The following is a 57671-nucleotide window of genomic DNA, read 5'->3' as shown; positions in this document are numbered from 1 at the left end:
ATGGGAATATCTCGAAAGTGGGGTCCTAAAGATAATCCATACAATATTTGCCGTGCGTTTAACAACATAGTAGATATAAGAATAGGAAATCCTGCTACACCTTGGGAAATAAAGCCCAAAGTGGCAAATTGTGATGATGCCGCATTAACTAAAAATGAAAACAACACGGCTTCTGTTACGCTGAATCCTGCTTGCCTCGCAAGAAGACCAAACACTAATCCATCGATAGTACCGGCTAACGCGACGGGTAGGATTTGCTTCGCCCCCAATAGAAATTGCTTTTTTTTATCAGGTGCGTCCATAATTTGGTCACTTATTTGCTTTGAATTATTTCTTAACAATTCCATGTAGTTTCCCTCCTTTTTGGTATATAAATAATAAATAATAATTTATGCAAAATTCGTTCCAGAAATATTCATAATACAAAGTAAATTTAGAGTATAAAAATGCGGTTAAATATTACCAAATATATTGAAATGCAAAAAATTAAGCGTGTTGACGCAAAAAAATTTGCTATAATTTGATAAAAACAGAGTAGATGCAAAAAATTTTGCTGTGAATTAATAAAAATAAGACTTTGTTATCGTTTGTCGTTTATTTTATAACCAAATAAAAACAGCCATCTTATATTAAGGTGACTGTCAGGTTGCCAAGACTTTTTCGACAACCTGTGACTTACACAGTAAGTCTTATATTTGGAGGTAACCATATGCCCCTCATTGAAATGAGAGGCATTCTGCGACTAAATCGTAAACTAAAGCAACGAATAAATTTCTCCGGCTGCTTATTTTAGTTCAAAGGTATATATGTCGGCAATATTAGTACTTATTTTATCAAATAAAGGGGAGGAATAATCATAATAACTTGCAATACCCGCTACTATAAGCAATACTACTATAAATATAATGAAGAATATAGCGAACAATGTATCTTTGGAAAAAATAATTTTCTTTAGATGATGAAATTTCTTTCTCGCTTTATATTGTCTTAAATAAATGACATTGGATGTAGAAGCCATTTTTACTCCCTCACTTTTTATCTAAATACCAAGTTTGTGTTAATATGTTTTACATTTATTATCATGTTTATGGGGCTCTCTTGACAAAGGTGGTCCATCTCCATGAAAGCGGCAATCATATCCATTGAAAACTAATGAAAACGTACATCATGCTATTTATTCTTACTATTTTGTCGTTTTTCACTGTTTTTCATTACTATTGACCTACATGACTTTTTATCAGGACGTTAAGCCAGAGCCTAGTGTGCCGAATATGGACTTTAGCAATGATATGCACCTTGACTGGAATGCGTTGAATCTTGCAAGAGATGTGGTCTCGTATTTTGACAGCTTCCCGTAGTTCGGCATAAACACCGGTCGGAAAATGGGTGCGGAGTACCGTCCAGCTTTTATGAGATGTGCGATTACACGTGCATTCTTCGGATCGTTCTGCGTTGGCGAATATTTCATTCATTACAGGAATGCTCCTTTTATATGAAAGATACTTTTTATAGATAAAAAAGCAGAAGCGATTCATCTCCCACCTATAGAGAAAAGGAATTTTTCGCTACTTTATGTTAAATCACACTATACCAGGAAAAGTATTTACTACACAATATTTTCCTGATATATATATAAGTAACCATTAAAAAAATAGGTGCTGCCTATTTTTTTTTAGTTGTTGCTTAAAAAGGAACGAAAAGAAAAATGTTTGAAAACATCACTTCAACAACGAACGAAGTAGAAGAGTAAGAATTTATACTTAAGATGGAGGGAAGGCTTGTTGGATCTAAAAGAGTTGATTCGTTTTCTTAATAAATTAGAGGAAAATCATATATTCTATAAGCTAGGTAAAGTGAGGAATGAAGCAATTATGGTTGAGGTAGCCGTTCCAGGTCAACGGTGGGAAATAGAGTTTATGGAAGATGGTACAGTAGAAGTTGAAAAATTCATTAGTAATGGAGAGATTTATGATAGTAAAGAGTTAAAGTTTCTGTTTGAAAATTTCAGTGATTAATTTGGATAAAAAGAATAAATTTTAATTCTATTCCATAAGCATCCTATTCCAATTTGGAACAGGATGCTTTTGTTATATTTGGTTAAAAAATATATACAAGTTAAAGTTATGTAAATTAATGTTGCTTATAAATAGGTGAAAAGAATTATGTGTTAGTTGAAGATATTAATAAGGATCTACATGACATGGGGAACTAAGGGCAAACGAATCTCGACAGTTGTTCCCTCTTTTTCTTTTGACTGTATCAGAATACTTCCTCGCATTTCCTCAACTAACCTTTTACATATGGACAAACCTAATCCCGTTCCGTCTTCTTTCGTTGTAAAAAAGGGCTCAAAAATTTTATTTATGTGATTTTCCGGAATCCCTATTCCATTATCGACAAAAGTTAAAATCGCTTCTTTGCTGTCTATCGAAGGATACAAATTGATGAGTAAGAGTCCTCCAGGATGTAGCGCAGAGATACTGTTTTTGATAATGTTAAGCATGATTTGTTCGATATATGAAGAGATTCCATAGGTGAAAAGAGTAGTTGATGGCAGAGATAAATGAAGAGTAACGTTCTTTTCTAATGCAAAGCATGCAGCTAACGCATGAATTTTTTGGAAAATTTGATTGATATTTACTTTTTCCCAGCTTCTTTTTCTACTGTCTCCTTTACGCGCTAACAAAAGGAAATCATACACCAGGTTTTCGATTTTTGTAATTTCGTTAATGCAAATATCGATGTAATTCAAAAAATTATTTGTATTTGCTGTTTTATTAAGGACCATTCGTTTCATCAGTTGTTGAAAACCTTTAATACTGCAAAGCGGATTTCTGATTTCATGAGCCATGCCCGCTGCCATTTGCCCCATAATTGATAGTTTTTGATTATGCAAATAATGGATTTGTTTATCTTTTGCAGAAAGGAAGCCGTTGACACAACTGTTAAATCTCGCATTTAGAATTTCAAAAAGCCTAGAGATCAGAAAAGAGCGTTCTTCTGGCTTGGAGAGATGAACATTAATTAAAGAACAAACATAATCAAAAGAATGTATTCGAATACTATGTGTTAGCTGGAGGAATGTTTCTCGATTCATTTCTTTTACTTCTCCAAAATAAAGCCCTACTTCATAGCCTGTTTTCTCCAGCTGTTGTAGCGCTTCTATATATTCCTCATTCTCTTTAAATAATATTCTCGCCACAGTAGTATATATTGAATATAAAGAAGTTCTATAGGCTTCAAGGTCTTCAATAACTTTATGGAAGTTTTCTGTTTTTTGTAGCATATTTTGAATATGCGCTTCGATCATGTTTGGAACTTTTTCGATAATTAAATACAACAATTTTTCTTTATCCTTATGTGTTTCAATCATTCGTTTTCCTTCCTCAGTAAGTATGAATTTTTTAAAATGGGTATTTAGAGATGAAAATAGCAGCATTATTTCCACCGTATCCATGAGAAGTAACAACAAAACTGTCAACTTCCGTTTGAATGGTATCATATACAATAGACAGTTCCGGATAATCCTCTCGAACCGCATTCACTGTACTAGGAATGAAATTCCGTTCCATTCCAATAAGAGAAGAAATCATTTGTGCTCCTGCACTTGCTCCAAACGTATGACCGGTTATACTTTTTATAGAAGTAATAGGAACATCTTTACCAAACAACTGCATATGGTTGATAGCTTCAATCCTATCGTTTTCTTTCATTCCAAGTGCCTGGCTATTGACATATGTAGGCTTTCTATGTTTAGTTACCTTTTCTAAATCACGAAGCAAATGTTTCCCTTCGCTGTCTGAAAAAAATATTCCTTTTCCATCGTTTGATGTACTGACCTCGTCAATGACACCTAAAATCTTTGTTCCCCTTTTCAGAGCGCTCGATTCTCTTTCAAGCACTAATACGCTTGCTCCTTCAGCGATGACAAATCCTCCGCTCTTTTTTGAAAATGGAACGCCCATCATATGTAGCTCTTTGTCTTGTGATAAACATCTTATTTTTCCGAAGGCATATATCACTGTTTTAGAAATAGGCGCATCGGCCCCCCCTACGATGCAGATGTCTAACTCGCCAGAACGCAAATACATAATGGCATCCTGGATGGCATCAATGCTTGCTGCGCATCCTGTGGCTACGGTTCTCGTAACTCCATTTACCCCTAGAAACTCTGCTATTGAAGAAGCTAAGCTATGATAATGGACGATCCCACATCCACTGACAGGCATATCTTTCAGATTATTCTGTTGGGCAAGAACGACAATCTCATCGTATCCTAGGGTTCCCCCTAAAGCCGTTCCGAGGAAAATTCCTGTTTTATATTGATCTAAATGGATATTTCCTGTCATTTGTAGCGCTTCCTTTGCGGCTGACATAGCCAGAAGACTGATCCTAGGGTATCTTCTATACTTTTTATTCTGTATTTCTGCTAATCTATCATGTACAACCCCGAATGCGATATTTTTTCCTTCCGTTCCTTCTCCTATGTAAAGGTCTAGAGCGCTTTTTCCCGTTAAAAGAGTATCGGCAAAGTGATTTACATTATATCCACCTGGAACTTTGATTCCATATCCTGTGATAACGACTTTCTCCCCTTTCACATATTATTCCTCCTTTGGAATTTAAATAAAATATACATAAATTTTATCTAAGAAAATAAGATCAGTAAACGATAATTTGGAACCCCATTTATCACTCACCATTTGTCCCCTTGAGTACATATTTGCATAGGATGGTCTATGTTTATAAATGTTACGAAGTAGACATAAAACTATTTTGAGTTAACCGCTCAATGATTTAGGGGGTATATGGTGCTGTTATATCTTTGATTAAATTAATCCGGGGATAAATGGCCTGATTTTTGATTGGATGGGCGCTGTTTTGAAATAGGGGGAGTATGATGATAGTATCAGAAGATAAGCGAAGGGGCCGTGTCAGATAGGTGCAATTTTTGCATGTCTTTATACCTATTATCGCTTTGTTTTTAGTGATAATATATTCCTGCTGAAAAAGGTAAACTTATTGAAAGATAAGGACGCAAAACTATAGGGGCTTCTATCTTTAAGATATGCCAGCCAGTTGCCAGGAGGAATATATGAGAAGAAAAATGTATCGAGTTGTTGATGCGATAGTGGATTTTTATAAACTTCTAGAGAAACACCATGATGAGTCACAGCATTATTATATCTTTACTAGTTTTTTTAAAGGTCTGCTTAGAGAGAAAGCGATTGGGGAAACATTACCAATAATAGAACTAATCACTATTCTTAAACATGAAAAACCAACCATATTTTTTACGATGAAAAAACAGAAGGAACATTGGTTAGATATCATTAGTAGTGTTGAATTGGATATTGAAGAAGCAAAAGAGAGAATTAAGCGTATGATAGACGAAAATAGTTTGAGATAAAATGTTAGAATGCCTACCATTGGAATTAGATTTCTCTGTAGTGTCATGTTAAAACATTGTCGGGGTATTTAGAGGAAGAGTGCAGCAAAAATAATAATGCCCCGCTGCCCATTTGGGTGGCGAGGCTTTGCTCTATAACCATCGGTATCAGCTACAGCTATCTTTTTTCTACATGATTCATTTTTTCCCGTCACATAAAGACGGTTATCATCTAGAGCGAAACTTTCAGCCCTGGGTGCTTTTGTAGAATGCAGCTGCTATTTCCATATCCTTTGTAGTTTGAACACTTCTTGTATATATCCATATGTTGAAACGGGTGACATAATCATTTGATAAAAAAGAACAAATAAAAGAAAACCGAGAAAGTTTTTACGAACTTTTAAATGTAAGGAGGTAAAAACATATTTTTTTTGAAAGAAATAAAGGAAACTATAGCTTATTAAAGTGAGAGGTAAAACGAGTAATGTCATAGGTCCAACAATCCAATAGTAACCGAACCATGCAAGAACAAGGCCAGGAATCCAAAAGAATGTGTATGCAAAGTCCAAATAAGGCATAATCAAATTAATAAAGGTTAAGTATTTTGTATATAGCTGGGGTTGTTCCCAGGGTTTAATTTCCTTTAGCCCTTCAATCATTCCTCTAGCCCAACGAGAGCGTTGACGAACAAAGTGTTTCAAACTGGTAGGTACTTCTGTAAAAGCTACTGCTAATGGTTCAAAATAAACTTTCCACCCTTTTTGTAAAAGTCTCCATGTTAAGACAATGTCCTCACCGATTGCATTAGGCCATCCCCCGATTTCTTTGAGGCATGAAGTTTTGTATATGCTATAGGCTCCTTGTGCAACAAGTGTTCCCTGATATAAACCCTGAAGCCGTTTAATAGAAGCAATTCCTAAAAAATAATCCCATTCCTGTATCTTTGTCCATATATTATCTCGACTATTTTTAACAAGAATAGAGCCTGCCACTGCACATATCTCTTCTGAACTACTTTTTATTCTGGCTACGATATAACGAATAGCGGATGGATGCAATAATGTATCTGCATCTAGTGTAATTACATATGGAGTCGTAACATATTGTAGTCCTTTGTTTAAAGCATGAAACTTTCCAGGATGCTCTTCGTGAAAAATTGCAATATCCAAGTCTAGTTCCTGTTTTGCTTTTAGTATTTCGGAAACAGTATTATCAGTTGAACCGTTATCAATAATCATCGTAGTTATTTTACCTTTATAATCTTGCTTTGAAAGATATCTTAATGTATTAAATATTTTTTCTTCTTCATTATAAGCAGCTATTAGAACGGTTACAGAATCGGTGGAAAACTCATTCTTGAACGGCGGCTGTCGATCAAAGACTAAGCTTGCAACAAGAAAAGCGTTCATATATCCTGGAATATATGAAATTCCTATAATAATGAGCAGAGCGAAAGGAAAAGAAATAATACTTGATAAATCCTTTAACCAAGGCATGGAAATATAAATGGAAAAGCACATCCACAAAAAAGCGATAAAATGACTTAGCCAAAATTTTGTACTTACAGGAATGTAAATTTTTTTTATTGTTTTAGTATTTGTATTAGAATGAATGTCTGGATGCATAGTACCTCTTGTAGGAAAACTTTATTTTTTATCTAATGAACTTGTTGAATCATTCTCAATCAGAAAAAACAAAAATTCGCCATTTTCTTATATGATGTAAGTACGATCAAACAACCATAAGAAAGGCGAACATACATAATCATACCACTTTATATTGAAAAAGAAAACCCACTCCTTATCTTTCATAACTTGTGGCTCAGCAGAACCGCTAAGGAAGATGGGGCGGCCTACAGCACCGAGATATACAGCGAAGAAGAAAGCGCTTGTGATTGTGGTGGTCATTAGTGCTGATTTACGAGCTGCTTTTGTACTTGGATTTGTATAGAAGCGGAGCAGAATGAACGTAGCCATTTCACTAATAAGCAGGAATTTTGAGTGATTTAGCGTAACTATTAAAAAGGGAAAAACTAAATGATTCAAAATTCTAGTTGGGAGGTATTCGTCAATATTCTTCCGGGTAGAGACAGAGATGAAAAAGACAAACGTTCCGTTTATTTTACAGACCCTGATGGACATAAATTCGAATTTCACACAGGTAACTTGAATGACCGATTATCTTATTACAGAAGTGAAAAGCATCATATGGAATTTTTTGGTTTGTAAAAGATAGAACAGCGGTAGTATGGAACAAGAACGTTTTATTCTCTGTCCGTTGACTTTCTAGAAAATCTGTGTAAAAATGAACTAACGAACGTTAGGGAGGTGAACGGGAGATGACGATCCATCGCATAAAAAAGGTCGCTCTCGCTCATTTTGCCAGACATGGGTATGAAGGGGCTTCCCTTGCACATATTGCTGATGAGGTGGGGATAAAAAAGCCATCGATCTATGCACATTTTAAAGGAAAAGACGATCTTTTTCTAAAGGTGATCGAGGATGTTATTAGTGATGAAGCGGAGTTTGTAACTCATTTTTTTGCGCGTCATGCAAACATTCCTTTACACGAGCGTTTGTATAACTTTTTGAGCCAGTATAAAGCACGGTATGAGCATGATGACAGAACGAAATTTTTGCTACGCATCACATTTTTTCCGCCAACCCACTTGTACGATGAAGTCATGCACGATGTTTACATTTATCTGGATAAACTCGAAGGTCTTCTTATTCCGGTGTTTGAAAAAGCGATAGAGGAAGGCGAGATTCGTTCTGTCGGTGCGGAGCGGGCCGCTGTCGCGTTCATGGGTTTGCTTGACGGGCTCCTCGTGGAAATGTTATATGGCGGAACGGAACGATTCATAAGAAGGTTACATGCTTCCTGGTATTTGTATTGGCGCGGATTATCTATATGAATAATAAAGAAAAACACAGGAGAGGCAATGGAATGAACCGAAACTGGATATTGGTATTGATTGCCGGCTTTTTTGAAGTCGCATGGGTTATCGGACTCAAGCATGCTTATAATTTTTGGACATGGGTTGGGACGATAATAGCTATTTACGTTAGTTTTGATTTGTTGATTCGCTCCTCAAGCAGACTGCCGGTTGGCACCGTATACGCCGTTTTTACAGGAATCGGAACGGCTGGAACCGTAATCATGGAGATGCTTGTGTTTGGCGAACCGTTTCAATGGGTGAAAGTGTTGCTTATTTTATTATTATTGATAGGCGTAATTGGGCTGAAGGTTGTTACGAAAGAATCGGAAGATAACGTTGGAGCTGAAGCGGAAGGGAAATGAAAGGAGACAGAGGATAATGGGTTGGATCTATCTTATCCTAGCCGGCTCTTTCGAAGTGGTCGGCGTAACAGGAATAAATAAAGTAAATAAACAAAAAAATTGGCAGTCAATTGCCATACTGGTTGGGGGATTTTGTTTGAGCTTTTTCTTTCTTTCTCAGGCGATGAAAACGATCTCCATGGGAACGGCGTATGCCGTTTGGACTGGGATTGGCACGGTAGGAAGCGCGCTTGTCGGTATGTTTATATATGGGGAATCAAAAGAATGGCGTCGGGTTTTGTTTATTAGTATGGTTCTTATGGCGGCAATTGGACTAAAATTCATTTCATGAACTTCTTAATTGGCCCTCTCTTTTTTCTTTAGACTAAAGATAGGGTCATTAAGCTGATCCTCGCATGTCAAGGCATGCTAGGATGAATTTAGCCTGCTTTATCATCGATTTTCCTCCTTTTCCAATGTGTATAACCTTTAACATAAAAAAGAAAGATAACCGGGAACGCATAGGCGGTGAAATAACTTATCCACCCCCACCACTCTTCCCATAGTTCAAGCACTTTATAGGATGGTTTGAAGAAGAAGAAAACAACCACAAAGAGCGGCAACAAAAGGTACGGCAGCTGCCAGTCTTTTTTATTACACAACTGAGAAAAGGTATCCGTAACAAAAAAAAGGTAGGGAATGGACGAGGTTGAAAAAAGAAAAATGTAAAATGCTACAAAGATAATTTCCATTCGTTCGAGAAATGGAAACTCGATCGGCTTGACAAGTGTAAGCGTGGGCCATAAAAACTGCGTAATTTCATCTGGGCTAAAATAAACAAAACAGCTTAACGTAATATGGAGATAAACAAGCAGGGTAAGGGCATTGGCAATCACAACCCCTTTGGCTGCGGCTTTTTTATTTTTTAGATAAGGATAGAAAAGAAACGCCAACTCAAATCCAAGGAAGGCAACGGTCGTCGTTTTCACCGCAGAAAGGATCGGCATCCATCCTTCTTTCAATATGGGCAGCAGATAAACCCAGTGACTATCTTTGAGCGGGATGATTAATAATATTGGCAGCCCGAGCGTAAAGAAAAAAACAAACTCGGCATAACGTCCGATGAACCGTACACCTCTACGTATAATCATATAGGTGTTAATCATAAGCAGGGTAACGATTAAATAACTGGACGTGTTCGGCAAAATCCATATTTGAATAATGGATATGGTAACAAAAAGAATGACCGTGATAGCGAATAAAGAATATAACATCCAGATCACCATCATGGCTTTTCCCAGTCCTTTTCCCAGATACCGTGTCATCAGCTCAAGCATGGTATCCCCTGGATGATTGGCCATAAGATGAACAATACATAAGCTAACGATTGTAGCGAGGATCGATCCGATAATAATCGAGATCCAGCCGTCCGTGCCTGCCGTCTTAGCCACTTCAGCCGGAAGAGTTAGGATGCTGGTTCCTACCTGGGTGCCATGAATAGCCAGAATATACTGGAGTAATGTTATTTCTTTCTTGACGAGTCTGCTCATTGATCTTCCCTGCTTTTTTTTCTATTCCTTTGCCGTTGTAATTGGCTGGGCCGAATCGATACAGGGCGCTTCTTCATCGTCTGTATCGGTAAACGAACAAACGTGTCTTTCATATCTGAAAGACGCAACGGCGAAATGGGGGCACTATACGGTACTCCAAGGGATTCTAAAGAGAGTAAATGAACGAAAACTGCCATCATTCCAGATATGATACCCACTATGCCAAAAGCAGAAGCGAGAAGCATCATCGGAAAACGAATCAGCCGTATCCCATTCGACATTTCTATATTTGGAATAATAAAAGAAGCAATTGCGGTGATGGATACGACAATGACCATGATATTGCTTACAAGTCCGGCTTGAACCGCCGCCTGTCCGATGACAATTCCACCGACAACGCCTATGGTTTGACCAATGGGCGTCGGGAGCCGGACCCCTGCTTCCCGAAGCATTTCAAGTACAAGTTCCATAAGCAGCGCTTCGAATAGAGGTGGAAAAGGAACCCGGTTCCGTGATTCTGCAACCGATAAAAGCAATTCAAGCGGAATCACTTCGTAATGAAAGGAAATGATCGCGATATAGAAAGCAGGTGTAAAAATCGCGATGAAAAATCCAGCGAAATGCAGGAGTCGGATAAACGAAGCGGCGAGCCATCCTATATTATAATCATCCACCGTTTGAAAAAAAGCAGAAAAGGTCATCGGCCCAATTAACACACCCGGCGTGCGGTCTACAACGATAGCGATTCGCCCTTCAAGGAGATGAGAGGATGCTGTATCCGGACGTTCCGTCACGGTAAGCTGCGGAAAAGGTGTATACAGATTATCTTCAATGAGTTCTTTTAACTCTCCAGTGGTGAGAATCGTATCAACATGGAGCGATGTAATTCTGCTTTCGACTTCTTGAAGAGTTTGTGGATTTGCCACATCTTCCAGGTAAAGCAGCGAAATTTTTACACGTCCTCGTTCCCCGATCATTAATTCTTTCACTTTTAATTCCCGGCTTGGGATGTAGCGGCGAATCATGGCAATATTTTGAGCGGCTGTTTCAATAAACCCTTGATGTGAGCCGTTTTTGACTGACAATTCCGCCTGTGGTTCCTGAATCGCCCGCTCCGGCCAATTCTGTGTTTCAAGTTCAAGGGCAGAGTCATGTCCATCAATAAAAAGAATGCTTTTTCCAATCAGGAGGGCTTGTTCAATCTCCGACCATTTCTGGACTTTTTTGATCTGCCCTATTGTTACAGCAGACTCCAGAGAATCTTTTTCATTATATTCTCCATATAAGAGCGGACGCAGAATATCCGTGTTAATGACGTTTTTATCTACCAGGCCATCCATATACACAAGAATAGACTTCTGTCCTGTTTTCAATGGAATCTCACGGATCGTAAACTCAGGAATCCCGCTAAAGAGCATGGATACATGCTGGAGATTTATGGAGGCAGAAGAGGCGATCATACTGTGTAAGAGATCATGATCCTTTTTCTGCCTGCGAAATGCTTGTTTACCCCGCAAAAAATAACGAAAGAAAGACATGATTTCACCTTTTTTGTGAGCGCATTTTCATATTGTTTATTATAGGGAATTAGATAAATAGATATACTTAAGAGATGCTTCTACTGTATTATCCTTAATAAGATTGAAGGAGAACGGTCTTTGTTTTTGCTTAAAACCGTGGGCTTTCAGACGGCACTTTCTGTAAACGAAGAAAAACTCATAAGGCGCGTACTACATGTTGTTTTTAAAAGGATTTTATTTCTAACTTGGAGAATGAATGAAGTGTTAATCTATACCCTATAAAGATTGGCTTATAGAGGTTAACATATCATAAGAGAGGAAGATGGAAACATGTTTTATAAATTGCGAATATTTCTTCTTATATGTTTATTCATGTTACTCGTTTCGGTTTCTATTTCCGCTGTCGCGGCAGCAAATAGTCCAGCACGGGTACAGCAGGCGTATTTTCCTGCAAAAGTCGTTTTTGTAAATCAACACTCCCTTTGGTTTGTAAATGGGTATCAGGCAGGCGCGCAACCTGTTCCATTAACGAAAAAAGGTATCGCATCCCCTATCGGTTGGTCATCGACAGGAGAATGGTTCGCTTACATGTGGGAAGAGAAAGAAGACTATGATCATACAAAAGAGCTGTGGGTTGTCAACCCGACCAAAAAAATTTGGCGCTTAGTAGAAAAAGATGCGGACATCATTGAAGGGCATCAGGCTTGGTCGCCCACAGGTGCTATGATTGCCTATATGACATCCCATTTTAGTAAACCGGAAGATAAGAGGTATAGCTCCATTAAAGTCGCAAATTTGAAAGGGGATAAACCTGTAATTACTGCCATTGTGTCTGACAGGCCGTATGTAGAAGACTTTACTTGGCATCCGGACGGAAAAAGCCTCACGGTATCATATATGAGAACGGAGCAACACCCAATGACGGTGGAACGTGTCGCGCTCGATGGAACAAGCAGTGTATTATTTAATATCGGCGAAACAAAAAAAGCGGAGGAAGAAATATATTCATCGGCTATTGTTGGCATGAAATGGTCGCCTGATGGAGAGTATCTTGCCTACTTTATTCGGCCGAACTCTGGTTCAATGTCCGCTGATGCCAATGACATTGAAGCAATAAATATAAAAACGAAACAGCGAATTGCGCTTGGGGGAGGACTGAAATATCCCGCTTGGTTTGCTTGGTCACCTGATAGCACACAGCTCGCTTACATCGATGGAGAGGGGAGAGAAGCAGTAAGCGATAAAGCGCTTTGTATTTTTGATACAAAATCCGGGAAGATTGTACAAGCCGGACAGAAAGGAACAGCGGATATTCAGCCTGTTTGGAGCCCTTCCTCTCCGGCGCGTCTTCTCTTTATACGTGGCCCGGTCACGAAGTGGAACGATTACCAAAACCGCCGCATTTGGCAAAGGACGAGCGATGGGAATGAGCAAGCGGTAACTTCAGCCGCGCGAACGGTTACGGACTATCATGCGGTACCGCTCGCGGACGGCAAAGGTTTCCTCTTTCTGCGTTCATCATTAAGTAAACAACCTGTTGGCTCGCTGTATTTTCAATCTTTTTCTGCTTCTAAACCTGTAGAATGGATACGCGGGATTGATTGGAATCCAGGATATTACGGCAATTTTTTGCCTGCAACGTTTTCCGTTTATCAAGATTGAACGTTTCATTGTTCAGAGCATGCGCCGCTTTTCACGCTGCTTCCTTTTCGACAGGCGCTCTTTTGCCGGGGTGCTTCATCAAGTCAATGGTATAGCCGATGATCACTCCGGCAAGCGCGGGCACAAGCCAGCCGATCCCGTGTGCATACAGCGGAAATTTTACCAGTACCATGTTCCATTTATGTGCCAAGAACGCTGTGTTTATCATATCAACCATACTGAAAAGGCCGACAAATGTTACGGTTACGATGTAAATCGAAGAATAGCTTCTTATATAATCATGAACCAGTGCCAAAACGATGAGTACGATCGCGACAGGATAAATGGCACCAAGAATCGGAACGGATACATTCAAAATTTCGGTCAACCCTAGGTTTGCGGTTGCCATGCTCCATACACAGAAAATGATGGCCCATGTTTTATATGGAACACGCGGAAAGACGCTTGTGAAAAATTGACTGCATGACGTGACCAAGCCAATGGATACACATAAACAAGCCAAGGTAAACACAACACTCAGCAGAATCGTGCCGCTCTGGCCAAACAAGTGAGCCATAACATGTGTGAGGACTTGGGCCCCGTTTTCTACCTGTCCGTAGGGACCGCCGTAGGCACCGAGGAATCCAAGAATAAGATAAATGGCTGCTAGCAGTAATCCGGCCCCAAACCCGGCATACATAACGCAGGTGGATAATTTCTTCTTGTTCTCTACCCCTTTCGCTCGCAGCGTGTTTGCCACCACAATCCCGAAGACGAGCGATGCTAGCGCGTCCATGGTCAAGTATCCATCCAAAAATCCCTGGAAAAACGGGTTAGGTCCATAATCTCCCTGCGGTGTACCAGTCGCACTTGTCGGCATTGTTAGACTTTTGATAAAAATGATGAAAATAAGTGTTAAGACAATGGGTGTCAATAGTTTTCCGAAACGATCCACCAGTTTAGATGGCGAAAGACTTAGCCAGAACACCAGTCCGAAAAAAATGGCCGTGTAGATGAGCAGAACGGCTGGAGCGGTGGCCCAATCCTCAGGTAGCAGCGGCCCTGCCCCCATTTCAAACGCTAGGCTTCCCGCGCGCGGAATCGCCAGTCCCGGTCCGATGGACAGATAAATAATGAGCGGAAAAATAAAGGCAAACACCGGGTGAACACGGCGGGCAAGCGTTTGGAAACTGCCGGCTTTGGCGACGGCGGCGACTCCCAAAATCGGCAACCCGACCGCAGATAGAATAAAACCGGTAAGAGAAATCCAAACATGTTCGCCAGCGGAAAAGCCGAGAAAAGCGGGGAAAATAAGATTACCAGCCCCGAAAAACATGGAAAACAACATAAAGCTTACAAATATGAGATGTTTCTTCGTGAACTTCTTCAATGTCCAATCACCTTCTTTGTTCTGTTCTTCTATTGAATAACTTGAGCGTGCTCCTGATGCCGTGCGGCGAGGACATGAATCGTAACAAACTTGCCTGTTGTTTTACTCATAAATAATAGCAGGATTATATCAATCTCTCGCAGTTTATTACAAGTGTAGAAATGAAATTTTAAATTTTAAAAATAGAATAATCTTTTTGATATTAAATTTGTGGAATCATGAACTTGGGGATACCTACAGAAAGGATGCTTGAAAAACTGATTACGATTGCGAAAATTATTGAAGTAAAGGGCTTTTTCGATAGGGGTAAGGGGCTGCGCGCACTCTTTACCTTTTCTATGTGGAGCGTGTTTCTTTTGTTGTAAACAGATGGATCGGGTGGAATTTTTCGATAAAATAATATATTTATCCTTGCAAAAATAATAAAAATTTATTGACGCTATATTTACAGTGCAATTATACTAAAATTATAATTTACGTTAAAATAACGTTATATAAATTTTTGTCATAAAAATTTGTGTGATTTCTGCACAAAAGATGAAGAGAGGAAGGTGTGCATGGAAACGGAAACTGTAGTGCTTGAGAGAGAACAGTATATCGCGACAATAAAGCTAAACCGTCCAAATGAATTGAACGCTTTGAATTATGCCACACTTGTCCGCCTGGGAGAAATTGTAGAAGAAATTGCACAAAATCCGAAAGATATTCGTGTTGTGCTGGTAGCGGCGGAAGGGCGGGCGTTTTGCGCCGGGGCCGATTTGAAAGAGCGCCGTACGCTCAATGAACAGCAGGTGCGCCGAAATGTGCGTAAAATTCGAGACGTATTCTCTGCGCTGGAGCGAATGCCTCAACCGACGATTGCGGTAATTAACGGGTTTGCGTTTGGCGGTGGTTTTGAACTGGCACTTGCTTGCGATTTCCGGTTTGCGGTAAGGGATGCAAAAATGGGACTGACTGAAGTAAGCCTTGGCATTATTCCGGGAGCAGGTGGTACGCAGCGATTGCCGCGTCTAATTGGGCCATCGAAAGCAAAAGAATTAATTTTGACCGCGCGCAAGATTACCGCGGCCGAAGCATATGAATACGGGATTTTAAACGGAGTGTCTGAGACGGTTGAAGAAGCGCGGGAGAGAGCGCGGGTTCTGGCAGAAGAAATAATCGCCAACGCGCCGCTCGCCGTGTATCAAGCGAAATACGCGATCGATAAGGGAAGCAGCGTTGATTTGCAGACAGGGCTCGATCTGGAGAGTAAAGCGTATGAAGTCATTATCCCGACAAAAGACCGAGTAGAAGCGCTGGAGGCGTTCCGTGAAAAAAGAAAGCCCGTGTTCTCAGGGGAGTAAGCGAATATGACAAAAAATGACTGAATATATTTGTAATTCAAAACTGTAAGCGCAAACGTTTGAAGGGCAGAATAAGGAGGGAAGCAGTATGATTTTTAATAAGGAAATGGAAACGATGTCAAGGAGAAAGATGGAAGAACTGCAACTTGAAAGGCTGAAAGAGACGGTAAAGCGTGCGTACGAAAACGTGCCGTTTCATCGGGAAGCGTTTGCCAAAGCGGGCATCAAACCGGAAGATATTCAGTCGCTAGAGGATTTGCGCCGACTTCCGTTTATGAAGAAAACCGATCTGCGCGAAAATTATCCGTTTGGCCTGTTCGCGGTCGGACAGGAAGATATTGTGCGCATTCACGGTTCTTCTGGTACGAAAGGCAAACCGACCGTCGTTGGCTATACGAAACAAGATATTGAGAATTGGTCGGAAATGGTGGCTCGCGCCATTTGCTGTGCGGGAGGCCGCCCAGGTGATATATTCCACAATGCGTATGGCTACGGTTTGTTTACGGGCGGTCTCGGTTTGCACTATGGTATTGAATATTTGGGAGCCGTTGCTGTTCCGGTATCTGGCGGTAATACGCCCCGTCAGATTACGCTGATTCAGGACTTTCGTCCGCGCGGCATTTCCGGTACGCCGTCATATATTCTTAACATTGTGGAAGAAATGAAGAAGCAGGGGCTCAACCCGCGCGAGACGAGCTTGGAATACGGCATTTTTGGAGCGGAGCCGTGGTCCGAAGAGATGCGCGCACAGTTGGAGGAAGAACTCGGCATTAAAGCGGTGGATATTTACGGATTGAGCGAAGTAATGGGACCTGGCGTTTCGATTGAGTGTTATGAGGCACAGGATGGCCTGCATATCGTGGAAGATCATTTTATTGCCGAAGTTGTGGACCCTGAAACCGGAGAGCCGCTGCCATATGGTGAACAAGGAGAGCTTGTGTTTACATCGCTGACTAAGCAGGCGTTCCCGGTCATTCGCTACCGCACCGGAGATATTGCGTCGTTGAATCCGGAACCGTGCAAGTGCGGACGGACGAGCATGCGTATGTCCCGCATTAAAGGTCGCGTAGACGATATGCTTATTATTCGCGGGGTGAACGTGTTTCCGACTGAAATTGAATCGGTGCTGCTTACATTTAAACAGCTTGCTCCACACTATCAGGTTGTTATTAAACGCGAAGGCCCGCTGGACAGTTTTGAAATTCATTGTGAAACAACGCCAGAATACATGAGCCAGGTTGTGACGCTGGAAGGAAATGAAGAAGTAGCACGTCTTGTAAAAGCAATCAGTCATGAAATGAAGAACACGCTGGGCGTGTCTGTCAGGTTGTGTCTAGGAAAGCCGAATACGATTCCGCGCAGTGAAGGCAAGGCGGTGCGCATCGTCGATAATCGTAACAAGGTACTGTCGTAGTTTTTGTTTGATTTATCTTTTTTTTCGCAATCTTTTATTTTATAGGGGGGCGGAGTATGGGGTATGACTACATTAAAGCAGAGCGGGAAGGCGCGGTCGGTGTGATTGCGCTGAATCGTCCAGAAGTGTTGAACGCGCTTAATTTGCAGCTCATCGACGAATTAGTGACCGAACTGGAACGGATGGATCGGGATGATTCGATCCGCGCCATCGTACTAACGGGAAATGAGCGGGCGTTTGCGGCTGGGGCTGATATTGGCGAGATGGCCGATGAAGCGGCAATTTCAATGCTTTTGAAAGATCAATTCGCTGTTTGGGATCGTATCGCGGGCATTTCGAAGCCGATTCTTGCGGCTGTAAGCGGTTTTGCGCTTGGTGGTGGCTGCGAGCTGATGATGAATTGTGACATCATAATCGCTTCAGAGACGACAAAAATAGGACAGCCGGAAATTAAGCTTGGCGTTATGCCGGGCGCAGGTGGTACGCAACGCCTGACGAAAGCGGTCGGCAAGGTGAAAGCGATGGAAATGCTGTTGACGGGAGAGCCGATTTCGGCGGACGAAGCGCTGCGCTACGGATTGGTGAATAAAGTGGTGCCAGTAGAAATGTACTTCCACGAAACGATGAAACTCGCCCGGAAAATTGCGGAGCAACCTCCCATTGCGGCCCGGTTGATTAAAAAATCCGTGCTGAAAGCGATCGACAATCCATTGAGCGAAGGATTGGATTATGAACGCAATTGTTTTTATTTGCTGTTTGCGAGCGAAGACCAAAAAGAAGGCATGCGCGCTTTTATTGAGAAGCGCAGGCCGAAATTCAGCGGACGCTAAGGAGGCGCATGATTATGTACGAGACGATTTTATATGATGTGATGGAAGGAATAGCGACGATTACGCTCAATCGACCGGAAAAATTCAATGCGTTCACCGAGAAAATGCACAAAGAAATAATTGACGCGTTAAAACAGGCCGGGAAAAGCTCAGACGTTCGCTGCCTTATCATTACTGGCACCGGAAAAGCGTTTAACGCGGGCCAGGATTTAAGCGATATGCAGGGGGTAGAAGTTGATTTTGGCGAGTTTTTGCGCAAGCGCTATAATCCAATGATTATGCAAATCCGAAATACCGAAAAACCCGTTATTGCCGCAGTGAACGGCGTGGCGGCGGGCGCAGGCATGAGTCTAGCGCTGGCATGCGATATTCGGCTTGTATCAGAGAAGGCGTTCTTTACTAATGCATTTATCAACATCGGACTTGTGCCGGATTCAGGCGGCTGTTACTTCTTGCCGCGCATTGTCGGCATCGGCAAAGCGCTGGAGTTGGCGATGACAGGCGAAAAAATTTCGGCTGAGGAAGCGTACCGTATCGGGCTTGCCAACAAAATTTGTTCGGCCGAAAACTTTGAAGCCGAAGTGAAAGAATACGCCGCGCGTCTAGCGAAATTGCCGACGAAAAGCATCGGTTTAATTAAACGAGCGATGTACAAGGGAGTGGAAATGAATTTGGAGGAGACGCTTGAATATGAAGCGTACTGTCAGGACATTGCGGGCAGTACTGCGGATCACAAAGAGGGCGTGCAGGCATTTTTGGAAAAGCGCTCTCCTGTTTTCACAGGAAAATAGCAAGGAGGAGAGGATATGACAGCGTATCAGATCGGGGTTATCGGCGCCGGCACGATGGGGGCGGGTATCGCCCTCGTGTGTGCTAGCAAAGGGCACCGCGTGCTTTTGCTGGACGCGGATCGGAACGTGCTGGAAAAAGCGCAAGCGTATTTGCAGGCGACATTGACCCGCAATGTTGAGAAAGGCCGGATGACGGAACAAGAAAAAGAAGCAACGTACGCGAGAGTATCCCCGGTAGAAGATATGAATCGGCTCCGAGGGTGCGATATCGTAATTGAAGCGGTGCCGGAGCGGCTTGCGCTTAAGAAATCGATTTTTGCTTCCCTCGTTACTATTTGTCGGGAAGACGCGTTACTGTTAACGAATACGTCTTCTCTTTCTATTACGGAAATCGCAGGCGGTCTGAAACATCCGGAACGTATTCTTGGACTTCATTTCTTTAATCCTGCGCCGGTTATGCCGCTTGTAGAAGTCATTCGCGGGAAAAAGTCAAGCACGGAAAACGTGAATCGGGTATACCGATTTGCAGAAGAATTGGGCAAGGTTCCAGTGCTGGTCGAGGATACGCCTGGTTTTATCGTCAATCGCGTGGCGCGTCCTTATTATAATGAAGCGTTGCGCATTATGAGTGACCGCGTGGCAGGGCCGAAACAGATCGACCGGATTATGAAAAAAGCGGGTGGCTTTAAGATGGGGCCGTTCGAATTGCAGGACATGATTGGCATTGATATTAACTTTGCGACGACCGAATCGGTGTACACAAATTTCTTCTATGAAGGGCGTTTTAAGCCGAGTCGAATTCAGCAGCGGATGGTGCAGGCGGGAAGCCTGGGCCGGAAAACAGGGGAGGGATTTTATGATTACAGCAAATAAGGCGGTGGTTCTCGCCGGCACAAGTCCCCTGGAGCAAGAGTTGCGCGAAGCGATGTTGGAAAAAGGGTACCGCGTTCTTTCAATAGATGAAGCAAAAGAGTACGGTGGAAACATTACGGTAGCCGTTGAAGTCACGAATTTTGATCTGGAGACGAAAAAGGCGGCCGTGCGGGATTTGGATAGCGTGCTTGCACCGGATGTGCCGCTTCTTTCTACATCGCTTGCCGTGACGGCGACTGAGATTGCCTCGTGGGCGGTGCATCCGCAGCGCATTGTAGGATTTGGCACATTTGCGCCGCTTGCGGCGCGCGAGCTGATTGAAATGGCGCCGGCTTTGCAGACCGAAGGAACGTTTATGGTACAGGCTTCCGCTTTTTTGGAATCGCTCGGCAAAGAGGTAGAAACGGTAGAAGACGAAGTCGGACTCGTATTTCCGCGCATTCTTTCGCTTATTATTAATGAAGCGATTTTCACGGTCATGGAAGGCACGGCGACGCCCGAAGATATTGATACGGCCATGAAGAAAGGCACGAACTATCCGTACGGCCCGCTGGAGTGGGCGGATATGATCGGTCTGGATGAAATATATGCCGTGATTAAAGGGTTACACCAAAATATGTTGGAAGAGCGTTATCGTCCAGCTCCGCTGCTGCGCAAAATGGTGTTAGCCGGACGGATCGGACGCCGGAGCGGCCGAGGGTTTTACACATATGACGGACAAGAGGTGCCGATAGCATGATAACGGGAACCAGAAGAGAAGCGTATATAGTAGCCAGCGCGCGGACGCCGATCGGTAAGCTGGGCGGCAGTTTGAAAGACGTGCCGATCGACGATTTGTCTGCCGTTGTAATGAAAGAAACGCTGCACCGTGCACAGATAACAGGCGAGCAAGTCGACGGCGTGATTATGGGCAATGTCATTTCGGCCGGTCCATTCATTAATATTGCGCGCGTCGGCCTGTTGAAAGCTGGACTACCGGAATCTTTGCCGGGGCTTACGGTGAACCGGGTCTGTGCTTCGGGACTGGAAGCGATTAATCTCGCGGTTCAATCCATTCAGGCCGGACATGCGGATGTGATGCTGGCGGGAGGTGTGGAAAACCTGACCCGTTCGCCGTATATTCTAGAGAAATTCTCGCAGCCGTATCAACGGGGGCCTCAGACGTTAATGGAGTCGTTCGGCGGCCCTCGTTCGGCGCCCGTATCCATCTACGGGGAACTAACCATGGGGGATACGGCCGAAAACGTGGCTGAGAAATTCGAGATTAGTCGCGAAGACCAAGATAAATTTGCGTTGGAAAGCCAGCGGCGCGCAGTTGCGGCGATCGACGCTGGAAAATTTGCGGAGGAAATCGTGCAGGTGGAAATTCCGCAACGTAAGGGCGACCCTGTTGTGTTTGCGGAAGATGAATACCCTCGCCGCGACACGACGCTTGCGGCACTGGCGAAGCTTAAGCCGGCGTTCCGCAAAAACGGAACGGTAACGGCGGGCAATTCATCCGGCATTAATGACGGGGCGGCTGCGGTGTTGGTGATGAGCGAAGACAAAATCAAGCGGTATGGAGTCAAGCCATTGGGCCGTGTCGTGCACTTTGCGTGCGGCGGGGTAGATCCGCGGATTATGGGCATTGGCCCGGTAGTCGCCATCCGTAAGCTTTTGAAGGAGACCGGGCTTTCGATTGATGACATTGATTTATTTGAGTTAAATGAAGCCTTTGCGTCCCAGTCGCTTGCCTGCATTCGCGAATTAGGACTTCCAATGGAAAAAACGAATGTGAACGGCGGTGCCATTGCGCTCGGCCATCCGCTTGGGATGAGCGGCGCTCGGCTTTTGGGCACGATTTTATACGAACTTCGGCGTCGTGGCAAACGATATGGTGTCGTCTCTCTATGCATTGGGGGTGGCCAGGGACTTGCGACGCTTGTAGAGACGGTATAGTAGTGGGGGCACAAGGAGAAAGGGGAGAGAAGCTATGAGAACGCCTGTCATTATTGATGCGGTGCGGACGGCTATTGGTCGACACGGAGGCGCGCTGAAAGATGTACGTCCGGACGATTTGGGCGCCGTGGTTATCCGCAAATTGTTGGAACGTAATCCGGAGATAGCTCCTGAAAAAATAGAGGATGTCATTTTTGGCTGCGCCAACCAAGCTGGAGAAGATAACCGCAATGTAGCAAGAATGTCGCTTTTGCTCGCGGGCTTACCTGTAACGGTACCGGGTGTGACAGTGAACCGTTTGTGCGGTTCAGGACTGGAAGCGGTGAATCAGAGCGCAAATGCAATTGTGGCCGGCTGCGGCGACGTATATATTGCCGGAGGAACAGAGAGCATGACCCGAGCCCCGCTCGTGGTGATGAAACCTGGTGCTGCCTATCAGCGCGGCAACCTGCAATTGCACGATACGACGCTTGGTTGGCGTCTCGTCAACGATAAATTGGCGGCTATGTATCCGCCTATTTCGCTTGGGGAAACGGCGGAGAACGTAGCAGAACAATACAGCATCTCACGCGAAGATCAGGACGCATTTGCGCTTGCCAGCCAGCGAAAATATGCGGCGGCGCTTGCAGCAGGCAAATTTGCGGCTGAAATTGTGCCCGTAGAAATTCCACAGCGTAAAGGTGAGCCAATCGTATTTAATCGGGACGAACACCCGCGGCCGGATACGACGATGGAACAATTAGCCAGGTTGAAACCGGCGTTTAAGCAGGGAGGCACGGTAACGGCAGGCAATTCGTCGGGATTAAATGACGGGGCAGCCGCTTTATTGCTGGCCGAAGAAGAGACGGCGCGTAAACTGGGGCTTAAGCCGCGGGCAAAAATCGTTGCGTCCGCAGTTGCGGGCGTCGATCCTTCAGTTATGGGGATCGGGCCGATCCCGGCGACGCGTAAAGTGTTGGCGAAGGCCGGTTTATCGATTCATGACATTGATTTGTTCGAAGTGAATGAAGCGTTCGCCGCGCAAGCGGTGGCCTGTGTGCGTGAACTTGGCATCGATATGGAGAAGGTCAATGTGAACGGCGGCGCTATCGCGCTTGGTCATCCGCTTGGTATGAGCGGTGCGCGCATTTTGACCACGCTATTGTACGAAATGGAACGCAGGGAGGTACGGTACGGTCTTGCCACGATGTGCATCGGTGTTGGGCAAGGTATTGCCACCATTATCGAGCGCGTATAACGTATAAAACGAAGAATGGTGAAAAGGAGAAAGCCACGGCGCTTCCAGTTGCGCTGCGGCTTATTTTTTGCCCTTCCAGGTCTACATTTTTGTTGCTGTCCAACAGCTGAAATGCAGAAATAATTTGACGACTTTTGTCATGTCTACTATAATGTCGGTACTGTTGGGAAATAGGAAAATAGGAGTTGGAAGAATGATGAAGCCACAATCTATGCTTTTTACGATATATGGGGAATATGTGCGACATTACGGTAGTGAGATCTGGGTGGGGAGCCTGACACGGCTGATGGGAGAATTCGGCTTGTCCGAACAGGCCGTCCGCGCTGCAATCTCCCGAATGTTGCGTCAGGGATGGCTTGAATCGAGACGGGTCGGCAACCGCAGCTACTATTCGATGTCGCCGCGCGGCCAGAAGCGTCTGGATGAGGCAGCTGCCCGGATTTATAAAGTGGAAGCGAGCGGCTGGAACGGAAAATGGTGCATTACAAGCTACACGATTCCGGAAACGCAGCGAAATTTGCGCGACCACTTACGCAAAGAATTGAACTTTCTGGGTTTTGGCATGCTTACCAACAGCACGTGGATTAGCCCGAATGATTTGGAAGAGCGCGTAAAGGACATTACCGAAGCGTATAATCTGACCGAGTATGTTGAAATTTTTACGGCCGAACATCTTGGATGGAGCGATCCGAAAAGGCTGGTAGAAAAGTGCTGGAATCTTGACGAAATCAACAAAGCATACCGCGAATTTATCAACATGTATCATCCGCGGTACGAAGAGATGAAAAAGAAATTGAAAGCCGGAAGGGAGATTCCGGATAACGAATGCTTCGTTGCCAAGACGGAACTAGTGCATTATTACCGCAAATTCTTGTTTATTGACCCGGATCTTCCAGAAGAATTGTTGCCGGATGTATGGCTTGGTAAAGAAGCGGATGAATTGTTTAATGAGTACCATAACTTGCTTCATCCTGGCGCGGTCCGTTTTTTTGAAGAGGTATACGAAGCTGTACCTGTCGGAAAATAAGGCAGGCGGTACGGCCATTGCTTTTGATATTCCCCCTTTCTTTGCGCCTTACGAGAGGACGCAGGAAAGGGGTTTTTTGTGCCCTGGCTTAAATAAAATTCCTTCTTTTTAAAATTTTTATCGTAATCCCTCAATTTTAAATAATCTATTGAAAGAGAGTATAACGTTATGTTATTATAACGTTATAAAAACGTATTATATATATTTAGTGCAAGATAAATGGAAATCCATCATAAACATTGTGCGGAAAAACGCGGACAAGATTGAGGGGAGGCAACGTAATGGCACAGCAATTACATGCGGTGACAGGGACAGCGTACGAAGAGAAAGTAGCGCAGTTCATGGCGCGAATCGAGCGCGGGGAAAAAATTGAGGCAGACGACTGGATGCCAGATGATTATCGCCAGCAATTAATTAAGCTTATTTCAATGCACGCAGTTAGCGAAATTATGGGGGCGCTTCCGGAAAAAGAATGGGTACCGAAAGCGCCGAGCCTGCGCCGGAAACTGGCGATTATGGCGAAGGTGCAGGACGAGATGGGACACGGGCAGTTGCTCATGCGCGTAGCGGAAGACTTGCTTGTCCCGCTTGGCAAGACGCGCGAAGATTTGCTGGATGACTTGTTTACCGGACGATTGAAATTTCATAACGTGTTTCATATGGAAGCGCCCACGTGGGCGGATGCGGGCGTTATTGGCTGGTTAGTGGATGGTGCCGCCATTATTACGCAGACGATGTCGCTGGACACATCGTACGCGCCGTACGCGCGCGCGCTGCACAGAATTTGTGCGGAGGAGAAGTTTCATGCCCAGCACGGTGAAAGTATCGTGCTCGCACTCGCGGAAGGAACGAAAGAACAGAGGCAAATGCTGCAGGATGCGGTTAGCCGCTGGTGGCCGGCGCTGCTGATGTTTTTCGGACCGCCGGAAGATGGTGGTATCACGAGCAACCAGCAACTCAATATGCGTTACAAAATCCGTTCACAAACGAATGAAGAGTTGCGCCAAGCATTCTTCTCCAAATATGTGCCGCGGATTTTCCACCTTGGTCTAACCCTTCCGGACGAGACGATTCATTACGATGAGAGGGAAGGCAAATGGCACTACAAACAGCCTGATTGGGAAGAATTTAAGCGAATTATCAAAGGCGGTGGCCCTTGTTCTAAAGAAAGACTGCAATTGAGGAGAATGTCGTACGAAGAAACGCAATGGGTGCGTGACGCGTTATTGGGTAAAGGGCGCCGAGCGGTATAAGGAGGAAGAAACGATGAGCGAGAACAAGCAAACGTTTTCCGTATACGAAGTATTCAGCCAGAAAAGTCCGACGGCTAGCTTTACACATCAGTTTAGTTTGCTCGCGCCGAATCATGAAGTAGCGATGACGATGGCACGCGAGAATTTCATGCGCCGCGAACCGGCCGTCAACATCTGGGTTGTTAAGCGTGACGATATTTATGTCCTGCCGCCGGAAGAGCGGCCGCATCTGGAACGCATGGATAACAAAGCGTATCGCGAGACGAAAGGATACGGCGATCTTCAGGCGAAGTGGCGCTACCACAAAGAACAGTATGAAAGAAAAAATGCGGCGAAGTAGGAAAGAACGGAGGGACAGCATGGCAAACCAACACTCAATTACAAGTGCTGATGAGGCGAAGCAACATCCGGAATATTTGGCGGCGTTGAAAGAATTGTTGTATCAAATGGCAGACGATGATTTTATTCTGGCATACCGCGGGTCCGAATGGCTTGGGCTTGGCCCTCACATCGAAGAAGATGTAGCATTTTCGTCCATATCCCAGGACACGATGGGACACGCGGTCATGTTCTATGAGATGTTGGAAGAACTCGGAGAAGGGAAAGCGGACGACTTGGCGCAACTAAGAGAAGCGTCGGCGTTTCGTAACGCTATCCTCGTTGAGCGCCCGAACGGCACGGGTCATTACAAGGAAAATCCGCATTTCGACTGGGGATACGCTGTTACTCGTTTTTACTTATACGGCCTCTTTAAGCAGACGCGCCTTGAGTCGCTTGTTCATTCTTCCTATCAGCCGCTTACGCTTGCAGCAAGAAAAATGCTGCCGGAACTAGGGTATCATCTTTATCACTGGCAGGTATGGATGAACCAGCTTGCGGTTGGCAGTCAGGAAGGGTATGACCGCATCATGCAGGGGGTAGAGAAAGTATGGCAGGATGCCGGAGATTTGTTCGTATTCGGTTCGAAAGAAGTGGATATGGTAAAATTCGGGCTTATTGAAAGCGGTCAGACGCTGGCCCAGCGCTGGCTGGAAAAAGCGAAGCAGGCGCTTGATGCGTGCGTCCTGCCCTGGCCGGGTATGCCGCAGACGACCGAATTATCAGGCCGTGCAGGACAGCATACGCCGGATCTGACCGAAGTGCTGAATACGCTTTCGGAAGTATACCGTATTGACCCGGCAGCAAACTGGTAAAGCAAGGAGGGAAAGCCGTTGGCGCAGCAAATGGAAATGCAAATCGAGAGCGCGGTATGGGAAAAACTCCAAGATGTGAAGGACCCGGAGATTCCAGCCGTCAGCATGGTGGAAATGGGAATGATTCACGCAGTCGACGAACAAGATGGCGTTGTCACGGTTCAGGTGCTACCGACATTTGTCGGCTGTCCGGCGCTCGACATTATGCGGAACGAAATCATTCGTCAGTTACAAACCGTGGAAGGCGTGCAGGAGGTGCGCGTTACGTTCGTGTATGATCCGGCGTGGACGTCGGAACGTATCAGTGAAGCGGGACGGGAGAAGTTGCGCCAATTCGGCATCGCTCCGCCTCCTGTAAACCACAAACCAGGCGATCCTTGGCAAGTGGATTGTCCGTTCTGCGGCTCGCCGTACACAACGCTGGATAATTTATTTGGCCCGGCGGCTTGTCGCAGTATTTTGTATTGTAAGCAGTGCAAAAATCCTTTTGAGGCGTTAAAGCCCATTTAACCACAAAGAGTAAGACATCGAAAAGAGGAGGAATCGCGTATGACGGAAGCAAACGTAATCACGGAAACGAAACGGATGTTCATTAATGGTGAATGGGTGGAATCAGAAAGCGGAAAGACGCTGAAAGTGGTAAGCCCGGCTACAGGAGAGCAGGTCGGTATCGTGAGTGCCGGGGACGAGCGCGATGCGAGAAAGGCGATTGATGCGGCGGCGGAAGCGTTTAAAGCTTGGTCACAGCTAACCGCCCGCGAGCGCTCTAAATATTTATATAAGCTGTATGATTTAGTACGCGAGAATCGCGATGAATTGGCAGGTATCATCTCAGCCGAGATGGGCAAGCCGATCCGCGAAGCCAAAGGAGAAGTGCTTGGTGCAGCTGATAACTTCATGTGGTATGCGGAGGAAGCAAAGCGAGTCTACGGCGAGACGGTTCCTTCTTCTGTACCAAATAAGCGTATTATGGTGACCAAGCATCCGGTTGGTGTTGTTGCCGCAATTACGCCGTGGAATTTTCCGGTGAATATGGTGGCGCGCAAAATCGCGCCCGCGTTGGCCGCCGGCTGCACTGTTGTGCTGAAGCCTGCAGAAAGCACGCCTTTGAGCGCGATCCGCTTATTTGAACTCATCGAGCAGGCGGGTTTTCCGAAAGGTGTTGTCAATCTTGTTATCGGGGAACCTGAGCCGATCGGCAAAGAGTTTTTGGAGAACAAAAAAGTTCGTAAAATCGCGTTTACCGGCTCGACTCGCGTTGGCAAGCTGCTTATGGAAGGAGCGGCGAAGACGGTGAAACGGGTCAGTCTGGAGCTAGGCGGGCATGCGCCGTTTATCGTTTTCGAAGACGCGGACTTAGACGCTGCGGTTAACGGCCTGTTCGAAAGCAAGTTCCGCAACTCTGGTCAGATGTGTATTTGCACGAACCGCCTGTATGTGCATGAATCGGTTGTCGAAGCGTTTACAAATAAGCTGGTTGCACGCATTAAGCAGGTAAAAGTGGGCGACGGCCGCAACAAAGATACGGAAATCGGGCCGCTCATCAATGAGCAAGGACTGAATAAGGTGCTCGAACATATTGAAGACGCGCGCGCGAAAGGTGCCATTGTTGCCTGCGGTGGCAACCGCTTGATGGACGGCGAATACGCCAAAGGCTTCTATTGCGAGCCGACGGTTATTACCGGCGTGACGCAAGACATGCGTATCTATAGGGAAGAAACATTCGGACCGGTCGTGCCGATTATTACATTCACAGATGAAGCGGCTGTAGTAGAAGCGGCAAATGATACGGACTATGGCCTGGCTGCGTACGTATATACACAGAATAACGCGCGCTGCTTCCGGATGGCTGAAATGCTGGAATATGGCATCGTCGGCATTAACGATGGAGCGCCGACTCAAACACAGGCACCGTTCGGTGGTTTCAAGGAAAGCGGCATTGGCCGTGAAGGCGGACATTACGCGATGGACGAGTTTTTGGAAACGAAGTTTGTTTCATTTGGTCTATAATTATTTAAGAAAAAGAAGGTGCAAAGTAATAGGAAAAAGAGTCACGGGAACCCGCCCGCGGCTCTTTTTATTTTATATGGAAGAGGCCCATGAAAAAATAGGCGCGCTTTTTAACCGTTCAGCGCGCGTGCATAGGAGTATTCAGGAACCAGAAGTATGTATCAATGGCTGATACGAGGGCGCGGACGATTTGCGCTTGATACTCCGGATCGGTCAGGCGGGCCCGGTCGATTGGATGGCTTAAAAAGCCCATTTCCACCAATGCTGTCGGACAGATGGAATGATTAAGCAAATAAAGCGTTTTCGCTTTGCGTGGAAGTTCAGATGTCTTATACAAATTGTTAAGCGCATGTTGTATCGTGTCGGCTAGAAAAAAGCTTTGGTTATTTTCCTGATAAAATACGATAGGACCGTGTATTGACGGGTTTTTCGAGGCGTTGGTATGCAGACTGATCATAATTTTTGGTGTCAGCGCCTTTGCCAGGTGTTTGCGTTGCGCTAAATCTTTTTGGTGACGTGAACGGGTTTGTAACCATTCGTTTTCGTCGCTCAGAGCGTAATCGCCGTCACGGTTGAGCGCAACCTTGTAGCCGAGCATATTTAGATGTTTGAACAATAGGCGGGCGACAGCAAGGGTTATGTCTTTCTCCAATTGTTTGCCGTAAGCAGCTCCTCCGTCCACACCCCCATGCCCGGCGTCGATGAGAACATCTACTTCCACCGGAGAAAATGAATGTTCCTCCGCCTTAGCAGTGTGTGGAAAAAGAGAAAAAGCGAGAAATAAACAAAGAACGAGCAGTGTGTTTTTCCTCATTTTTATCCTCTCATTCACGTTTTGGATAAAAATAAGATGCCCTATTTTTAGTTTTTTATGATGAAGTTGACCCTTTCAACGACAACGGGAACTCCCACCAGAAGTCCAGCGTTGACATCATTTTTTTATTTATTTATAGTAGTTACAAATAGGTAAAAATTACAATATAAAAAGGGATGATAGTGATGAAAGTAATGGTTTTATCCGGAAGTTCGAGACCGAATTCCAACACGAGAGGATTGGCGAAGGAGGTATGCGTGCATTTGGAACAGCAAAAGGTGGATGTATTGTTTTTTGATGTTGGGATAAATGAGTTGCCGATTTATAAGGGCGGAGAAGACATGGAGCATCCGGAGGTCAAGCGCTTGCAGCGATACGCAGAAGAAGCGGATGCCTTTTTTGTGTGCACGCCGGAATATCACAGTGGAATGAGCGGAGCGTTAAAGAATGCATTGGATTTTCTGCACGGTGACCATTTCCGCGGGAAGCCTGTAATGATCGCCGCGGTGGGCGGCGGTGGAAAAGGCGGAATCAACGCGCTGAACAACCTGCGCACTGTTTTACGCGGCGTGTATGCGCTTGTGCTTTCTGATCAATATGTGACGGATATGAGTTGCTATAACGATCGATGCGAATTGGTACATGACGACAGCCGGACGAGGCTGAAAGAGATGGTCTGCGAATTGTTGCGCGTGACAAAAGCGCTTAAGCAATCATGATTGCAGGGGAAGAAAAAAGCCGAGAAAGGGTGAAGTGGACATGATGGGCAGAAGCCATCTGACGCTGGGTGCGCTGAGCGGTATTGCGGTGGCAAAAGTAACGGAAACAGATATGTTTGACGGTGCCGTCGTGACGCTGTTTGCGGCCTTCTCGGCGCTTGTTCCCGATCTGGATGCTGATGGCCTTTTAACCCGTAAGCTAACAGATCGGCCTTTGCGCATAATCCGGCTATTCTCCGGATATATTGGCGTAGCGCTTATTTTGTTGAGCTATTTCCCGGAAACGCGTAACGGTCAGTTTTTGACCGCGTTTATCGGACTTTTGTTCCTTGGTGTCGGGTTTGTGCTAAGGGATCATGCATCCCGTAAGTGGATGGTGACGCTTTTGGGCATATTGTTGATGGGAACGGCAATTTATCTCTATTCTGGCGCTTCTGCGCTTGTTTTGCACCGGGTTCCGTACGAGGTGCTGCGCTCTGATTACGTATGGTTGCTTGGGTTTGGACTTTTTATTGCCCTTGTGCCGCACTTTGCCCATCGGACATACACGCATACCGTTTGGGCGCTTATCGCTTGGGGATATATTTGGTTTTACGCGGAAGCGTCGTTACATATATCCGGCTTATTTTTGGCCGCGATCATCGGATACGCCTCCCATTTGTTTGCAGATACGCTGACTGTAGCCGGGGTGCGTTATTTTCATCCTTTTCCGCCGACGGTCAAGCTTCCGCTGATCAAGACGAAAAAAGACAGCCGCCGTGAAGCGGCTGTGGTGCTTGCCTGCGTTGTTCTGGTCTTTTTCCTGTATTTTGATGCCTTCCCTTTACATTAATCTAGATTACGCATAAAACACCAGAAAAGGAAAACAATACAGAAAGTGAAAAGAAAACGGGAGGTGACAAGAAGTGAACGAGATAACCTTACGGGAGTTAATGATGATTGAAGACGAACTGCGGGCGGAGTCTATTACGGCCAAAACGATGAACTGGTGTGCTTCGCAGTGTCAAGACGCGGGAATGCGTTCCATGCTCGAGCGAATGGCGGAACAACACCAACTGCGCGTAGCTGAGCTGTCCCAATACTTTAACCGTACTGATCATGTACAATAAGGATAGACGCAAAGGAGGAGCATTATGCCAAACAATATGGAAGGGCGCGGTTTGACAGATCGGGAGATTATGCAGCTTTGCCTTGAATTGGAAAAAGGTCGGGCGCGCAGTATTGCCAGCGTGCTCTTGGAGACAAGCCACAGCGAATTGCGAAAGATTTATCAGCGCTGCATGGACACCGTCCTTGACAACCAAAAGCAAATTTTCGACAATATGCGGCAGAGCGGCTATTATGTAGTGCCGCAGGCAACGCCTGAACAGATTGCCGAAATGCAAGGACTTCTGCAAAATAATTTGAATCCTGGCAGTCAAGTATAAATCCAGAACCAACATGCGCAGAAGATAAAAATAGGGTATAATAGAACAGAAAAAGAACCGTGTAGCATATCTATGCGGTTCTCTTTTTCTTCATACCCCCGCTCTCTAGCTCCTTTTTTTGTTTTCATGATTGTCACAGATTTAACACTTTCTCTTCAAAGAAATCCCACGGAAAATGTAAAAAATGGAGCGGATAAGGTTACAATGAAAGGAATAGAATGATTTTGGTAAAGGTGGTGTTGAACGGGTTGTATCCTAGAGGACCTTTGCGTTTAATGTATCGTTTGTACCGGCATATCTTTCCCGCCGTACGGGCGGAAGTGGAGCGCTGGCGCGAGCGGGCGGGGCAGATTCCGGACCCGGAGCTGCGCAAGCAGGCACTCGATAGCATCGAAAATAAACGGTTTCACTGCGAGGGTGGTTCCGTGTATGCTGCCGCGCATCTGGCATGGAAAGAACCGCTTATCCGTTTAATCGTCGCATATCAGACGATTAGCGATTATTTGGATAACTTATGCGACCGTTCCACATCGCTCGGTGCGAATAACTTTGCCCGTCTGCATCAAGCGATGTTGGACGCGGTATCGGGTCGCTTTTCGTCGGTTGATTATTATGAATTTAATAGGGAAAAAGATGACGGGGGATATTTGCGTGCGCTTGTCGCGGCCTGCCATGCGGAAATTGAACATCTGCCTAATTATGCTCTCGTACGGGATGATGTATATGAATTGGCTTCGTTGTATTGCAACTTGCAAGTTCACAAGCATGTGGTACAGGAAGAGCGGGAAGGGCGCTTGCTGAACTGGTGGCAGGAGCATCGAGGGAAAGCGCCGGACCTTAAATGGAACGAATTCGCGGCCGCAACCGGTTCAACTCTTGGGGTATTTCATCTTTTTCAAATTGCGTCCTATCCTGAAGTATCAGCCAGCCGTATCGCATTCATTAAAAAAGCGTATTTCCCTTGGGTATGTTCGTTGCACATTTTGCTAGATTATTTAATTGATTTAGAAGAAGATGAAATCGGTGGCGACTTGAATTTTATTGCATACTATCAAAACGAGCGAGAAATTTATGAACGGATTCACTATATCGTCGGAGAAGCGAAGAAGAACATTCAGGCGCTTCCAGACCGGAAGTTTCACAATATGATTGTCGATGGGCTTTTGGGGCTGTATTTATCGGACGGTAAAGTTCAGCGTCAGCCGATGGTGCGCCGTGTGGCCCGTTGGATTCTTCGCTCGTCTTCGCTTCCGACCCGTTTTTTCTTTTTGAACAGCCGGGGGTATCGTGGCGGTAAAGCTGTATTACAAGCCCCGCCGAGTGGTAAATGATAGGGTTTTCCTTCTGTGTAAAATGCGGTATGATGATTGTTGCGTGACGAATACATAGAAAAGGGAACGAGTGAGAGTATGATAGTGACCACACGGCATAAAGCAGGATCTGATGTGCGAACACAGGCGCGATCGCTTGCTGAAGCGTTCGGCGTCCGCTTTATTGAACGAAGAAACTTGTCCGTGAATCGGCTGCATGAACTGGATGATGAAGTGCTTGTCGTAACTGACAGCGGGCTTCGCGCCTATAGCGCAAAAGCGGATGCTCCCTTTTTTTTTCATCCTAGCATGGCTTTGCTTCGTATAAAAAGGATACTTGGCGGCGATACTGATGTAATGGTTCGGGCATGCGGGCTGCGAACTGGCGACACGTTTTTGGATTGTACGCTTGGCCTTGGCTCTGATTCGATCGTTGCGTCTTTTGTCACTGGTGATACGGGACGCGTGGTAGGTCTGGAATCGGAGCAAATTCTGGCCGCTGTGGTCGCCGACGGACTAAAACGCTATGAAAGTCCGCTGGTCGAAGCGGTGCAGGCGATGCGGCGCATTGAAGTTGTGTCGATTCATCATTTGACTTTTTTACGGCAATGTGAGAATAATAGTTTTGATATTGTTTATTTCGACCCGATGTTTTTTCAAGCGATCGCGGCCTCTGATAGCATAGCGCCGTTGCGCCCGTTCGCTAACTATGAACCGCTGACGGCAGAGGCGGTAGAAGAAGCAAAGCGTGTGGCCCGTCGACGCGTCGTGATGAAAAACCACCGGGACAGTGTTGATTTTAATCGGCTTGGTTTTGTGCGCCTGCCGAAAGCAGAACGCGCCTTTACATACGGAATTATCGAAGTCGGAGGCGAAGCGCAATGAGTGGAAGTACACAGCGTCTGCTTACGATAGTTGGACCGACTTCGGTAGGGAAAACAGCGCTTAGTCTGGAACTGGCCAAGCGGTTTGATGGCGAGATTATTTCCGGTGATTCGATGCAGTTTTATCGCGGGATGGACATTGGAACGGCCAAGGCGACAGAAGCGGAGCGAGAAGCTATACCGCATTATCTGATCGACATTTGCGACCCGGATGAGGAGTTTACCGTCGCTGATTTTCAACGCGCATGCGTGGCCCTTATCAAAGATATCAATGCGCGCAGGAAGCTTCCCATGCTGGTCGGTGGAACGGGTTTGTACGTTCAATCCGTTATTTATGATTATAAGTTTTCTGCGGCTGGAGAAGACGAAGCATATCGGGAAGAAATGAAGGAATTCGTCGCGAAATATGGCAAAGAGGCGCTACATGCCAAGCTTGCAGCGGTGGATCAAGAAACAGCGAACCGGTTGCACCCAAATGATGTTAAACGTGTGATTCGTGCGCTCGAAGTGCACCATGTGACTGGAATGCCTATGTCCGAATATCAGACGCGAAGCGAAGAGTCGCCGTACAATTTGCTGCTTATTGGGCTGACGATGGACAGGACACAGCTGTATGAACGCATCAACCGCCGCGTGGATGCAATGGTTGCGGAAGGGCTAGTGGAAGAAGTGGAAGGATTGCTGGCAAAAGGGTATAATGCTTCACTGCGTTCTATGCAGGCTCTCGGCTATAAGGAAATCATCGCCTATTTGGAAGGGCAGATGGCGAGAGAGGAAGCGATTGAACTGATAAAGAAGCGGACACGAAATTTTGCGAAGCGTCAGCTTACATGGTTTCGTGCTATGAAGGATATCATTTGGTTCGATGTCACCCCTATAAATGGACAGCCCCTCGCGTCTATATATGAGTCAATTTATGAGACTGTGGCAGGAAAGTTCGGTTAAGCGACGAAATATAATAAAAAAATTATAAAAATCATTGTTCAGAAACATCATGAAAAATCCAATCTTACGATTTGGGTGAGAATGGTGGCCTCCCTTTTTCAGAGTTACAAGGGGGGAATTGGCTTTTTGTTTTTTGGTTAACAGTCTCTCAAATCGAACTGGAAATTCGCAATTTCGAGGGGCTTAAACATACTATACGAGGAGGTATTATCATGGCAAATACCATCAACATTCAGGATACGTTTTTGAATCATCTGCGGAAGGAGAACGTGCCTGTCACCATTTATTTGGTGAATGGTTTCCAGCTTCGCGGACTTGTTAGAGCGTTTGATAATTTTACTGTCGTTATTGATACGGAAGGAAAACAGCAATTGGTATACAAGCATGCCATTTCTACCTTCTTACCACAACGGCCGGTTTCTTTGATGTCTGATAACGAGTAATATTCGTTTACGGCGCACTACCGGGCAGCGACATGCTGCCCGGCATTTTTTATTTGACTAAACTTATGAAAATGATTAAATTATTTATTGTGCTTAAACGAGCAGATGGCGTGCGCATAGAAAGTGTGCGTTTTGCCAGCATATGGTTTTACGGCAGAGAAGAGAGAAGATGCTCCCTCTTTTGTCTCGGAAAAAGAGGTTTTTTTGTAAAAGAGATTTTTTGTATGAGATCTAAAGGAACAAGCTTGCCGATTCGCCCGTAATGCGGCTGTTTGATTTCAATGTGGAAAAAGGGCGTGTGGGTGCAAGCGTGCGAGTTTTTCTTAATTAAAGGAGGGAATACGTTGATTTCAGTCCGCAATCTTGAAAAGATATATGGAAGTGGCGACAAAGCCGTCCATGCGATTAAAAACGCGAACTTTGAAATCAAAAAAGGCGAGATTTTCGGCGTTATCGGATTCAGCGGCGCCGGAAAAAGTTCATTAATCCGCTGCATCAATTTGCTGGAACGTCCTACATCGGGAGAAATTATCGTCAATGGCACGGATTTGACCAAGCTTTCTTCAAATGAGCTGCGCAAAGCGCGCCGCAAGATCGGGATGATTTTTCAGCACTTTAATTTGTTATCGTCCAGTACGGTATTTGACAACGTGGCCGCACCGCTTAAACTTAGCAAGGCGCCAAAGGACGTGATTCAAAAGAAAGTAACGGAATTGCTGGAAGTCGTCGGACTATCCAAACGGGCACACGCATATCCGTCACAATTGTCTGGCGGTCAGAAGCAGCGTGTAGCGATTGCCCGGGCGCTGGCGAATGATCCGGAGATTTTGCTGTGCGATGAGGCGACATCCGCGCTTGATCCGCAGACGACAGAATCGATTCTTGACTTGTTGCTGGATATTAACAAGAAGTATAATCTGACAATTATGCTTATTACCCATGAAATGCATGTCGTCAAGAAAATTTGCGATCGTGTGGCCGTGATGGAGGAAGGGAAGATCGTGGAGATGGGTTCGGTGCTTGACATTTTCTCACGCCCGCAAACTGCGACCACGAAAAATTTTATTCGCAATATTTTTGACGACGAACTGCCACCAGGCTTTCTTGAGCGCGTGCAGCATGCACCAGGAAGTCGCATCGTGCGCCTAACATTTATCGGGGAAAGCACGGAACAGCCGGTGCTTGCGGAATTGACAGAGAAGTTTCACCTGAAGCCGAATATCATGTTCGGACATATTACACAAATTAAAGATACGACGTTCGGCTACCTGGTCATTTCGCTGACCGGGGAAGCGAGCGTTTTGGATGAAGCGTTGCAATACGTGAAAGAACAAGGAATACATGCGGAGGTGATTCATCATGTTTAGTGGAGCGGATCCGCATTGGGATTTATATTTACCCGCGCTACAGGAAACGCTGTACATGGTCGGGCTATCAATTTTCATCGGTACGCTTATCGGGATTCCGCTGGGCGTGCTGCTTGTCATTACTCGCCCAGGTCATATTTTTGAACAACCGATCATTTTTCAAATAATTAATACGATAATCAATATTATTCGTTCGGTGCCGTTCATCATTCTGCTGTTCGCGCTCATTCCGCTGACCAAGCTGATCGTTGGCACATTTATCGGTGTAGAAGGCGCGATTGTACCGCTTGTCGTGTACGTGTCGCCGTATATTGCGCGTTTGATGGAATCGGCACTGTTGGAAGTGGATGCAGGATTGATTGAGGCGTTTCAGGCGATGGGCGCGACTCGACGTCAGATTATTTTCAATGTGATGTTGAAGGAAGCACGTCCGGCGATTGTGCTTTCGCTAACCATTGCGATCATCGGGTTGATCGATGCAACAGCGATGGCGGGAATCATCGGTGCTGGCGGCTTGGGGAATCTGGCGTATCGTTACGGCTTTCAGCGCTGGGAAACGCTTGTCATGATCATTACGGTTATTATTCTAATTGTGCTTGTACAATTGCTGCAAACGCTGGGGAACCGGATCGCGCGGACAATGCGCAAGGAGTAAGAGATGATTTGTATGGTAGTAAGAAATACAGCCGAGTAAAGCGGCCGAACGGATTCGCGACTTTCATCTTTCTGAATTGAACAGAGCCAAAAAATAAACGCCCAAGAGCGCATTTCCTGGGCGTTTATTTTTTAGCTTGCTTTCGCGTCGCTCCACTAATGATATTTGAAATGTAGTACTTTACTTTACCCAGCCATGCACGATCGGATAATGGAAAGGGCGCTCTTGCAGTGCGTACACGATGCCTTTGATCGGATAATAAATCCCAATAAGTGAAAAAATCAGCAGCAATACAAATCCGATCAGCACAATGACGAGCAGAGAAGAAATGAACAGTGCAATGATCATCAAAACGTGGAACAAAAGCGCTTCCATCGCTTTTTCTTTTATATACGGATGATCGGACAAAAAGTAAAACAATAACGGAATAAGTACCGGAGCGAAAAATGTGCTTCCGTGGATAATCACACAAGCTGGTTTAACATTCATGCATTTTAGCCTCCTTGCGTATTTATTTTATTAATACGGATAACAAAAGTGAATGTTTCAGATAAAGGGGAAAAAGTTTGGCTTCGAGAACAGAAGTTGGGCGTTTTCCCTTCTATATTTCTGGTGGTATGCATATATATATAAAGATGTGAATGTTAAATGTGGAGGGGTAGCCATGTATCTTGGTGTATTTGATATGGGGGAAAGGTTGGAACAAATGCGAAAGTTGTTGAAAGAAAAACGGCGGTTGAAGGAGTTGCTTGAGCAGGATATCCAGCAGATCGAACGGGATATCGACAAGCTTGAAAAGCAACTTGAGAGAGCTGAACGTAGCCTTTCCTTGAGATGAATGGGCGTTTGTCCCTCTTCCTTGCTTTTTGGCCGCTGCGTACGATATAGCAGAAGTATAGAAATGAAGGTGAAGGGATGACGAAAAAAGAGTTGGAACGCTTCGCAAGACAGAACCCGGATTTCGTCGCCTGGGCCAAATCGCAGCGGCAGAAAGTAAGAGCGCTGGCTCGGCAGCGCAATTATGAGCTTATTGTTCAAGAATGGGAAAAAAGCAAGCAGTCAGAATCGGCCCAGCGTAAGCTCATGGCACACCAAATTGCCCAATCCATGCGGGACGTGAAAAATTTTATACAGAATGTAGAGAGTGTCTTTACGAAAATCAAAACGCTGCATGGATATGCAAAAAACCTCAAAAGGTAACGCTTTTGAGGTTTTTTGTTAGCTTCTTACCAGGAGAAACGTGTGGGACGAAGGATAGGAAAGACCGGTAATCATCTTCGTTATTGAAATATATGGAGTCTTCCCTTATCATTGTATAAGGCACAGTTTTGTGACATTGTCTTTTCAAAAATGACAAGATTTTCTGTGAAAGGAAGCGATTCACTTAGACAGGGACTTTATCTTTTAAAACCGTTGTTCTGTTTCCCATTGATCTTCATCATGAAAGCCATAGGTAGTGCTGTTACTGCCTTTCGGTCAAGGTTATACATAAATTAGATGCTTGAACACTCTTCTTCGTGCAGTTACACCATCAGGCTTGGATTGACTCTCTCATGTTATGGTTACATCATTCCCATAGCGACAGAATTTGTTTTTATGCGATAACTGTTTTCTTGTAGCGATCGGATATATCAATTATAAAGGAACTTACGTTTGTTATATAGTGCGTTTTCCGTAATCTAAAGAATCGGGAAAGAGTTACCCCTGCAATTCCACAAGAGAATTTTCATGCAAAATGATTTTTATCTCTCAAAAGAGGGCGAAAGTCATAGTCATTTACAAAATTTTCGCTTGATTTTTTAGTATGATCGTTTAAAATGAACATGTGTTCATGGGTTTTGACAAAAAATATGGGGGTGAAACTACCTACTGTTTTTGCCCGTATATCTTTATTAAGTACATGCGTCTTCTAAGCACTATATACATTTACTTTATCGTTTTAACATTTGAACAGATCAGGTATGTTGCATGTTTTGTTTCAGCGCTTCTTGTAGAAGAGAGGGCTCGCGAATAGGTGATCGGTTTTTGTGAGTGTGTATATACATCTGATTTGATAGATTGGCATCCTTTTGTAGTTCAAGGGAAAAACTGTGGAGACGAAAGATGAAAGCCAAAATATCAAGAGGGATGTATATTGATGGACATGCATTGCATGACCTCGTGCAATGGGACATTTGCCTGTTCATCATTCAATCAAAAAGCTGATTTCTAGGCGAGAAGCCTCGCTTGAGAAGTGTAAGAAGACTTTATGTGTTAAAACGTTAGCGCAATGTTTATATAGCTTAAGAAATGCAAAAGGAGAGATAGGAGTGAAGATTGCGGACTTTTCCGTAAAAAGACCGGTCACTATTGCGATGCTTATCGTCGCCCTTGTGATATTTGGCGTGATTTCCTTACCAATGCTTAAAGTTGATTTATATCCTGAACTAAAGGTACCGGTTCTTGCGGTTGTAACAAGCGATGAAGGGGCAGCGCCGGCGGAAGTCGAGAAACTGGTGACTAAGCCAATAGAAGAGGCGGTTGGAACTGTTAGTAATGTAAAAAAGGTTGAATCACAGTCATCGAACGGTGCTTCGCTTGTGATTATCCAGTTTAACTGGGGAACGGATATGGATCAGGCAGCATTGGATGTCCGTGAAAAAATCGATTCTGTGCGTGGTGTGTTACCGAAAGATGCAGGTTCCCCACGTGTGCTGAAGATGGACCCGAACAGCGCGCCGATTATCACGTTGGCTATGTCTGGTCCTATGGATGTTGTTGAACTAAATAAAATTGCCGAAGATGTGATTAAGTCACGAATCGAGCGGGTCGAGGGTGTTGCTTCGCTTACAATAAGCGGTGCAAAAGAACGTGAGATCCAGGTTATACTTAATCCGGATATGATGGATGCATATGGTTTGACCATTGATCAGATCAATCAGGCACTTTCTGCCCGTAATTTATCCGGAACCGCTGGTAACGTAATCGAAGGTGACAAAGATATTAATCTCAAAGTCACCGGTGAATTTAACAGTCCTGAAGATATTGCGCAAACGCCTATTTATCTTCCACAGAGTGCAGGCGGAGGAGTCATTCAACTTGCTGACATTGCGACCGTCACAGATGGTTATAAGAAGGTTAGCCAAAAAAGTATGGTGAACGGGCAACCAAGCATTGGGCTTCAGGTAATGAAAGCAACGGGTGCGAATACGGTAAAGACTGCGGATCTTGTGCAGAAAGAACTGGATAAGATTCGGCCGCTTCTGCCGAAAGGGGTTAAAATTGAAACCATTCTTGATACTTCAGTCTTTATTAAAGACTCGATTAATACAGTAGCTGGCCACGGAATAGAGGGCAGTATCTTTGCCATTGTTATCTTGTTCCTATTTTTAAACAGCTTTCGTTCTACGCTTGTCATTGCCATTGTTATTCCGATATCTGTTATTGCAACGTTCTCACTTATGTACTTTACCGGGCAGACGATCAACCTTATTTCTCTTAGTGGTTTATTGCTTGGGCTCGGCTCGTTGGTGGACTTTGCGGTAGTTGTCATTGAGAGTGTTTACCGCAAGCGTCAACAGGGGCTTAAGCCTGATTTGGCTGCCATTATTGGTACAAAAGAAGTCGGTACGGCGGTTATGGCGTCTGCGCTGGCGCAAATTTGCGTATTTCTTCCGATTGTATTTGTTGAGGGACTGCCAAAGATGCTATTTGGTCCCTTAGCCTTAACGGTGGTATTCTCGCACATCGCCGCGCTATTCGCAGCCATTACGCTTGTGCCGATGATGTCGTCGAAATTATTGACCGAGATGCCAAAGGAGCCGGAAGATTACATACATTCATCAAGCAAATCGCCGATGGTGTTATTCCAGAAAGGATTTTATCGGCTGAGCCAGGCTTATGGAAGATTGATTCGTTGGGCATTAGGGCATCGGAAAACGGTTATTTTTGGGACGATTGTCGCTCTTGTTGTTTCGATAGGTATCTTTGTGACACCGCTTGTCGGAAAGGAATTTTTGCCTTCTTTTGATGAAGGAAGCTTGACGGTTAATGTAAAATTGCCGCCTGGCTCCCGCTTGGAAGAGACGGAAAATATTTTGAAGAAGATCGAAAAAATTGCTGCAAGTGTGCCGGAGAAGCAGTTGATTTATACTTCTGTCGGTTCAGGAGGTCCGGCTTCTGCATCGTCTTCATCCAATACCGGTTCGGTTGAGCTTAAGCTTGTGCCGAAAGAGCAAAGAACAAGATCAACCGATGAGGTTATTGAAGAAATACGCGATCGTGTGAAAGGCATTCCCGGCGCCGATATTACTGTACAAGCGACCGATCCGGGTGGCGGCGGCGGAACAGGAAGTCCGATCGATATCGCGGTGAGCGGGGATGATCTGGATACATTAAGAGATTTAAGCGACACGGTTGTTGAGTTGGTGAAGGGGATAGAAGGGACGCGAAATGTTGTTTCCTCCCTTGACAGCGTAAATGATGAAATTCAGATAAAAGTGGATAGCAATATTGCTTCCCAGTACGGGATTACAACCGGGCAAGTGCTCTCGGCCGTTCGCACGGCTTTTGACGGTGAGGTAGCTACGAAATACCGTACCGGCGATGATGAAATTGATGTACGTGTTCAGTTTCCGTCTCATTTCAGGGATGAAATGAATCATATTGATAGCCTTATGCTTTCCACACCTTCCGGGGCGCGGGTTTCCGTCGGACAAGTTGCCACGATTACAAAGGAAAGTGTGCCGCAGAAGATTACGCGTTCCAATCAAACGCGCCAAGTGAAGGTCACTGGCGATATTGCAGGCCGTGATTTAGGTTCTGTTATCAAGGATATCAACGCGAAACTAAAAGACTTGAAGCTCCCGGAAGGATATCATGTTACAACCGGAGGGCAGGCGGAAGATATGGCCGATGCGTTTAGCAGCTTAAGCCTGGCGATTCTGCTGTCCATTGTCCTTGTGTACATGGTAATGGCCAGCCAGTTTGAATCATTATTCTATCCGTTTGTGATTATGTTTTCGATTCCGCCTACTTTTATCGGAGTAGTAGTTGGTCTTCTTGTAACAGGTGAGAATCTTGGTGTTATGGCCTTGATGGGCTATATCTTGCTGATCGGGATTGTGGTAAACAACGCGATCGTTCTCATTGACTATGTCAATACGTTGCGTAAAGAAGGAATGCAACGGGATGAGGCGATCCTTGTAGCTGGCCCGGTTCGCTTGCGCCCGATTGTCATGACGACCCTTGCGACTGTGTTAGCGATTCTTCCGCTGGCGTTTGGTAGTGGGGAAGGGGCTGAAGGCTATGCGCCACTCGCGATTGTTGTCACATTTGGTCTTACATTCTCCACATTGGTTACACTCGTTCTGATTCCGGTTGTGTATACCTTGTTTGATGATATGATTCAAAAGCGGAAGCGTCGTAGAAGGGAACGCCGGGAAAAGAGAAGACAGCGGAGAGAGAAAGGAACAGGAGGAGAAGCGTTCAATGCGTAAGATAGTGTTAGGAATGACCATGGCCAGCCTGGTAGTAAGTAGTGTCCTTGTGGCGGGCTGTGGGGCAGGTGGGAGCCAAGAAGCCGCTGCCCCTGTTCAGGCGAAGGTAGTTCCGGTCGAAGTGGTGTCTGCTGTAATGGGTTCATTGGATAAAGGCCGGGAATTGACCGGCACAAGCCAACCGTCGCAACAGGTCAATATTGTGCCAAAAGTAAGCGCGAAAGTCGTATCCATTCCGGTAAAAGTAGGGCAAAAGGTAAAGGCGGGCGATATCTTGTTCCGGCTTGATGACACAGACCTACGTTATTCGGTTGAGCAAGAGCAGCAGAGCGTGGCACTTTCCCGCGCATCACTCGCTCAAATGGAAGCGCAGACGAGAAACGGGATTGATTCAGCACAAAATGGAGTGAATCAGGCCAATAGTAGCCTCTCACAGGCGAATAGTGCGTATGAACAGGCCAAAAACAGCATCGTCAACGCGCAAAATGGTCTCCAGCAGGCGGATGTTGAGATCGCTCGCGCCCAGCAAGGATATAATGACGCGAAGACGAATGCGGATCGCATGCAAATGCTGTTTAGTCAGGGTGCTGTGACAAAACAAGAATTAGAGAAGGCACAAACACAGTTGAAAAATGCAGAAATCGCCCTACAGGAAGCGCAGATTGCTAAAAAGAAGGCAAGCGTCGCGTTAAAGAATGCGGAAGAGAGCAAGCGCAGCGCGGAAGAATCCCGCAAAAACGCGCTTGCATCCTTGCAGACTGCACAGAAACAAGTAAAAAACGCGAAGGGCGGAGAGAATATAGAAGTGGCCCGTCAGCAGTTGAGGCAAGCGGAAGTAAATTTGCAAATCGCCCGTGATAAACTAGCAAATGCAGTGGTAACCGCTCCGATTTCAGGTACGATTGGTGCGATTAACGGAGAAGTGGGCGATTTTGCATCCCCCCAAAACCCGTTTATCGTATTGGCAAATCTGGATCCGATGAAAGTGGTAATCAACGTACCGGAAAATCTGATTAGTCTTTTCGCTGTGAACCAGACGGTTGATATCGAAATTCCGTCGCTTAAGCTGAATAAGAACGGAAAGGTAACGACCATCAGTCCGCTTAACCAGCAATCTAAAGGTTATCCAGTGACGGTTGAAGTACCGAATCCGGATGGCAAAATTAAGGGCGGCATGGTAATTCAGGTGAATGTAGCTTCGCCAAATGCGAAGAAAGGTATCGTGATTCCAACGAATGCGATTTTAAGAGAAGACAACAAACCGTATGTGTATATTGCACAGGGGGACAAGCCTGTGCGCAAACCGATTACCGTTGTTGAACAGAACAGCGAGCGCGCTCTTGTTACTGGCATAAACGCGGGTGAAAAAGTGATTGTGAAAGGACAGACATTGATTAGCGATGATGTAAAAATCTCGGTCAAATAATCGTTTAGAAATTCGTTCTCCTGTCCATCCTGTGAAAGAGAACCCTTCATAGGAGGATAAGAGATGAACAAAACGATAATGTGCGGTTTGATGATTGCGCTGGCTTTTATGTTTGCTGGTTGTCAGGGGCAAATGCCCAAAGCGTTGCCTGAACAGCCGGAAGAAAGCCGGGAAGTTCTCGCGCAATCCCCTTCGCTTGCGGTGTCGCATTCTATTGAAGGCAATACCGTGTATTTGACGTTTTTGACACGTAATTTTATGTACGTGCCGGAGGGAGCAACTGAACTGCGCTATGGTGAGGGGCATGTGCATGTGCGGGTCGACGGCAAGTTGAGCCGGGTGTATGCAAATAACTTTAAAGTCGGCAACCTCACTCCAGGAGCGCATACATTTGAAGTTGAACTGGTGCGGAACAACGGAAATCCGTATCCAAATACAAAAATCACATTTACAATTACTATTAAGCAATCTCAAACTTCTTAAGAGAAAGGATGCATCTTCCTTTCTCTTTTTTAAAGAAGAGATAAGCACAAAAGATCACATTATAGACAGGATAAAGGCTGTCTCAAAGGTTGATTGATTGTAAATGGTAATAAAAAGGGGTGTCCCAAAAGTGATGGGACACCCCTTTTTTCTTCATATTTATCCTTTAAACATTTGCACGAACATCTTGCCGTACGGACCACCATCGACAATACCGATACCGACTTCCGTAAAGGACGGGTTCAAAATATTTTTGCGGTGTCCCGGAGAATTCATCAGGGACGTATGCGCGCCCTGTACGGAAGAATTCCCTGCAATATTTTCACCCGCGGTGCGGTATGTCACACCGAAACGGTTCATCATGTCAAACGGGGAACCATATGTCGGGGATTGATGGCTGAAATAGTTGTTCTCGATCATATCTTTTGCTTTCAGGCGGGCCAGCTTTTGCAGTTCCATGTTAATTTTTAGCGGGGTAATGCCCTGTTTTGCGCGTTCCTGATTAACAAGGTCAAGCATCTGTTTTTCATCTGCTGTCAATCCTTGGGTTGTAGTATTGGTCACAGGTGCTTGAGCTTGAGCGGGAGCCGTATTTTGTGCAGGTTTCGTTATCGTTTGTGTTGGTTGTTTGGCCGGCTCTTGGACTTGTTGTGCTGGTGCGGCAGGTTTTGTTTGCTGATATTGCTTGAAATACTGGTTAATCAACTGCTGTAAGTCTGTTTGGGTCGCATTATAATTTTGCGGGAATATTTTTACAATTTTTGGCGCAGGGCATGTGTTTGCCGCCTCTGTAACAGGCAGGTTAAATCCAAGCAAAGATGTACATAATACGGATGCTGCAATAATCTTTTTCATGTCATCACTCCTATTAATAAAAAGTTTAGAAATGCCGCAGCCTTTTATATCGTAACATATAATTCCGATAAAAGTTGTTGGTAATGTTTTCATCTAGAGGAAATAGAAAAAAACTTTTGTCGAAATCCTAATTTGTTAATCCGACACATACAGTAATATAAACAGCAAAAACGAAAACCGTCTCGCCCAAACGAAGCTGCCGCGTACCACACAATCGGGCGAACACATAAAAGAACGAGCGCTGAAGCGATTCGGGGTGAGAGAATGAAGGCGACGGGTCAGACTACGACAGGCAACCAGATTAAAGTAGTGTTTCAAAACGATATTTCCAGGCCACCAAGCCGCGAACAAATTATTAGTTCGCGTATGGAGAAATCGCTGGAGCGGGAATCCGGGGCGTTAAAAGAGCTGGAAAACCTCGTTGGATTGGATGATGTGAAGAAGCTTGTTTATGAAATTTACGCATTTTTAACGATACGCAAACTGCGGGAAGAGCAGGGGCTTTATAATGCACCGCATATGTTTCATATGGTATTTCGTGGAAACCCGGGAACAGGTAAAACGACAGTGGCCCGGATTTTGGGAAAGCTGTTCAAAGATATAGGCATTCTGGAAAAAGGTCATCTGGTGGAAGTGGAACGGGCTGATTTGGTTGGAGAATATATCGGACATACCGCGTCCAAGACGCGCGATATTATTAAGAAAGCGCTGGGAGGCGTTTTATTTATTGATGAGGCGTATTCGCTGGTACGGGGCGGAGAAAAAGACTTCGGAAAAGAATGCATTGATACATTGATTAAAAGTTTGGAAGATGACCGCAAGCAGTTAATTGTCATTCTCGCAGGATATAACGAAGAAATGGACGCATTTCTCGCGTCCAATCCCGGCCTGCCATCCCGTTTTCCGATTAAGCTTGATTTTCCAGACTATACGATTCAACAATTGCTGGAAATCGCGGATGCAATGTGCAAAGAGCAGGCGTATTATTTATCGTCCGAGGCGCGTTATCTTGTCCGCAAACAGTTAATGCGCGAGCAGGAAAATGAGAAAGAACACTTTAGCAATGCCCGCTGCGTACGCAACATGATTGAAAAGGCGATTCGCCAGCAGGCCATCCGAATCGTCACTGGACATGCGGAACATCAGGTGAATCGGGATATTTTAATGGAACTTAGAGCGGAAGATTTTGAAAAAGAATAAGCAAAAAGAAAGGCTGCCGCCTGCATTTGGCGCCAGCCTATTTTTCTTATGATTTTGAAATGATAACAATCCCTGTCATGCCGGCACGTAATTCATGGCTTGCATTATTCAGTATGATTTTAACTGTAAATTTATCTGTACCGGGGTCGGCTTTGGGACTGATCATACTCACTTTACCTTTCATCGTCTTTCCGATTGCCTCCACATTTACGTTCACTTCATTCCCTATTTTCATGTATTTTAAATCTTTTTCCGGTACGCTTACTACCAGATACACGCGATCCAGATTGACAATCGTCATAAGTGGTGCTGAAGGATTGGCCATTTCTCCGGCATTGGCGTTTTTAGTAGCTACAAATCCTTTAATCGGACTTTTGATGACTCCATTCTGTAAGTTGTACTCATGAAGTTGGACGAGCGCTCGCGCTTTGGCAACACTTGCAGCGTTTTGTTCGATTGCTTCTTTCGTAGGCCCATTTTTCGCTTTATCAAGCATAGCTTTCGTCTGGTCTACGTTGGCTTTAAGCGCGTTCAGCGTTTCTTCCGTTGGCCCTTCGAGCGCTAGCGACAGTTCGTTTTTGGCATTGAAATATTTCGTCTCAGCTTGTCGGAGTGCTATCTCCGCATCATCTAACGATTGCTTCGATGTCGCACCTTGCTCATATAGAGCCTTTACACGATCATATTTCACTTTTGCTAGATCATACGCTTGTTTTGCTTCATTGAGCGTAGCGTTTAGTTTTGCTATTTCCTGTGGACGTTTTCCTTTTTTTACATCTAAATATTTTTGATACGCTTGTTGATACGCAGCCTCTGAGGAGCGGATATCTTCTTCACGGGTTCCGCGTTTTATTTCGTTATATTTCGCTTCAGCAAGCGCCAAATCTGCCTTGGCACTCGCTAATTGTGCCTGCAAATCTGTCGTTTCAAGCGTTACGAGTACATCGCCCACATTTACCTGCTCCCCGACATCTTTTTGCACACTTGCAATTCGGCCAGGTGTTTTGGCGAAAATATTTGTTTCCACAACTCCTGTCATTTTCCCGGAATATGTCATGACGTCCCTTTGATTTGTCGCATTGCTTGCACTCGCTTGGCTGCCTGTTAAAGCGAGGTTCGCAGGCTTCGCTTTACTGCATCCGGCAAGTCCAACACTCATTATTATGCTAATGATTAAAAATGTACGCTTATTCATGCGTTTTCCCACCTATTATTTTGATTTGAAATTACATTTCCGCAATGGTATTCGTTTTTTCATTTTTAGCCATACCTTGTTTTCCCTTAAGCAATAGAGTCATAGGAATGGCCGATATTATGAAGAATGTAGTCACAAGAATGGCATCATCCAGTGCGTGAATGGTCGCATATTTTTTTACCAAACCTGTAAGCGAGTTTATTGCGGAAGCGTACGCTGCCTCATTTCCCATACCTTGTGCTATATACATCTGTTGCAAGCTATTAAGAAAAGAACTGCTTGTCGCATTGTCACCGGTTATTGTTTCGGCATAATGAACCGCATGGCGGACACCTTGTGTTTGAAATACGGATGTTAATATCGCAACGCCAATGGAGGTAGCAACCTGGCGCGTTGTATTCATGAGAGCGGAAGCATCGCCGGATTGTGATTTATCCAGACCTTGCAGCGGAACTTGCATGGAAACCATCATGCATAATCCGAGTCCGATTCCCCGCAGCATAAGCAAAAATTGAATATGCTCATACGCTGTATTGTCATCCAGCCTGATTAAATAATATCCGTTCACTGAAATGATTAGGAGGCCGGCAAGAATAAGCCATTTCCCGTTGATTATTCGCATGAGAATGGCGGATGTAACAAACGTTACCACCATTTGTACCAGTACTTGCGGAAGCATCATCATCCCTGTTTTCATCGCGGTAAGGCCGAGCAATGATTCCGCGTAAATCGGCAGCAAAAAAACGACGCCAAACATTCCGACCATGATCAAGCTGTTCACGATTACACCGTATGTAAAATCAGGGATTGTAAAAAGCCGTATGTTTATTAGCGGGTGCCTAGCCGTTAGCTGACGATAAATAAACAGTGAGAGGCAGATAATCGAAATCATGATTAAAGATACGATATAAAAAGAAGTCCATCCTTTTTCTTCCCCTTTTGCTACGGCAAGCAATAAGCTGGTTAACATAACGGTTGAATAAATAAAACCAGGAAAATCAAACACCTTATCTTTTTTTATTTCTGTTTCTTGTAAGAAGGTCCACGCCATTAAAATGCCAATTAATCCAATTGGAACATTGATAGTAAAAATAATGCGCCAGTCAAGATACTCGACAATATACCCGCTGAGTGTCGGCCCAACCGCCGGTGCTACCATCGCTGAGATGCCGAATATCCCCATGGCTGCCCCCATTTTTTCCTCTGGAACGGTATGGAAGATAAGAGCTTGTCCGACCGGCATAATCAACCCACCGCCGAGCGCCTGAATAATACGTGCGACAATCATGCTGTTATTGCTCCAGGCTAAGCCGCAAAATAATGAGCCCACGGTAAATAAAATAAATGAAATGAGATACATCCGTTTCATGCCGAACCGATCGCATAAATACCCGGTCAGCGGAATGACGGCAGCCATAGCCATTGTATATGCGGTTAGTACCCATTGAATTTCACTTGTTGACACCCCGAATACGTTCATCATCTTAGGAAGAGCAACATTAACGATACTCGTATCGAGAATTGACATAAAGATTCCAACAATAAGTGCGAATACCCCGGGCCAATAAGAAATTTGCATTGCAAGCACATCCTATTTCACATGAATTTTTACAACCGCATTTAATCCTGGCTTAAAATCATAAGGGCCTTCCGTAAAGGCAATTTTCACTGGAATACGTTGTGTGACCTTCGTGAAATTGCCGCCCGCATTCATAGGGGGTAAAAGCGAGAAGGTAGATTGGGTCGCTTCTTCAATTTGCTGCACCTTGCCGTGGAAAGTCGTTCCCGGATACATATCAATCGTAATATCCACCGGCTGGCCTACTTTAACGGCAGCTGCTTTCGTCTCTTCTATGTTCGCCTTTACATACAAATCTTTCTTTGAAACAACCATCGCGATCGTGGCGCCGGCCCCAACGATTTCTCCCTGTTTGGCTGTTTTTTGGATGATAACGCCTGAAATGGGCGAACGAATAAAAGCATCATCAACCGGGATATTGTTCGCTTGCTCTTGCTCCATTATGATTTCATTTTTCTTAACATGACTGCCTTCTTTCACATGGACGCTTGTAATTTTTCCGGTCATTTTTGGGGCAATTTTATAAATGTCACCGGTTATGATCGCATCGTCTGTTTTTACATAATAATAATCTTCATATATGTAATAACCTGTTACACTTAGTGCGGCTGCAATAATGCCGCCGATAAAAATGCGGGCTACTTTCTTTTTATCCATATTCCCCACCCTTTTTTATAAAAATCTTTCTTTTTAGAAATAAGAATATTGAGTGATTTTATTATAAATAATGTCTACTTTTAATTTATTTTTATTTTTATATAAAGCAAGTGCATACTTTCACCCCCTTTAAAAAAATCTAGGGTTTCAGACCCCTAGAAAAAATTTGAACACAATGTTTTATAAATTCATCATGAGATAAGTTGGTTACGTTTTCACCAAATTGGGCGCGTGAGAGAAAAAATCCGAAGTTTACCCACATAAAATTCATGGCTTGGGCCTCTGGATTTGTATTGATTATTTTTCCTTTTTCCTGCATTTTACTAAAGTAATTAATGATCAAGACTTTGAGTTGACGCGGTATGTTAGCTATTTCTTCGATAAGCCCAGGCCATGAATTTGCTTCTTTCAGCCCGATCATGATGACATCCTGATTCTTATTTAAGTGTTCTTGATATGCTTTGCATATTTCATATAAGTCTTTTTCCAGATCCCATTCAACATTTTGAAAAATCTTTAACATGCTTGATTCATACGAGAATTTTTCAACCGCTGCTTTCGCAAGCCCTTCTTTATTACCGAAATGACGAAACAGCGTTACTTCATTGACTCCCGCTTCTTTTGCTATTTTGCGGGTCGTCATCGCTTTGATTCCTTCTTTTCGCATTAGTTTAATCGTAGCTAGTAAAATTTTTTCCCGGGTATCATTACGGTTAGAATCCATTTCTATCTCTTCCTATCTATGCAAGTGTTTACTTGCAAAAATTATATGCTGTTTCGTATTTATTGTCAAGAAAACATAGGATTGTATTAGAGTGACTCTTTTGATGTTTTAACGCTCGTTTTGCGGTAAGAGGCTCAAATGAAGGAATAAAACTAAAATAAGAAATTTTGATAAAATCAACATTCAAAATTGGAAAGTTTAGTATACTTTAAGAAAAAGGAGGGAGTGCTAATGAATACACCTCGGCGTCTGGAGGCGAATGTGGACGGCGATTTTTATGTGAATACCGCCTGTATTAATTGTGATACATGTCGTCAGTTGGCGCCTGACACGTTCTCGGAAATAGGAGATTACTCGGCTGTAACCCGCCAGCCCGTGAATCAGGAGGAAAAACAGCGAGCGTTTTACGCATTGCTTTCCTGCCCGACGGGCGCCATCGGAAGTAAGGATGTACGTGGGCTAGGGGAGGCAAGACAGTTATTTCCGTTGCCTTTGACGAACGGAATTTATTATTGCGGGTTTACGTCCCGTAAATCGTTTGGCGGTAGCAGCTATTTTTTGGTTCATCCCGATGGTAACTGGCTCATTGATTCGCCTAGATATTTTCCTTTTCTTGTAAGAAAGCTTGAGAAGATGGGTGGAATTCGTTATATTTTTTTGACACACCGAGACGATGTGGCTGATGCAGACAAATATGCGAACCATTTTTCCGCGGAACGGATTATTCATCGCTTGGAACAAAGCGCCCAGCCGGATGCAGAACATATCATTGATGGGATGGAATCAGTTGAATGGGGAAAGGACTTCCGTATCATTCCTGTTCCGGGTCATACGAGGGGACATATGGTACTCTTATACAGAAACGAATTCTTATTTACCGGCGATCATTTGGCGTGGGATCGGGAAGCCGGCAAGCTGGACGCGCACAAAGATTATTGCTGGTATTCGTGGAGCGCACAATGCGACTCGATGAAACGTCTGCTTACAGAGCGGTTTGAATGGATACTCCCAGGGCATGGCGCTCGGGTGCATTTGCGCTTTGAAAATATGCGTAAGGCAATGGAAACATTAGTCTGGGAAATGGACAAATAAAGTCTGAGGGGCCAGTGCGTTTGGAACATTTGGGAAGCGGTTTGCACAAACCGCTTCTTTTATGGGGGAAGCAAATTCAACGTTTTTGTTTGAGAGTCGCCAAAACAATGCAATAAGGTAGAGCCGTCAGCTTTCTCCTGTCAGGCGTTTCCGTGGATCGGTGTCGGCCCCTTTCAGGCGCTTTTGCAATGTTTTTTTCCAGCTGGCAGAAAGTTCATCAATTTCCAAAAGTTTTCGAATGGCTTCTTTGTTTTTTTTATCATGATGCATGATTTGGTTGGCGAATGCGACAGTAATGCCGGCCGGATGGCGTTCGAGAAGCTGTATTGTGCTCGCGGGATTTACCCATCCTTTTTGAAGAACACGAAAATAGAAGCCAGTAAAGCCGGTTTGTTGAACTTTCAGCGGCAGGTCTACTATATTGTATCTTTTCGCTAGCTTATAACAGGGTTGTCGCGGCTGACTGATTTGGACGACGGCTTCTCCCAATTGAAAAATATCACCGATGTGTACCTTTTCTTCTGTCATTCCCTTAACCGTCAGATTTTCCCCGAATGCGGCAAACTCAAGCATTTGTCCCAACTGTGTTTCCCAATACGGATAGTGTTCATAAGGGTAAACACAGACCGCTTTATCAACGCCGCCGTGGTGTACTAAATCAGCTTGTCCGTCCCCTGTAAAATTCAGAGTAGACAAAAATACCTCAGTTGTGACCGGTTTCTTGTAAATTCCCGTCGTAATTTCCATCCCGTCACAGAAAACATTTTTTGGTTTTCCTACATTGATCGAAAGAATTTCAAATGGCATACTTCTCGATCTCCTTACGATGGAATTCAAGCGCTGGAATACTGGAATATATAATAGAAATCACTGCTTTCCATTATTTACTTAACTATAAAACATTATGTATCTGTTGTCCATTGCCAATTCTTGCGGTTCTAATCGGCGAGGCGAAGGAGGCGGTACCGTTTTCTTTATGCTGTAATTCTGTGATGTTCTGGTTCATTATCGTCGTGGGGTCTTTTTTGTTGATGTATGGCTATGGTCTAGACGCAGCGCTTGATTTTATCGCGCATTTCTATTTTAGTCAGATTGTAAATTTTTCGTGGATGAAAACGAGGCGGAAGGTGCAAGGATATGATCCGTATACCGATCCCAGCTCCCCAGTAGAATAATCGCGAGCAGCGCTGTCTGCGGTGAAATCAGCGGATGATCCAGCACGCCGGTTAATAGAAGCACCGGTAAAACGAAGAAAAACAATTCGCTTTTTGCATCATGCTGCCTCGATAAAAAGAATGCTTGGACTACTTTGTGCAAGGATGTAATGATAAGCAGCAGAAAGGAGGTACCCCCTATAATTCCGTATTCACAAAAAAAACCAAGAACTATATTATGTGCATGCGCAATTCCTGTTTTTTCAAACACAGCATACGCTTCTTTAAATCCAAGAGGCGTTACTCCGAACAAAGGGGAGTTGTTCCACACTTGGATGCTGTTTTTCCAGATGACTTGTCTTGTTTCAAAAGACTGGACGATACTCTCAAAACGTGGAATGATAGCAGAAAATGATCCAGTATATACTAGGTATGCGCTGGTGATAGCCATAAGCAATCCCCCAGCCTGCCAGCAAAGTTTCCAGACAAGTAAAAAAAATAGCAACATCGTGATGGCTACTCCTACCCGAGAACCTGTTTGGTTAATTGCAAGAGTGATAGGAAAAAGAAGAATTATATATAAAAGGACAGGTTTTATCCAATTTTTCCGCGCTTTGATCGTTTGCAATATGCCAGATATTAGGCATGCCAGTGCCAAAAGAAGAAGAAAAGAAGCAAAGTTAGGGTTATAGGCGCTGCCGAACAAGCGATGTTTCTCTTCTAAGCCAAGCGGCATAAGGCCGGTGAGCATGCCAAGCCACCAGCTTCCTCCGTATACATATCCTTTTTGCAATTGAAGTTGTCCAATGGTAGCGATGTAGAGTCCACCGAGTACGGTTATCCGGCTAAAGTTTTTTAGCTTTCGCGCAGTATCTCCTTCTTTTACATATAAGTATAGCCCGAAATATCCTAGCACCATTGCGGGTATGAAAAAATATAGGCCTTCTCTAAGATGGAGACAGGCTCCAAGCGAAGAAAAAAATAAAGTTAAAAAAAAGAAGGAAGTTGGATGCAGAGCTTCTATTGTTTGCTTATGCAGCAGCTTGTTGCATATATGATAAAGTCCTATCCCGATCATCCATACCATGCCCAAAGGAGGGAGCAAAAAAAGGAGAATCATTCCCCATTCCAGCGTTTCGTTCTTTGTTTGGTTCATCATTACAATATCTCCTTAAGTATGTATATAAAGTCGCTTTATTGTATGAATCAATGCCGTTCTTTATTTTCGTTGCTTTCATTGTTGTCGTTTTTTTTACGATCTAAACGTATAAACGTAGAGAGGTTGTGGGTATAAAAGAAAAAATGAACGTCAAAAAATAAATACTAGAGAGGAGGTAAAGTATGGAAGGCATTCATGGCTGGACGGCGAGAGTTTCTTGGGACACGGCGTCCGGGCAAAGGATGATATCCGAGCAGAGTAATTTTTGTCCAATGCCCGTACTTAAGGCTGAACATATAACGTTTTGCACAGCACAGGCGCGGCAAAAGAAACGAAAGAAGTTGCTTGACGATATTACTTTTACCGTATATCCAGGAGAGCTGGTTGCTGTTTTAGGTGGAAGCGGAGCGGGAAAAAGCACACTTCTTCACGCGCTATCCGGAATTGTTCCGGCCACGGAAGGAATGGTATGGATAAAAGGCCGGAATTTTTATGAGGAGTATGAAGCATTTCGCTCTTGTATTGGATATGTGCCACAGCATGATATCGTGCATTTGGATTTAACGGTAGAAGAGTCGCTGTTGTATGCCGCGCGCTTGCGATTTCATAAAGATATACCGCTCTTTGTTATGGAACAGCGGGTAGAGGAAGTACTGGCTGACTTAAAGATGACAAAACACCGGGCCATGCTTGTTAGGAATTTAAGCGGTGGTCAGCGGAAGAGGGTTAGCATTGGCGTTGAGCTTATGACCAACCCGTCTCTCTTGCTTCTTGATGAAATTACATCCGGGCTTGATCCGGGGTTGGAAAAGAATATCATGGAAGTCCTGTGTGAGCTTAAAATGAAAGGAACTACAATTATTATGGCTACCCATACTACGTACAACATACATTTGTACGATAAAATCGTTTTTCTCACGCAGGAAGGCGGGTTAGCTTTTGTCGGTTCACCGTCTGAAGCGCTTACGTATTTTTCCGTTGATTCGTTTGTAGACATTTATCAAAAGATGGAACGAGAAAATCCCCCGAATGGGTGGGCAGCCGCTTATAAACAATTTGTCTTTTTTGAAAAAGATGGACATATTCATAAAAACAACCAGTTATTTGCAGCAAAGAGCGAAAGGGACAGGCGAGCCGTAAATGTTAAAGCGCAGGACAGGAGGGTCAAGAGGGTCTCATCGTTTATCCAACAGTGGAGAGTACTTACGGAACGCTATGTCCGACTGCTTACACGCGATCGCAGACATCTTATGATTTTGTTGTTGCAGGCTGTGTTTATTCCCTGCCTGCTTGTCATCGCTTTTTATCATAGCGCTCCTACGTTCCGTTATAGTGAATACCGGACGCAGGAACTGAAAATTACCCAACAAATCGTTCGTTTGGGAAAGGTTGATGAGATACAGCGGAAAATACAGGAGGAAAAAAATCGGCGCAGCTTCATGTCGAATGCAGTTGCCTTGATGGTGTTTACCGCAATCTGGTTAGGCACTTCAAATGCCGCGCGTGAAATTGTCAAGGAGCAGGATATATATCGCCGGGAGCGATACGTTAGTGTGCTCGTCATACCGTATCTGCTTTCTAAAATCACCGTTCTTTCTATTATTTGTGCGGTACAAACATTTTTGCTTGTGTCGATTGTTACATATGGACTTGCCCTGCCGGAATTCTGGCTTAACTTTTTGGCTTTTTTTCTTTTGTCACTGGCGGGTGTAATGATGGGACTTGTTGTATCTGCCTGTGTGTCTACCTCGGATAAGGCGGTTAGCTTTGTTCCCATTTTGCTTGTTCCCCAAATTATTTTATCTGGCGCCCTCGTACCGCTTGTTCATATTAAACCGGACTATATAAAGGGCGTATTCTATTTGGCTGTTAGCAAATGGGGGTATGAATTGGTGGGTGGAACCATTACTAATATCAACAGTCGTAGTTCGCTTCCTGAGCCACTCCCGGCGCTTTCCGGAAATTTTACATTGAATTGGCTGATTATTATCATGTTTATTTTCGTTTTATATGGCATGGCTTGGATAGCGCTATTAAAAAAGGACAGATACACTTATTAGTATCGCGGAGGAATTTCTCTTGAAAAAGAAAGTGCTTATTTTATCCGAAGCAGTAGGAACAGGTCATACGAAAGCGGCGGAAGCACTGGTGCAGGGGATTTCATTACTGGACCCTTCCGTGCATACGCAGGTGTTGGAACTTGGGCAGGAGCTTCATCCTTTTGCTGCGAAGCTAGTGTACCAATTTTATTTGAAAATGATCACCCGGTACCCCTCTGTGTGGCGCAAAGTATACAACTATAAACAGAATCAGCCGATTTCTGGATGGAAACAATCGTTTATCTATCAAGTGCTTCATCGTACGATTAAAGACGTTTTTGCCCGCGTTAATCCGGATCTGATTATTTGCACCCATCCTTTCAGCAGTTCTTCGGTATCCCGTTTGAAGCGTTTAGGATATCCATTGCCTCTGTGCACGATTATTACGGATTTTTATGCGCATGGGGTGTGGGTGCAGCCTGAAGTCGATCTTTATCTTGTATCTAGTGATGAAGTGTACCGCCAACTTATTGGTATGGGCATATCTAAAGAGAAAGTGATGATTACCGGGCTCCCTATTACATCAGATTTTCGTATGAAGCGTAATAAGCAGGAGGTACGGCACACGCTCGGCATAAAGGACATGCCAACGGTTATGATTATGGGCGGAGGATTGGGGCTCGGGGGGATTGAACACCTGGCCCATATTCTTTTGAAATGGCGAGAATCCCTGCAGCTCGTTATTTGTACAGGCTATAATGATAGCCTGAAGCAGGCGCTGTATAAAGATAAAAATTTTCATCATCCGAATATTCATATCCTTGGGTTCGTTGAAAGTATCAGCCAGTGGATGGATGCCGCGGATGGGCTGATTACGAAGGCCGGCGGAATCACCTGTTTTGAAGCGCTGGCAAAGAAGCTTCCCATGTTTATTTATCAGCCGCTTCCCGGGCATGAGGAAAATAACTGTGAATTTCTGACGAAACATAAGCTGGCAGTGCGGATTGATGCGGAACAGGAAGTGGATGAGTGGGTGCATAAGCTATTAAAATGTCCACAGGATATTGCCTTTTTGGAACAGCATATGGAGCTGTTTTGGCAAACGATCGATCCGCTGGCAACGGCAAGGTCAGTGCTGGATCTTCTTAACATCAATATGGTAGGGTCCGCTCGTAATTGTCCTGACACCTATCTTACTATTAAACAGATATAGCTTTCTTTTACGCTTTTTATGCAATAGCTGTAGAGCGGCCACTTTTTCTTTCTATATAGATCTGAATTGATGTCTTAACTAGAAAAATTTTACCATACTGATTCCTATAAAAATTTCAAAGGAGTCGGAATGTATGGGAAAACTTGTCGTAACACAAGCACATGGTTTTACACCGG

55 protein-coding genes, 2 pseudogenes and 1 riboswitch (1 of these 58 running past the window's edge) are annotated in these 57671 nt (G+C 44.6%); of the genes and pseudogenes, 40 read left to right on the top strand and 17 right to left on the bottom strand.

Annotated elements, in window-relative coordinates; all coding sequences use genetic code 11:
* Both BLR88_RS10495 and BLR88_RS20135 read right to left on the bottom strand, forming a co-directional pair.
* Window positions 1-347: the 5' end (the start) of an AzlC family ABC transporter permease gene (locus tag BLR88_RS10495; RefSeq protein ID WP_057898540.1), read on the bottom strand. 388 nt of this gene lie to the left of the window's left edge; 347 of the gene's 735 nt are visible here — the first part of the coding sequence; its start codon is at window positions 345-347; its stop codon lies beyond the left edge, outside the window.
* A gap of 975 nt (window positions 348-1322) precedes the next feature.
* Window positions 1323-1459: pseudogene (locus BLR88_RS20135) on the bottom strand (IS110 family transposase); the annotation flags it as partial.
* 322 nt (window positions 1460-1781) lie between these two features.
* On the opposite strand from BLR88_RS20135, the gene BLR88_RS10485 reads away from it, so the two are divergent.
* Window positions 1782-2015 carry a hypothetical protein gene (locus BLR88_RS10485; protein WP_057898543.1) on the top strand — a complete coding sequence of 78 codons (234 nt, stop codon included), beginning with the start codon at window positions 1782-1784 and terminating at the stop codon, window positions 2013-2015.
* Between the two features lie 176 nt (window positions 2016-2191).
* Here the strand turns inward: BLR88_RS10485 and BLR88_RS10480 are convergent, their stop codons facing one another.
* Window positions 2192-3457 carry a sensor histidine kinase gene (locus BLR88_RS10480; RefSeq protein ID WP_175493603.1) on the bottom strand — a complete coding sequence of 422 codons (1266 nt, stop codon included), beginning with the start codon at window positions 3455-3457 and terminating at the stop codon, window positions 2192-2194.
* Window positions 3405-4601 (bottom strand): beta-ketoacyl synthase N-terminal-like domain-containing protein, encoded by a 1197-nt coding sequence (locus BLR88_RS10475; RefSeq protein WP_057898545.1) that lies wholly within the window; start codon window positions 4599-4601, stop codon window positions 3405-3407. Before BLR88_RS10475 ends, BLR88_RS10480 begins: the two co-directional genes overlap by 53 nt.
* A 401-nt stretch (window positions 4602-5002) precedes the next feature.
* Window positions 5003-5087: riboswitch (cyclic di-GMP riboswitch) on the top strand.
* 8 nt (window positions 5088-5095) lie between these two features.
* Here BLR88_RS10475 and BLR88_RS10470 point away from each other — a divergent pair.
* A complete protein-coding gene (locus BLR88_RS10470; RefSeq protein WP_057898546.1) occupies window positions 5096-5410 on the top strand; it encodes a hypothetical protein in 315 nt (104 codons plus the stop codon).
* Window positions 5411-5667: 257 nt separating this feature from the next.
* On the opposite strand, the gene BLR88_RS10465 is transcribed toward BLR88_RS10470, so the two are convergent.
* Window positions 5668-7014 (bottom strand): glycosyltransferase family 2 protein, encoded by a 1347-nt coding sequence (locus BLR88_RS10465; protein ID WP_091260614.1) that lies wholly within the window; start codon window positions 7012-7014, stop codon window positions 5668-5670.
* Between the two features lie 441 nt (window positions 7015-7455).
* Between BLR88_RS10465 and BLR88_RS10455 the strand changes: the two are divergent.
* The 4 genes and pseudogenes from BLR88_RS10455 to BLR88_RS10440 form a co-directional block, all read left to right on the top strand.
* Window positions 7456-7617, top strand: a pseudogene (locus tag BLR88_RS10455) (metallothiol transferase FosB); the annotation flags it as partial.
* A 110-nt stretch (window positions 7618-7727) separates the two neighbouring features.
* Entirely contained in the window at window positions 7728-8303 is a 576-nt protein-coding gene (locus BLR88_RS10450) for a TetR/AcrR family transcriptional regulator (protein WP_057898548.1), read from the top strand.
* A 32-nt stretch (window positions 8304-8335) separates the two neighbouring features.
* Window positions 8336-8689, top strand: a complete 354-nt coding sequence (locus tag BLR88_RS10445; RefSeq protein ID WP_057898549.1) for a DMT family transporter — start codon at window positions 8336-8338, stop codon at window positions 8687-8689.
* 16 nt (window positions 8690-8705) lie between these two features.
* Complete coding sequence (locus BLR88_RS10440; RefSeq protein ID WP_057898550.1) at window positions 8706-9020, top strand: DMT family transporter; 315 nt, start codon at window positions 8706-8708, stop codon at window positions 9018-9020.
* Between the two features lie 88 nt (window positions 9021-9108).
* Here the strand turns inward: BLR88_RS10440 and BLR88_RS10435 are convergent, their stop codons facing one another.
* Window positions 9109-10218, bottom strand: coding sequence for a GerAB/ArcD/ProY family transporter (locus tag BLR88_RS10435; RefSeq protein ID WP_091260610.1), 1110 nt, complete (start codon window positions 10216-10218; stop codon window positions 9109-9111).
* On the bottom strand, window positions 10215-11756 hold the full coding sequence (locus BLR88_RS10430) for a spore germination protein (RefSeq protein ID WP_057898552.1): 1542 nt from the start codon (window positions 11754-11756) through the stop codon (window positions 10215-10217). The genes BLR88_RS10435 and BLR88_RS10430 overlap by 4 nt, the downstream gene beginning before the upstream one ends.
* 312 nt (window positions 11757-12068) lie before the next feature.
* Here BLR88_RS10430 and BLR88_RS10425 point away from each other — a divergent pair, with 312 nt between their 5' ends.
* A complete protein-coding gene (locus tag BLR88_RS10425; RefSeq protein ID WP_091260608.1) occupies window positions 12069-13400 on the top strand; it encodes a TolB-like translocation protein in 1332 nt (443 codons plus the stop codon).
* A 31-nt stretch (window positions 13401-13431) separates the two neighbouring features.
* Here the strand turns inward: BLR88_RS10425 and brnQ are convergent, their stop codons facing one another.
* Window positions 13432-14769 (bottom strand): branched-chain amino acid transport system II carrier protein, encoded by a 1338-nt coding sequence (gene brnQ, locus BLR88_RS10420; protein WP_091260606.1) that lies wholly within the window; start codon window positions 14767-14769, stop codon window positions 13432-13434.
* Window positions 14770-15326: 557 nt separating this feature from the next.
* Between brnQ and BLR88_RS10415 the strand changes: the two genes are divergently transcribed.
* The 14 genes from BLR88_RS10415 (at window position 15327) to BLR88_RS10350 (ending at window position 28678) form a co-directional block, all read left to right on the top strand.
* Window positions 15327-16112, top strand: coding sequence for an enoyl-CoA hydratase-related protein (locus BLR88_RS10415; protein ID WP_057898554.1), 786 nt, complete (start codon window positions 15327-15329; stop codon window positions 16110-16112).
* A gap of 88 nt (window positions 16113-16200) precedes the next feature.
* Entirely contained in the window at window positions 16201-17526 is a 1326-nt protein-coding gene (gene paaK / locus BLR88_RS10410) for a phenylacetate--CoA ligase PaaK (RefSeq protein ID WP_057898555.1), read from the top strand.
* A 56-nt stretch (window positions 17527-17582) separates the two neighbouring features.
* On the top strand, window positions 17583-18356 hold the full coding sequence (locus BLR88_RS10405; RefSeq protein WP_091260604.1) for an enoyl-CoA hydratase-related protein: 774 nt from the start codon (window positions 17583-17585) through the stop codon (window positions 18354-18356).
* A gap of 14 nt (window positions 18357-18370) precedes the next feature.
* Window positions 18371-19147, top strand: coding sequence for an enoyl-CoA hydratase-related protein (locus BLR88_RS10400; RefSeq protein ID WP_057898557.1), 777 nt, complete (start codon window positions 18371-18373; stop codon window positions 19145-19147).
* 15 nt (window positions 19148-19162) lie between these two features.
* Entirely contained in the window at window positions 19163-20020 is an 858-nt protein-coding gene (locus BLR88_RS10395) for a 3-hydroxyacyl-CoA dehydrogenase family protein (RefSeq protein WP_057898558.1), read from the top strand.
* Window positions 20004-20759, top strand: a complete 756-nt coding sequence (locus BLR88_RS10390; protein ID WP_057898559.1) for a 3-hydroxyacyl-CoA dehydrogenase family protein — start codon at window positions 20004-20006, stop codon at window positions 20757-20759. The genes BLR88_RS10395 and BLR88_RS10390 overlap by 17 nt, the downstream gene beginning before the upstream one ends.
* Complete coding sequence (locus BLR88_RS10385; protein ID WP_175493602.1) at window positions 20756-21958, top strand: thiolase family protein; 1203 nt, start codon at window positions 20756-20758, stop codon at window positions 21956-21958. Before BLR88_RS10390 ends, BLR88_RS10385 begins: the two co-directional genes overlap by 4 nt.
* 34 nt (window positions 21959-21992) lie before the next feature.
* Window positions 21993-23195 (top strand): 3-oxoadipyl-CoA thiolase, encoded by a 1203-nt coding sequence (gene pcaF / locus BLR88_RS10380; RefSeq protein ID WP_057898560.1) that lies wholly within the window; start codon window positions 21993-21995, stop codon window positions 23193-23195.
* Between the two features lie 196 nt (window positions 23196-23391).
* Window positions 23392-24222 (top strand): phenylacetic acid degradation operon negative regulatory protein PaaX, encoded by an 831-nt coding sequence (gene paaX, locus BLR88_RS10375; RefSeq protein WP_057900300.1) that lies wholly within the window; start codon window positions 23392-23394, stop codon window positions 24220-24222.
* A 281-nt stretch (window positions 24223-24503) separates the two neighbouring features.
* On the top strand, window positions 24504-25475 hold the full coding sequence (gene paaA, locus BLR88_RS10370) for a 1,2-phenylacetyl-CoA epoxidase subunit PaaA (RefSeq protein ID WP_057898561.1): 972 nt from the start codon (window positions 24504-24506) through the stop codon (window positions 25473-25475).
* A gap of 13 nt (window positions 25476-25488) precedes the next feature.
* Window positions 25489-25815: a 1,2-phenylacetyl-CoA epoxidase subunit PaaB gene (gene paaB / locus BLR88_RS10365; RefSeq protein ID WP_057898562.1), complete on the top strand. Its 327-nt coding sequence runs from the start codon at window positions 25489-25491 to the stop codon at window positions 25813-25815.
* A 19-nt stretch (window positions 25816-25834) separates the two neighbouring features.
* Window positions 25835-26668, top strand: a complete 834-nt coding sequence (gene paaC / locus BLR88_RS10360; RefSeq protein WP_057898563.1) for a 1,2-phenylacetyl-CoA epoxidase subunit PaaC — start codon at window positions 25835-25837, stop codon at window positions 26666-26668.
* 30 nt (window positions 26669-26698) lie between these two features.
* Window positions 26699-27178 (top strand): 1,2-phenylacetyl-CoA epoxidase subunit PaaD, encoded by a 480-nt coding sequence (gene paaD / locus BLR88_RS10355; RefSeq protein WP_091260624.1) that lies wholly within the window; start codon window positions 26699-26701, stop codon window positions 27176-27178.
* A 57-nt stretch (window positions 27179-27235) separates the two neighbouring features.
* Complete coding sequence (locus tag BLR88_RS10350) at window positions 27236-28678, top strand: NAD-dependent succinate-semialdehyde dehydrogenase (RefSeq protein WP_057900301.1); 1443 nt, start codon at window positions 27236-27238, stop codon at window positions 28676-28678.
* Between the two features lie 118 nt (window positions 28679-28796).
* Here BLR88_RS10350 and BLR88_RS10345 read toward each other — a convergent pair whose 3' ends face one another.
* Window positions 28797-29492 (bottom strand): N-acetylmuramoyl-L-alanine amidase family protein, encoded by a 696-nt coding sequence (locus BLR88_RS10345; RefSeq protein ID WP_057898565.1) that lies wholly within the window; start codon window positions 29490-29492, stop codon window positions 28797-28799.
* A 176-nt stretch (window positions 29493-29668) separates the two neighbouring features.
* Between BLR88_RS10345 and BLR88_RS10340 the strand changes: the two genes are divergently transcribed.
* The 10 genes from BLR88_RS10340 to BLR88_RS10290 all read left to right on the top strand — a co-directional run bounded on the left by BLR88_RS10340 (window position 29669) and on the right by BLR88_RS10290 (window position 37242).
* Window positions 29669-30211 carry an NADPH-dependent FMN reductase gene (locus BLR88_RS10340; protein WP_322787665.1) on the top strand — a complete coding sequence of 181 codons (543 nt, stop codon included), beginning with the start codon at window positions 29669-29671 and terminating at the stop codon, window positions 30209-30211.
* Window positions 30212-30251: 40 nt separating this feature from the next.
* Window positions 30252-31043 (top strand): metal-dependent hydrolase, encoded by a 792-nt coding sequence (locus BLR88_RS10335; protein ID WP_057898567.1) that lies wholly within the window; start codon window positions 30252-30254, stop codon window positions 31041-31043.
* A 73-nt stretch (window positions 31044-31116) separates the two neighbouring features.
* A complete protein-coding gene (locus tag BLR88_RS10330; protein ID WP_057898568.1) occupies window positions 31117-31320 on the top strand; it encodes a hypothetical protein in 204 nt (67 codons plus the stop codon).
* Between the two features lie 24 nt (window positions 31321-31344).
* Window positions 31345-31638 (top strand): spore coat protein, encoded by a 294-nt coding sequence (locus tag BLR88_RS10325; RefSeq protein ID WP_057898569.1) that lies wholly within the window; start codon window positions 31345-31347, stop codon window positions 31636-31638.
* Window positions 31639-31856: 218 nt separating this feature from the next.
* Complete coding sequence (locus BLR88_RS10320) at window positions 31857-32969, top strand: tetraprenyl-beta-curcumene synthase family protein (protein WP_246615627.1); 1113 nt, start codon at window positions 31857-31859, stop codon at window positions 32967-32969.
* Between the two features lie 114 nt (window positions 32970-33083).
* Window positions 33084-33833, top strand: coding sequence for a class I SAM-dependent methyltransferase (locus tag BLR88_RS10315; protein ID WP_162265013.1), 750 nt, complete (start codon window positions 33084-33086; stop codon window positions 33831-33833).
* A complete protein-coding gene (gene miaA / locus BLR88_RS10310; protein WP_057898572.1) occupies window positions 33830-34777 on the top strand; it encodes a tRNA (adenosine(37)-N6)-dimethylallyltransferase MiaA in 948 nt (315 codons plus the stop codon). The genes BLR88_RS10315 and miaA overlap by 4 nt, the downstream gene beginning before the upstream one ends.
* Before the next feature lie 212 nt (window positions 34778-34989).
* Window positions 34990-35220 (top strand): RNA chaperone Hfq, encoded by a 231-nt coding sequence (gene hfq, locus BLR88_RS10305; protein WP_057898573.1) that lies wholly within the window; start codon window positions 34990-34992, stop codon window positions 35218-35220.
* 344 nt (window positions 35221-35564) lie between these two features.
* Complete coding sequence (locus BLR88_RS10295; RefSeq protein ID WP_057898575.1) at window positions 35565-36587, top strand: methionine ABC transporter ATP-binding protein; 1023 nt, start codon at window positions 35565-35567, stop codon at window positions 36585-36587.
* Entirely contained in the window at window positions 36580-37242 is a 663-nt protein-coding gene (locus BLR88_RS10290) for a methionine ABC transporter permease (protein WP_057898576.1), read from the top strand. The genes BLR88_RS10295 and BLR88_RS10290 overlap by 8 nt, the downstream gene beginning before the upstream one ends.
* A gap of 180 nt (window positions 37243-37422) precedes the next feature.
* Here BLR88_RS10290 and BLR88_RS10285 read toward each other — a convergent pair whose 3' ends face one another.
* On the bottom strand, window positions 37423-37731 hold the full coding sequence (locus BLR88_RS10285) for a DUF4870 domain-containing protein (protein WP_057898577.1): 309 nt from the start codon (window positions 37729-37731) through the stop codon (window positions 37423-37425).
* A 175-nt stretch (window positions 37732-37906) separates the two neighbouring features.
* On the opposite strand from BLR88_RS10285, the gene BLR88_RS19540 reads away from it, so the two are divergent.
* From BLR88_RS19540 to BLR88_RS10265, 5 genes are all read left to right on the top strand, one after another.
* The gene (locus BLR88_RS19540) at window positions 37907-38080 is read left to right on the top strand and encodes a hypothetical protein (protein ID WP_175493599.1); all 174 of its coding nucleotides are present in this window, start codon (window positions 37907-37909) and stop codon (window positions 38078-38080) included.
* 77 nt (window positions 38081-38157) lie between these two features.
* A complete protein-coding gene (locus BLR88_RS10280; RefSeq protein WP_057898578.1) occupies window positions 38158-38442 on the top strand; it encodes a hypothetical protein in 285 nt (94 codons plus the stop codon).
* Between the two features lie 1109 nt (window positions 38443-39551).
* Window positions 39552-42719: an efflux RND transporter permease subunit gene (locus BLR88_RS10275; RefSeq protein ID WP_091260601.1), complete on the top strand. Its 3168-nt coding sequence runs from the start codon at window positions 39552-39554 to the stop codon at window positions 42717-42719.
* Window positions 42712-44145 carry an efflux RND transporter periplasmic adaptor subunit gene (locus BLR88_RS10270; protein WP_091260599.1) on the top strand — a complete coding sequence of 478 codons (1434 nt, stop codon included), beginning with the start codon at window positions 42712-42714 and terminating at the stop codon, window positions 44143-44145. Before BLR88_RS10275 ends, BLR88_RS10270 begins: the two co-directional genes overlap by 8 nt.
* Before the next feature lie 63 nt (window positions 44146-44208).
* Entirely contained in the window at window positions 44209-44628 is a 420-nt protein-coding gene (locus BLR88_RS10265) for a hypothetical protein (RefSeq protein WP_057898581.1), read from the top strand.
* Window positions 44629-44787: 159 nt separating this feature from the next.
* Here BLR88_RS10265 and BLR88_RS10260 read toward each other — a convergent pair whose 3' ends face one another.
* Window positions 44788-45483, bottom strand: coding sequence for a CAP domain-containing protein (locus BLR88_RS10260; protein ID WP_091260598.1), 696 nt, complete (start codon window positions 45481-45483; stop codon window positions 44788-44790).
* 264 nt (window positions 45484-45747) lie between these two features.
* Between BLR88_RS10260 and BLR88_RS10255 the strand changes: the two genes are divergently transcribed.
* On the top strand, window positions 45748-46683 hold the full coding sequence (locus tag BLR88_RS10255; protein ID WP_057898583.1) for an AAA family ATPase: 936 nt from the start codon (window positions 45748-45750) through the stop codon (window positions 46681-46683).
* 46 nt (window positions 46684-46729) lie between these two features.
* Here the strand turns inward: BLR88_RS10255 and BLR88_RS10250 are convergent, their stop codons facing one another.
* The 4 genes from BLR88_RS10250 to BLR88_RS10235 form a co-directional block, all read right to left on the bottom strand.
* Window positions 46730-47878 (bottom strand): HlyD family secretion protein, encoded by a 1149-nt coding sequence (locus tag BLR88_RS10250; RefSeq protein ID WP_091260596.1) that lies wholly within the window; start codon window positions 47876-47878, stop codon window positions 46730-46732.
* Between the two features lie 31 nt (window positions 47879-47909).
* On the bottom strand, window positions 47910-49457 hold the full coding sequence (locus tag BLR88_RS10245) for a DHA2 family efflux MFS transporter permease subunit (protein WP_091260595.1): 1548 nt from the start codon (window positions 49455-49457) through the stop codon (window positions 47910-47912).
* 12 nt (window positions 49458-49469) lie between these two features.
* Window positions 49470-50114: an HlyD family secretion protein gene (locus BLR88_RS10240; RefSeq protein WP_057898586.1), complete on the bottom strand. Its 645-nt coding sequence runs from the start codon at window positions 50112-50114 to the stop codon at window positions 49470-49472.
* Window positions 50115-50253: 139 nt separating this feature from the next.
* A complete protein-coding gene (locus BLR88_RS10235) occupies window positions 50254-50838 on the bottom strand; it encodes a TetR/AcrR family transcriptional regulator (protein WP_057898587.1) in 585 nt (194 codons plus the stop codon).
* 231 nt (window positions 50839-51069) lie between these two features.
* On the opposite strand from BLR88_RS10235, the gene BLR88_RS10230 reads away from it, so the two are divergent.
* Entirely contained in the window at window positions 51070-51930 is an 861-nt protein-coding gene (locus tag BLR88_RS10230; protein WP_091260594.1) for an MBL fold metallo-hydrolase, read from the top strand.
* Between the two features lie 126 nt (window positions 51931-52056).
* On the opposite strand, the gene BLR88_RS10225 is transcribed toward BLR88_RS10230, so the two are convergent.
* Together BLR88_RS10225 and BLR88_RS10220 are read right to left on the bottom strand one after the other, a co-directional pair.
* Window positions 52057-52737 (bottom strand): MOSC domain-containing protein, encoded by a 681-nt coding sequence (locus tag BLR88_RS10225; protein ID WP_057898589.1) that lies wholly within the window; start codon window positions 52735-52737, stop codon window positions 52057-52059.
* A 276-nt stretch (window positions 52738-53013) separates the two neighbouring features.
* Window positions 53014-54243: an O-antigen ligase family protein gene (locus BLR88_RS10220; RefSeq protein WP_091260593.1), complete on the bottom strand. Its 1230-nt coding sequence runs from the start codon at window positions 54241-54243 to the stop codon at window positions 53014-53016.
* Window positions 54244-54425: 182 nt separating this feature from the next.
* Here BLR88_RS10220 and BLR88_RS10215 point away from each other — a divergent pair, with 182 nt between their 5' ends.
* Both BLR88_RS10215 and BLR88_RS10210 read left to right on the top strand, forming a co-directional pair.
* Window positions 54426-56303, top strand: a complete 1878-nt coding sequence (locus BLR88_RS10215; RefSeq protein ID WP_091260592.1) for an ATP-binding cassette domain-containing protein — start codon at window positions 54426-54428, stop codon at window positions 56301-56303.
* A 19-nt stretch (window positions 56304-56322) separates the two neighbouring features.
* On the top strand, window positions 56323-57495 hold the full coding sequence (locus BLR88_RS10210) for an MGDG synthase family glycosyltransferase (protein ID WP_091260591.1): 1173 nt from the start codon (window positions 56323-56325) through the stop codon (window positions 57493-57495).
* The last annotated feature ends 176 nt before the right edge of the window (window positions 57496-57671 follow it).

The sequence above is a fragment of the Aneurinibacillus thermoaerophilus genome (assembly GCF_900099925.1).
Lineage (GTDB): Bacteria > Bacillota > Bacilli > Aneurinibacillales > Aneurinibacillaceae > Aneurinibacillus > Aneurinibacillus thermoaerophilus.
Note: the sequence above shows the minus strand (reverse complement) of the source record. Positions and strands in the feature narration are given on the sequence as shown.

Bases quoted from the DNA above. Each gene is read 5' to 3' on its own strand.
- BLR88_RS10480 (WP_175493603.1), bottom strand. From the start codon at position 3,457: ATGGATACGGTGGAAATAATGCTGCTATTTTCATCTCTAAATACCCAT.
- BLR88_RS10470 (WP_057898546.1), top strand. From the start codon at position 5,096: ATGAGAAGAAAAATGTATCGAGTTGTTGATGCGATAGTGGATTTTTAT.
- BLR88_RS10465 (WP_091260614.1), bottom strand. From the start codon at position 7,014: ATGCATCCAGACATTCATTCTAATACAAATACTAAAACAATAAAAAAA.
- BLR88_RS10450 (WP_057898548.1), top strand. From the start codon at position 7,728: ATGACGATCCATCGCATAAAAAAGGTCGCTCTCGCTCATTTTGCCAGA.
- BLR88_RS10445 (WP_057898549.1), top strand. From the start codon at position 8,336: ATGAACCGAAACTGGATATTGGTATTGATTGCCGGCTTTTTTGAAGTC.
- BLR88_RS10440 (WP_057898550.1), top strand. From the start codon at position 8,706: ATGGGTTGGATCTATCTTATCCTAGCCGGCTCTTTCGAAGTGGTCGGC.
- BLR88_RS10435 (WP_091260610.1), bottom strand. From the start codon at position 10,218: ATGAGCAGACTCGTCAAGAAAGAAATAACATTACTCCAGTATATTCTG.
- BLR88_RS10430 (WP_057898552.1), bottom strand. From the start codon at position 11,756: ATGTCTTTCTTTCGTTATTTTTTGCGGGGTAAACAAGCATTTCGCAGG.
- BLR88_RS10425 (WP_091260608.1), top strand. From the start codon at position 12,069: ATGTTTTATAAATTGCGAATATTTCTTCTTATATGTTTATTCATGTTA.
- BLR88_RS10415 (WP_057898554.1), top strand. From the start codon at position 15,327: ATGGAAACGGAAACTGTAGTGCTTGAGAGAGAACAGTATATCGCGACA.
- paaK (WP_057898555.1), top strand. From the start codon at position 16,201: ATGATTTTTAATAAGGAAATGGAAACGATGTCAAGGAGAAAGATGGAA.
- BLR88_RS10405 (WP_091260604.1), top strand. From the start codon at position 17,583: ATGGGGTATGACTACATTAAAGCAGAGCGGGAAGGCGCGGTCGGTGTG.
- BLR88_RS10400 (WP_057898557.1), top strand. From the start codon at position 18,371: ATGTACGAGACGATTTTATATGATGTGATGGAAGGAATAGCGACGATT.
- BLR88_RS10395 (WP_057898558.1), top strand. From the start codon at position 19,163: ATGACAGCGTATCAGATCGGGGTTATCGGCGCCGGCACGATGGGGGCG.
- BLR88_RS10390 (WP_057898559.1), top strand. From the start codon at position 20,004: ATGATTACAGCAAATAAGGCGGTGGTTCTCGCCGGCACAAGTCCCCTG.
- BLR88_RS10385 (WP_175493602.1), top strand. From the start codon at position 20,756: ATGATAACGGGAACCAGAAGAGAAGCGTATATAGTAGCCAGCGCGCGG.
- pcaF (WP_057898560.1), top strand. From the start codon at position 21,993: ATGAGAACGCCTGTCATTATTGATGCGGTGCGGACGGCTATTGGTCGA.
- paaX (WP_057900300.1), top strand. From the start codon at position 23,392: ATGAAGCCACAATCTATGCTTTTTACGATATATGGGGAATATGTGCGA.
- paaA (WP_057898561.1), top strand. From the start codon at position 24,504: ATGGCACAGCAATTACATGCGGTGACAGGGACAGCGTACGAAGAGAAA.
- paaB (WP_057898562.1), top strand. From the start codon at position 25,489: ATGAGCGAGAACAAGCAAACGTTTTCCGTATACGAAGTATTCAGCCAG.
- paaC (WP_057898563.1), top strand. From the start codon at position 25,835: ATGGCAAACCAACACTCAATTACAAGTGCTGATGAGGCGAAGCAACAT.
- paaD (WP_091260624.1), top strand. From the start codon at position 26,699: ATGGAAATGCAAATCGAGAGCGCGGTATGGGAAAAACTCCAAGATGTG.
- BLR88_RS10345 (WP_057898565.1), bottom strand. From the start codon at position 29,492: ATGAGGAAAAACACACTGCTCGTTCTTTGTTTATTTCTCGCTTTTTCT.
- BLR88_RS10340 (WP_322787665.1), top strand. From the start codon at position 29,669: ATGATAGTGATGAAAGTAATGGTTTTATCCGGAAGTTCGAGACCGAAT.
- BLR88_RS10335 (WP_057898567.1), top strand. From the start codon at position 30,252: ATGATGGGCAGAAGCCATCTGACGCTGGGTGCGCTGAGCGGTATTGCG.
- BLR88_RS10325 (WP_057898569.1), top strand. From the start codon at position 31,345: ATGCCAAACAATATGGAAGGGCGCGGTTTGACAGATCGGGAGATTATG.
- BLR88_RS10320 (WP_246615627.1), top strand. From the start codon at position 31,857: ATGATTTTGGTAAAGGTGGTGTTGAACGGGTTGTATCCTAGAGGACCT.
- miaA (WP_057898572.1), top strand. From the start codon at position 33,830: ATGAGTGGAAGTACACAGCGTCTGCTTACGATAGTTGGACCGACTTCG.
- hfq (WP_057898573.1), top strand. From the start codon at position 34,990: ATGGCAAATACCATCAACATTCAGGATACGTTTTTGAATCATCTGCGG.
- BLR88_RS10290 (WP_057898576.1), top strand. From the start codon at position 36,580: ATGTTTAGTGGAGCGGATCCGCATTGGGATTTATATTTACCCGCGCTA.
- BLR88_RS10285 (WP_057898577.1), bottom strand. From the start codon at position 37,731: ATGAATGTTAAACCAGCTTGTGTGATTATCCACGGAAGCACATTTTTC.
- BLR88_RS19540 (WP_175493599.1), top strand. From the start codon at position 37,907: ATGTATCTTGGTGTATTTGATATGGGGGAAAGGTTGGAACAAATGCGA.
- BLR88_RS10280 (WP_057898578.1), top strand. From the start codon at position 38,158: ATGACGAAAAAAGAGTTGGAACGCTTCGCAAGACAGAACCCGGATTTC.
- BLR88_RS10270 (WP_091260599.1), top strand. From the start codon at position 42,712: ATGCGTAAGATAGTGTTAGGAATGACCATGGCCAGCCTGGTAGTAAGT.
- BLR88_RS10265 (WP_057898581.1), top strand. From the start codon at position 44,209: ATGAACAAAACGATAATGTGCGGTTTGATGATTGCGCTGGCTTTTATG.
- BLR88_RS10260 (WP_091260598.1), bottom strand. From the start codon at position 45,483: ATGAAAAAGATTATTGCAGCATCCGTATTATGTACATCTTTGCTTGGA.
- BLR88_RS10255 (WP_057898583.1), top strand. From the start codon at position 45,748: ATGAAGGCGACGGGTCAGACTACGACAGGCAACCAGATTAAAGTAGTG.
- BLR88_RS10250 (WP_091260596.1), bottom strand. From the start codon at position 47,878: ATGAATAAGCGTACATTTTTAATCATTAGCATAATAATGAGTGTTGGA.
- BLR88_RS10245 (WP_091260595.1), bottom strand. From the start codon at position 49,457: ATGCAAATTTCTTATTGGCCCGGGGTATTCGCACTTATTGTTGGAATC.
- BLR88_RS10240 (WP_057898586.1), bottom strand. From the start codon at position 50,114: ATGGATAAAAAGAAAGTAGCCCGCATTTTTATCGGCGGCATTATTGCA.
- BLR88_RS10235 (WP_057898587.1), bottom strand. From the start codon at position 50,838: ATGGATTCTAACCGTAATGATACCCGGGAAAAAATTTTACTAGCTACG.
- BLR88_RS10230 (WP_091260594.1), top strand. From the start codon at position 51,070: ATGAATACACCTCGGCGTCTGGAGGCGAATGTGGACGGCGATTTTTAT.
- BLR88_RS10225 (WP_057898589.1), bottom strand. From the start codon at position 52,737: ATGCCATTTGAAATTCTTTCGATCAATGTAGGAAAACCAAAAAATGTT.
- BLR88_RS10220 (WP_091260593.1), bottom strand. From the start codon at position 54,243: ATGATGAACCAAACAAAGAACGAAACGCTGGAATGGGGAATGATTCTC.
- BLR88_RS10215 (WP_091260592.1), top strand. From the start codon at position 54,426: ATGGAAGGCATTCATGGCTGGACGGCGAGAGTTTCTTGGGACACGGCG.